55 protein-coding genes (1 of these 55 only partly in view) are annotated in these 56607 nt (G+C 66.0%); 26 read left to right on the forward strand and 29 right to left on the reverse strand.

The genetic code is table 11. The annotated features are described in order from the left end of the window. Positions 1-106 precede the first annotated feature (106 nt). The 3 genes from ACFWBU_RS00005 to ACFWBU_RS00015 all read right to left on the reverse strand — a co-directional run bounded on the left by ACFWBU_RS00005 (position 107) and on the right by ACFWBU_RS00015 (position 2676). Positions 107-763 carry a tellurium resistance protein gene (locus tag ACFWBU_RS00005; protein WP_169623013.1) on the reverse strand — a complete coding sequence of 219 codons (657 nt, stop codon included), beginning with the start codon at positions 761-763 and terminating at the stop codon, positions 107-109. 123 nt (positions 764-886) lie between these two features. Further along, positions 887-1987, reverse strand: coding sequence for a DUF475 domain-containing protein (locus ACFWBU_RS00010; protein ID WP_169623014.1), 1101 nt, complete (start codon positions 1985-1987; stop codon positions 887-889). Positions 1988-2100: 113 nt separating this feature from the next. Next, the gene (locus ACFWBU_RS00015) at positions 2101-2676 is read right to left on the reverse strand and encodes a TerD family protein (protein ID WP_378527078.1); all 576 of its coding nucleotides are present in this window, start codon (positions 2674-2676) and stop codon (positions 2101-2103) included. 287 nt (positions 2677-2963) lie between these two features. Here ACFWBU_RS00015 and ACFWBU_RS00020 point away from each other — a divergent pair, with 287 nt between their 5' ends. From ACFWBU_RS00020 to ACFWBU_RS00050, 7 genes are read left to right on the forward strand one after another with little or no spacing between them, the layout of a single operon-like run. After that, a complete protein-coding gene (locus tag ACFWBU_RS00020) occupies positions 2964-4085 on the forward strand; it encodes a hypothetical protein (protein ID WP_378527238.1) in 1122 nt (373 codons plus the stop codon). Between the two features lie 29 nt (positions 4086-4114). After that, positions 4115-5272 carry an HpcH/HpaI aldolase/citrate lyase family protein gene (locus ACFWBU_RS00025; protein ID WP_378527239.1) on the forward strand — a complete coding sequence of 386 codons (1158 nt, stop codon included), beginning with the start codon at positions 4115-4117 and terminating at the stop codon, positions 5270-5272. Continuing rightward, positions 5269-6564, forward strand: a complete 1296-nt coding sequence (locus ACFWBU_RS00030) for a phosphoribosyltransferase family protein (protein WP_378527079.1) — start codon at positions 5269-5271, stop codon at positions 6562-6564. The genes ACFWBU_RS00025 and ACFWBU_RS00030 overlap by 4 nt, the downstream gene beginning before the upstream one ends. After that, complete coding sequence (locus ACFWBU_RS00035) at positions 6561-7667, forward strand: cysteine protease StiP family protein (protein ID WP_378527080.1); 1107 nt, start codon at positions 6561-6563, stop codon at positions 7665-7667. The genes ACFWBU_RS00030 and ACFWBU_RS00035 overlap by 4 nt, the downstream gene beginning before the upstream one ends. Before the next feature lie 56 nt (positions 7668-7723). Then, complete coding sequence (locus ACFWBU_RS00040) at positions 7724-8500, forward strand: HAD family hydrolase (RefSeq protein ID WP_378527240.1); 777 nt, start codon at positions 7724-7726, stop codon at positions 8498-8500. Between the two features lie 56 nt (positions 8501-8556). Then, positions 8557-9777, forward strand: coding sequence for a TerD family protein (locus ACFWBU_RS00045; protein WP_378527081.1), 1221 nt, complete (start codon positions 8557-8559; stop codon positions 9775-9777). Between the two features lie 3 nt (positions 9778-9780). Further along, positions 9781-11295, forward strand: coding sequence for a TerD family protein (locus ACFWBU_RS00050; RefSeq protein WP_378527082.1), 1515 nt, complete (start codon positions 9781-9783; stop codon positions 11293-11295). 12 nt (positions 11296-11307) lie between these two features. Here ACFWBU_RS00050 and ACFWBU_RS00055 read toward each other — a convergent pair whose 3' ends face one another. Continuing rightward, complete coding sequence (locus tag ACFWBU_RS00055) at positions 11308-11931, reverse strand: YdcF family protein (RefSeq protein WP_378527084.1); 624 nt, start codon at positions 11929-11931, stop codon at positions 11308-11310. Between the two features lie 336 nt (positions 11932-12267). Between ACFWBU_RS00055 and ACFWBU_RS00060 the strand changes: the two genes are divergently transcribed. The 3 genes from ACFWBU_RS00060 (at position 12268) to ACFWBU_RS00070 (ending at position 15657) form a co-directional block, all read left to right on the forward strand. Continuing rightward, the gene (locus ACFWBU_RS00060; RefSeq protein ID WP_378527085.1) at positions 12268-13830 is read left to right on the forward strand and encodes an AMP-binding protein; all 1563 of its coding nucleotides are present in this window, start codon (positions 12268-12270) and stop codon (positions 13828-13830) included. Positions 13831-13900: 70 nt separating this feature from the next. Continuing rightward, positions 13901-14770, forward strand: coding sequence for a LysR family transcriptional regulator (locus ACFWBU_RS00065; protein ID WP_378527086.1), 870 nt, complete (start codon positions 13901-13903; stop codon positions 14768-14770). A 2-nt stretch (positions 14771-14772) separates the two neighbouring features. Then, positions 14773-15657 carry a LysR family transcriptional regulator gene (locus tag ACFWBU_RS00070; RefSeq protein WP_378527087.1) on the forward strand — a complete coding sequence of 295 codons (885 nt, stop codon included), beginning with the start codon at positions 14773-14775 and terminating at the stop codon, positions 15655-15657. 7 nt (positions 15658-15664) lie between these two features. Here ACFWBU_RS00070 and ACFWBU_RS00075 read toward each other — a convergent pair whose 3' ends face one another. Together ACFWBU_RS00075 and fabG are read right to left on the reverse strand one after the other, a co-directional pair. After that, on the reverse strand, positions 15665-16876 hold the full coding sequence (locus ACFWBU_RS00075; RefSeq protein ID WP_378527089.1) for an acetyl-CoA C-acetyltransferase: 1212 nt from the start codon (positions 16874-16876) through the stop codon (positions 15665-15667). Positions 16877-16915: 39 nt separating this feature from the next. Further along, on the reverse strand, positions 16916-17656 hold the full coding sequence (fabG, locus tag ACFWBU_RS00080) for a 3-oxoacyl-ACP reductase FabG (RefSeq protein ID WP_378527090.1): 741 nt from the start codon (positions 17654-17656) through the stop codon (positions 16916-16918). A 166-nt stretch (positions 17657-17822) separates the two neighbouring features. On the opposite strand from fabG, the gene ACFWBU_RS00085 reads away from it, so the two are divergent. After that, positions 17823-19001, forward strand: coding sequence for an acyl-CoA dehydrogenase family protein (locus ACFWBU_RS00085; protein ID WP_378527092.1), 1179 nt, complete (start codon positions 17823-17825; stop codon positions 18999-19001). Between the two features lie 72 nt (positions 19002-19073). Here the strand turns inward: ACFWBU_RS00085 and ACFWBU_RS00090 are convergent, their stop codons facing one another. The 9 genes from ACFWBU_RS00090 to ACFWBU_RS00130 all read right to left on the reverse strand — a co-directional run bounded on the left by ACFWBU_RS00090 (position 19074) and on the right by ACFWBU_RS00130 (position 28160). Beyond that, positions 19074-19397: a putative quinol monooxygenase gene (locus ACFWBU_RS00090; protein ID WP_378527093.1), complete on the reverse strand. Its 324-nt coding sequence runs from the start codon at positions 19395-19397 to the stop codon at positions 19074-19076. 11 nt (positions 19398-19408) lie between these two features. Continuing rightward, positions 19409-21058, reverse strand: coding sequence for a chaperonin GroEL (gene groL / locus ACFWBU_RS00095; protein WP_378527094.1), 1650 nt, complete (start codon positions 21056-21058; stop codon positions 19409-19411). Between the two features lie 31 nt (positions 21059-21089). After that, complete coding sequence (locus ACFWBU_RS00100; protein ID WP_378527095.1) at positions 21090-22115, reverse strand: NAD(P)-dependent alcohol dehydrogenase; 1026 nt, start codon at positions 22113-22115, stop codon at positions 21090-21092. Continuing rightward, positions 22112-22867: a metal-sulfur cluster assembly factor gene (locus tag ACFWBU_RS00105; protein ID WP_378527096.1), complete on the reverse strand. Its 756-nt coding sequence runs from the start codon at positions 22865-22867 to the stop codon at positions 22112-22114. The genes ACFWBU_RS00100 and ACFWBU_RS00105 overlap by 4 nt, the downstream gene beginning before the upstream one ends. After that, on the reverse strand, positions 22864-23907 hold the full coding sequence (locus ACFWBU_RS00110; RefSeq protein WP_378527097.1) for an amidohydrolase family protein: 1044 nt from the start codon (positions 23905-23907) through the stop codon (positions 22864-22866). The genes ACFWBU_RS00105 and ACFWBU_RS00110 overlap by 4 nt, the downstream gene beginning before the upstream one ends. A gap of 14 nt (positions 23908-23921) precedes the next feature. Further along, the gene (mimD, locus tag ACFWBU_RS00115; RefSeq protein ID WP_072700805.1) at positions 23922-24263 is read right to left on the reverse strand and encodes a propane 2-monooxygenase effector subunit MimD; all 342 of its coding nucleotides are present in this window, start codon (positions 24261-24263) and stop codon (positions 23922-23924) included. Further along, complete coding sequence (locus ACFWBU_RS00120; protein ID WP_378527099.1) at positions 24260-25366, reverse strand: aromatic/alkene monooxygenase hydroxylase subunit beta; 1107 nt, start codon at positions 25364-25366, stop codon at positions 24260-24262. The genes mimD and ACFWBU_RS00120 overlap by 4 nt, the downstream gene beginning before the upstream one ends. Positions 25367-25407: 41 nt before the next feature. After that, the gene (locus tag ACFWBU_RS00125; protein WP_378527101.1) at positions 25408-26451 is read right to left on the reverse strand and encodes a 2Fe-2S iron-sulfur cluster-binding protein; all 1044 of its coding nucleotides are present in this window, start codon (positions 26449-26451) and stop codon (positions 25408-25410) included. 80 nt (positions 26452-26531) lie between these two features. Next, a complete protein-coding gene (locus tag ACFWBU_RS00130; RefSeq protein ID WP_378527102.1) occupies positions 26532-28160 on the reverse strand; it encodes an aromatic/alkene/methane monooxygenase hydroxylase/oxygenase subunit alpha in 1629 nt (542 codons plus the stop codon). A gap of 297 nt (positions 28161-28457) precedes the next feature. On the opposite strand from ACFWBU_RS00130, the gene ACFWBU_RS00135 reads away from it, so the two are divergent. Further along, on the forward strand, positions 28458-30158 hold the full coding sequence (locus tag ACFWBU_RS00135; protein ID WP_378527241.1) for a sigma-54-dependent Fis family transcriptional regulator: 1701 nt from the start codon (positions 28458-28460) through the stop codon (positions 30156-30158). Between the two features lie 4 nt (positions 30159-30162). On the opposite strand, the gene ACFWBU_RS00140 is transcribed toward ACFWBU_RS00135, so the two are convergent. Genes ACFWBU_RS00140 through ACFWBU_RS00150 form a run of 3 tightly spaced genes read right to left on the reverse strand, consistent with a single transcriptional unit; the run spans position 30163 to position 33788 of the window. Continuing rightward, positions 30163-31842, reverse strand: coding sequence for a class I adenylate-forming enzyme family protein (locus ACFWBU_RS00140; RefSeq protein ID WP_378527242.1), 1680 nt, complete (start codon positions 31840-31842; stop codon positions 30163-30165). Positions 31843-31856: 14 nt separating this feature from the next. Then, positions 31857-32621 carry an SDR family NAD(P)-dependent oxidoreductase gene (locus tag ACFWBU_RS00145; RefSeq protein WP_378527104.1) on the reverse strand — a complete coding sequence of 255 codons (765 nt, stop codon included), beginning with the start codon at positions 32619-32621 and terminating at the stop codon, positions 31857-31859. 36 nt (positions 32622-32657) lie between these two features. After that, positions 32658-33788: a thiolase family protein gene (locus ACFWBU_RS00150; RefSeq protein ID WP_378527106.1), complete on the reverse strand. Its 1131-nt coding sequence runs from the start codon at positions 33786-33788 to the stop codon at positions 32658-32660. 550 nt (positions 33789-34338) lie between these two features. Between ACFWBU_RS00150 and ACFWBU_RS00155 the strand changes: the two genes are divergently transcribed. The 10 genes from ACFWBU_RS00155 (at position 34339) to ACFWBU_RS00200 (ending at position 42713) form a co-directional block, all read left to right on the forward strand. Continuing rightward, on the forward strand, positions 34339-35283 hold the full coding sequence (locus ACFWBU_RS00155) for an alpha/beta hydrolase (protein ID WP_378527108.1): 945 nt from the start codon (positions 34339-34341) through the stop codon (positions 35281-35283). A 347-nt stretch (positions 35284-35630) separates the two neighbouring features. Further along, on the forward strand, positions 35631-36878 hold the full coding sequence (locus tag ACFWBU_RS00160) for a CoA transferase (protein WP_378527110.1): 1248 nt from the start codon (positions 35631-35633) through the stop codon (positions 36876-36878). Then, positions 36875-38068, forward strand: a complete 1194-nt coding sequence (locus tag ACFWBU_RS00165) for an acyl-CoA dehydrogenase family protein (RefSeq protein WP_378527111.1) — start codon at positions 36875-36877, stop codon at positions 38066-38068. The genes ACFWBU_RS00160 and ACFWBU_RS00165 overlap by 4 nt, the downstream gene beginning before the upstream one ends. A gap of 35 nt (positions 38069-38103) precedes the next feature. Next, entirely contained in the window at positions 38104-39261 is a 1158-nt protein-coding gene (locus ACFWBU_RS00170) for an acyl-CoA dehydrogenase family protein (protein WP_378527112.1), read from the forward strand. A gap of 101 nt (positions 39262-39362) precedes the next feature. Continuing rightward, a complete protein-coding gene (locus tag ACFWBU_RS00175; protein ID WP_169621046.1) occupies positions 39363-39983 on the forward strand; it encodes an AIM24 family protein in 621 nt (206 codons plus the stop codon). Further along, on the forward strand, positions 39938-40693 hold the full coding sequence (locus tag ACFWBU_RS00180) for an AIM24 family protein (protein WP_169621045.1): 756 nt from the start codon (positions 39938-39940) through the stop codon (positions 40691-40693). Before ACFWBU_RS00175 ends, ACFWBU_RS00180 begins: the two co-directional genes overlap by 46 nt. Then, complete coding sequence (locus tag ACFWBU_RS00185) at positions 40690-41439, forward strand: AIM24 family protein (RefSeq protein ID WP_169621044.1); 750 nt, start codon at positions 40690-40692, stop codon at positions 41437-41439. The genes ACFWBU_RS00180 and ACFWBU_RS00185 overlap by 4 nt, the downstream gene beginning before the upstream one ends. Positions 41440-41577: 138 nt before the next feature. After that, complete coding sequence (locus ACFWBU_RS00190) at positions 41578-41775, forward strand: bacterioferritin-associated ferredoxin (protein ID WP_169621043.1); 198 nt, start codon at positions 41578-41580, stop codon at positions 41773-41775. Between the two features lie 48 nt (positions 41776-41823). After that, a complete protein-coding gene (bfr, locus tag ACFWBU_RS00195; RefSeq protein WP_169621042.1) occupies positions 41824-42300 on the forward strand; it encodes a bacterioferritin in 477 nt (158 codons plus the stop codon). A gap of 122 nt (positions 42301-42422) precedes the next feature. Continuing rightward, entirely contained in the window at positions 42423-42713 is a 291-nt protein-coding gene (locus ACFWBU_RS00200) for a GNAT family N-acetyltransferase (protein WP_169621041.1), read from the forward strand. A 34-nt stretch (positions 42714-42747) separates the two neighbouring features. Here ACFWBU_RS00200 and dmpG read toward each other — a convergent pair whose 3' ends face one another. From dmpG to ACFWBU_RS00220, 4 genes are all read right to left on the reverse strand, one after another. Beyond that, entirely contained in the window at positions 42748-43812 is a 1065-nt protein-coding gene (gene dmpG / locus ACFWBU_RS00205) for a 4-hydroxy-2-oxovalerate aldolase (RefSeq protein ID WP_169621040.1), read from the reverse strand. Next, on the reverse strand, positions 43809-44744 hold the full coding sequence (locus ACFWBU_RS00210; protein ID WP_169621039.1) for an acetaldehyde dehydrogenase (acetylating): 936 nt from the start codon (positions 44742-44744) through the stop codon (positions 43809-43811). The genes dmpG and ACFWBU_RS00210 overlap by 4 nt, the downstream gene beginning before the upstream one ends. A gap of 1 nt (position 44745) precedes the next feature. Then, positions 44746-45588, reverse strand: coding sequence for a 2-keto-4-pentenoate hydratase (locus ACFWBU_RS00215; RefSeq protein ID WP_169652829.1), 843 nt, complete (start codon positions 45586-45588; stop codon positions 44746-44748). 110 nt (positions 45589-45698) lie between these two features. Beyond that, positions 45699-46496, reverse strand: a complete 798-nt coding sequence (locus ACFWBU_RS00220; RefSeq protein ID WP_206036885.1) for an IclR family transcriptional regulator — start codon at positions 46494-46496, stop codon at positions 45699-45701. A gap of 82 nt (positions 46497-46578) precedes the next feature. Here ACFWBU_RS00220 and ACFWBU_RS00225 point away from each other — a divergent pair, with 82 nt between their 5' ends. Then, complete coding sequence (locus tag ACFWBU_RS00225) at positions 46579-47097, forward strand: DUF1992 domain-containing protein (protein WP_169652828.1); 519 nt, start codon at positions 46579-46581, stop codon at positions 47095-47097. Between the two features lie 24 nt (positions 47098-47121). On the opposite strand, the gene ACFWBU_RS00230 is transcribed toward ACFWBU_RS00225, so the two are convergent. Beyond that, positions 47122-47784 carry a CoA transferase subunit B gene (locus ACFWBU_RS00230; protein WP_169621036.1) on the reverse strand — a complete coding sequence of 221 codons (663 nt, stop codon included), beginning with the start codon at positions 47782-47784 and terminating at the stop codon, positions 47122-47124. Continuing rightward, positions 47781-48542 carry a CoA transferase subunit A gene (locus ACFWBU_RS00235; protein ID WP_169621035.1) on the reverse strand — a complete coding sequence of 254 codons (762 nt, stop codon included), beginning with the start codon at positions 48540-48542 and terminating at the stop codon, positions 47781-47783. The genes ACFWBU_RS00230 and ACFWBU_RS00235 overlap by 4 nt, the downstream gene beginning before the upstream one ends. A gap of 214 nt (positions 48543-48756) precedes the next feature. On the opposite strand from ACFWBU_RS00235, the gene ACFWBU_RS00240 reads away from it, so the two are divergent. Then, positions 48757-49506: an IclR family transcriptional regulator gene (locus ACFWBU_RS00240; RefSeq protein ID WP_378527243.1), complete on the forward strand. Its 750-nt coding sequence runs from the start codon at positions 48757-48759 to the stop codon at positions 49504-49506. A 10-nt stretch (positions 49507-49516) separates the two neighbouring features. On the opposite strand, the gene ACFWBU_RS00245 is transcribed toward ACFWBU_RS00240, so the two are convergent. From ACFWBU_RS00245 to ACFWBU_RS00265, 5 genes are read right to left on the reverse strand one after another with little or no spacing between them, the layout of a single operon-like run. Beyond that, positions 49517-50338 carry an HpcH/HpaI aldolase/citrate lyase family protein gene (locus ACFWBU_RS00245; RefSeq protein WP_378527115.1) on the reverse strand — a complete coding sequence of 274 codons (822 nt, stop codon included), beginning with the start codon at positions 50336-50338 and terminating at the stop codon, positions 49517-49519. Continuing rightward, positions 50335-50832, reverse strand: a complete 498-nt coding sequence (locus tag ACFWBU_RS00250) for a MaoC family dehydratase (RefSeq protein ID WP_169621033.1) — start codon at positions 50830-50832, stop codon at positions 50335-50337. The genes ACFWBU_RS00245 and ACFWBU_RS00250 overlap by 4 nt, the downstream gene beginning before the upstream one ends. After that, a complete protein-coding gene (locus ACFWBU_RS00255) occupies positions 50829-51992 on the reverse strand; it encodes an acyl-CoA dehydrogenase family protein (protein ID WP_169621032.1) in 1164 nt (387 codons plus the stop codon). The genes ACFWBU_RS00250 and ACFWBU_RS00255 overlap by 4 nt, the downstream gene beginning before the upstream one ends. Continuing rightward, positions 51989-53995, reverse strand: coding sequence for an acetyl-CoA carboxylase biotin carboxylase subunit (locus ACFWBU_RS00260; RefSeq protein WP_378527117.1), 2007 nt, complete (start codon positions 53993-53995; stop codon positions 51989-51991). The genes ACFWBU_RS00255 and ACFWBU_RS00260 overlap by 4 nt, the downstream gene beginning before the upstream one ends. Before the next feature lie 5 nt (positions 53996-54000). Next, complete coding sequence (locus tag ACFWBU_RS00265; protein WP_169652825.1) at positions 54001-55647, reverse strand: carboxyl transferase domain-containing protein; 1647 nt, start codon at positions 55645-55647, stop codon at positions 54001-54003. A 94-nt stretch (positions 55648-55741) separates the two neighbouring features. On the opposite strand from ACFWBU_RS00265, the gene ACFWBU_RS00270 reads away from it, so the two are divergent. Then, entirely contained in the window at positions 55742-56389 is a 648-nt protein-coding gene (locus ACFWBU_RS00270) for a TetR/AcrR family transcriptional regulator (protein WP_378527118.1), read from the forward strand. Beyond that, a protein-coding gene (locus tag ACFWBU_RS00275) for a thioesterase family protein (protein WP_296550353.1) crosses the window boundary here: on the forward strand, positions 56386-56607 show its start. The gene runs 564 nt beyond the window's last position; 222 of the gene's 786 nt are visible here — the first part of the coding sequence; its start codon is at positions 56386-56388; its stop codon lies off the right edge, out of view. The genes ACFWBU_RS00270 and ACFWBU_RS00275 overlap by 4 nt, the downstream gene beginning before the upstream one ends.

Genomic DNA, 56607 nt, shown 5'->3' on the forward strand with positions numbered 1-56607 from the left:
GTTTTTTGTTGTTGTCCCTTTCTTAAACAACCAATTCCCCGGGGCGGCCTACGCGGGGGGGGGGGCGCCCCCGCCCCGGGGCCCCCACCCCTGCCCCGTCCGTCCGCTACTTGCGGCCGGCCTGCCACTTCATGCCCCACCCGTACTTGCGGTCGAGGTCGGACTGACTGCCGTCGATGTACTCCACCAGGCGGTTGACGGTGACTCCCTGACCGGTGTTCTCGATCATCGCGATGGCGCAGATGCGTGCCCCGTTGTTGGGGGAATCGAGGCGGACCTCGATCTGCGGTCCGGACGGCGGGGACAGCGTGACCACGCCGTCGACCGCGGCCCAGTTGGGCGCGCCCTGGTAGATCATCGCGAAGATCAGCACGCGCTTGAAGAGTTCGGGGCGTTCGAGGTTGATGTGCATGTTCTCGCCACCCGCCACCGAACCGGTGCGGTCGTCACCGTCGAGGTGGATGTACGGCGGCGTGTTCAGCGCTCCGAAGCTGTTGCCGAGAGCCTGGATGACACCCTTGGACCCGTCGGCAAGCTCGAAGAGGCAGCCGAGGTCGAGGTCGACACCGTTGCTCGCGCCGGTCAGCTTGGCGAGGAAGCCCTTCTTCTGCTCCCCGCGCGACCAGTCGAGGTTGACGCGCGTGACGCCCCGAGCGGACCCGCCCTTGGACAGGCTGACCGTCGGGGACTCTTTCGTGAGGTTGATCTTGCTGAGGTTGACGCCCGAATTCTGTTCAGGCTTCTTGCTGTAGTCGATGGCCACGATTACCTTTCGTCGGAACTGCGGTGTGCGGACTGCACTGGGGGTACGAAACAGCGAAGGGAGCCCTCTTCCCGAAATCCGGGTCGGAGGCTCCCTTCGCTGTCGAACTCACTGTCGGACTGCTCAGGCGGACACTATTTCGTCCGCGTCCGCCTTCTTGGCGTTGTTGCGATTGCGGTAGACGCTCGAAGCGAAGGCTGCGCCGATCAGGGCGATACCGACCAGGCCGGTGATCACCTCGGGAACGTGCGTGCCGATCGAGTACAGCAGGATCAACGCGAGTGCGCCGATCGCCCAGTGGGCGCCGTGCTCGAGATACACGTAATCGTTCAGCGTGCCCTTGCGGACGAGGTAGATGGTGATGGATCGGACGAACATCGCGCCGATGAAGCCCAGACCCAGGGCGATGATGATCGGGTCGGACGTGATCGCGAACGCCCCGATGACGCCGTCGAACGAGAACGAAGCGTCGAGGACCTCGAGGTAGAGGAACAGGAAGAACCCGGCCTTACCGGTGGCCTTGGCCAGTCCGCTCGGCCCACCGGTGGGTACTTCGTCTTCTTCCGGGACATGGAACATCTCGCCGAGACCGTTGACCGCGATGTAGGTGATCATGCCGAGCGCACCGGCGATCATCACCGTCGACACCTTGTCGTCGGGTGCGATGACGGTGGCAGTGATCAGCAGCAGTGCGGTGGCGACGACAACCTCGAGCTGGTCGAGCTTGCCTGCCTTCGCGAGCGGAACTTCGAGCCACTTCAGCCACTTGATCTCACGCTCTTCGAGCATGAAGTGCAGGAACAGCATCAGCAGGAACATGCCGCCGAACGCAGCGATCTGGGGGTGCGCGTCGGTGATCAGCGTCTCGTAGCTCGCGCTGCCGTCGGGGAAGTATGCGGCCCCGTCCGCCGGCGGATTGAGCGCAAGATCGAGTGCCGCGATCGGACCGAGCCCGGATGCCACCCACACGATGAGCAGCGGGAACACCAGACGCATGCCGAAGACGGCGATGAGGATGCCGACGGTGAGGAAGATCTTCTGCCAGAACTCGCTCATCCGGCGCAGGACGGTCGCGTTGATGACCGCGTTGTCGAACGAGAGCGAGACTTCGAGGATGCCGAGGATCACACAGAGGAACAGAGCCTGGGGGCCACCGTAGAGAAACGCCACCACAAGAGAGATGACGGTGACGGCCAGCGACGGGCCGAATATTCGCAGAACCACGAAGCGTGGCCTTTCTGAGTAGAAGTCAGGGGCGGTGCAGGGTGGTTACTGCAGGCTCCGGAGAGCGTCGATCCGGCCCCGGCACGGCCGGGACCGGATCACGACTGATCGAACTAGACGTTGACACCGTAATCGCGCGCAATGCCCGACAGGCCCGAGGCGTAGCCCTGGCCGATGGCCCGGAACTTCCACTCGGCACCGTTGCGGTACAGCTCACCGAAGACCATCGCGGTCTCGGTGGACGCATCCTCGGAGAGGTCGTAACGGGCCAGCTCGGAGCCGTTGGCGCGGTCGACGACGCGGATGTACGCGTTGCGAACCTGGCCGAACGACTGGCTGCGGGTCTCACCGTCGTAGATCGAGACGGGGAAGAAGATGGACTCGATGTTCGCCGGCACGGCGGACAGGTCGACGTTGATGACCTCGTCGTCGCCCTCGCCCTCACCCGTACGGTTGTCACCGAGGTGCTCGATCGAGCCGTCGGGCGACTTCATGTTGTTGAAGAACACGAAGTGCTGGTCCGAGACGACCTTCTTGTCGGCACCCGTAGCGATTGCGCTGGCGTCGAGGTCGAAGTCGGTACCGGTGGTGGTACGCACGTCCCAGCCGAGGCCGACGGCCACAGCCGTGAGGTTCGGCGCTTCCTTCGTGAGCGAAACGTTTCCACCCTTGGTCAAGCTGACGCCCATGCGGGGTCCTTTCGATCGTTCCTACGGTCGACGTACCGGAAGGGCACGCCCAGTGTGCGCGTGTACCCCCACAGTAATAGGTCCGTGTGAGGTGCGCCCCTACCCACTATGCCGACTACGGGCCGGGTCACCCCCTGAAAGCCGGGTCGCGCGGAGCGAGAATGTCGAGAAGACAGGCGTGGGTTGGCGGACCAGTACCATTCGGTCTTGTGGCGAGCCGATGGACGCGCCGCCTCTTCGGCGGCGGGCGCACCGATGATCCCGCGGCCCTCCGCGCCCATGACGCGATGGTGGCCGCGTTCCTCGACATGGACAAACGTCAGTCCGTTGCAGAGGCGAGCGTCGTCGCATCCCACGAGATCGCGCCGGAGCGAGGCCTTCTCCGCGTGTGGGAACCGATCCGGCAGAAGTGCTACCAGGCAGCCGAGGCGTATCTGCAACTCGCTCGCACCGAACCCGAGGAAGAGCTGGCCCCTGCCGCAGCCTACGAGCAGGTGATCCACCAGATTGCGGACGCCGCAAGAACTCTGGACGAGTTCTACGAGCGCTACCGCGGTCATCTCGAGCACGCGGTTACGGTCGCGCAGACCGCACCCCAGCTGGCCGCCCGGGTGAGCGCCGATGCCCGCGACGCCCTCGGAGCGCTGGACACACCCGCGAACAGCGCGTTCGCCGAGTACCCGTCCGTCCGCGCGACCACCGACGCGGTGCAACGCGCACTCCACACCCTCGATGCCGCGACCGGTGCGGGTGCGGTGCGTACCGCCGCCCACCAGGTGGAGGTAGCAACCGCGGCGTTTCGTGAAGCGCTCGCGGAGGCACCGGGACGGCAGGCCGAGGCACGCAACACCCTCGCCTCCGTCACCACCCGGCTCGGCGCAGTACGCACTCGGTCGGAAGGTCTCGCACCGGCCTACTCCGCCCTGCTGCGCGAATTCAACGCCGCCAGTTCGGCGGATCTGTCCGGCAACGAACAACAAGCCCTTCTTCTGCTCGAGCGCGCCGCCGAGGAACTCGACGTCGCCCGCGCGTCCCTCGCCGCAGGACGCCCCGAAGAAGCGCTCGCCCAGGCCGGTGTGGTGCGCGCGGAGCTTGCGCGGGCCGAAGAACTCGTCGATGCGGTGACCGACCGGCTCGCCACGCTGCGAGCCGTCAAGGAAAACCCGGAGTCGAAGGTCCGTGACGTGCGGTTCCGGCTGCGTGATGCACAACACCTCGCGGTACAGCGTGGACTCACAGCAGAATGGGGATCCGTCCTCGACGCCCAGCTGAATCGAATCGACCGGGCAGTCGATGCGCTGACCGGTGTACATCCCGACTACTGGGCGTACGTCAAAGACCTGGACGCGGTATCGACGTTCATCACCGGAGTGGTGAATCGAATGAGAGGACGGAACACGGACCGATGACCGGGGCTACTCACACCGAGGTGCGCGCGATGCGGCACTTCCGACATCTGGACCGGCCCACCTTGGACCGCCTGTTCCTGCACCACCCCCAACCTTTCGGTCACGCCGACGCCCGTGAGCGGCTCGCGATGGCGCTCGGGGCCACGTTGTACGTCCCCGCGACCCGGCACGACCTCACGGCCACCATCGTCCGGCGCTCCGCCGAAGGCGTGACCTCGATGGTGCTCGATCTCGAGGACGCCGTGGCCGACGACGAGGTCGAGGACGGACTCCGCAACGCCGTCGCGACCCTCGACGAACTCGCTCTCCGTGGCGAAGCGCCGATGATGTTGTTCGTTCGCGTCCGCACCCCCGACGGGATCGACCGGCTCACCGAGATGCTGGGTCCCGGAAGCAGCGTGCTCACCGGATTCGTGCTTCCCAAGTTCGGTGCCACTACCGGGGGCAACTTCCTCGACGCGGTCGCCGTCGCCTCCGAGCGGGTCGGGCGGAACCTCTACGCGATGCCCGTCATCGAATCGGCTGCTGTGGTGCACCGCGAAACCCGCGACGACGAACTGCGCGCGATCGCTCGGCTGCTCGCCGAACATCGCCACCGGATCCTCGCCGTCCGGATCGGCGCGACCGACATGTGTGCGACCTTCGGCATCCGCCGCGACCGCGACCTGACGATCTACGACGTGCGGGTCGTCGTCGACGTGATCGCCGACATCGTCAACCACCTCGGCCGCACCGACGGCACCGGGTTCGTCATCACCGGGCCGGTGTGGGAGTACTTCGCCGATCACGAACGCATGTTCCGGCCGATGCTGCGCGCTACCCCGTTCGAGGAGCAGGACGCGGTGGTGTTCCGCCAGCAACTCGTCAGCCGGGATCTCGACGGGCTCCTGCGGGAGATCGCACTCGACCGCGCGAACGGCATCCAGGGCAAGACGGTGATCCATCCCTCGCACGTCGCGGCGGTGCACGCGCTGTCGGCGGTCACGCACGAAGAGTTCCACGACGCCACGGACATCCTCGACCGCGACACCGGCGGAGTGAGCGCGTCCGGATACGGCAACAAGATGAACGAACGCCGTCCGCACCGCACCTGGGCGGAACAAACGTTGGTGCGCGCCTCCGTATTCGGGGTCACCAGCAAGGGTGTCACGTTCGTCGATCTGCTGACCGCGCTGGTGGACCGATGACCAACACTCTCCGAACATACTGGGCCACCGATGAATTCGGACTATCCCTCGAGCATCGAGGAACTTCGAGCGGCTACACCGTCCCGGAACTCGTCCAGCCCGGACTTCGCCGGAACCCGCGCCGGGCACATCTGCTGGTATCGACGGTGCTCGGCAAGCACATCCCCACCGACCCCGCCGCGGTGCTGGCGGCGGGCCGCGACCTCGGGCTCCTCGTCTCCGACCTGCTCGGCGACGACGCCTCGAATGCGCTCGTTCTGGGATTCGCAGAGACCGCAACGGGTTTGGGACACTGTGTCGCCGAGGCGGTGGGTGCCGGGTGCTACCTGCATTCGACACGTCGCCGCGTGCCGGGCGCGGTGGTGTTCGCCGGTTTCGAGGAGGGGCACTCCCACGCGACATCGCACCTGCTGCAGCCCACTTCGCCGGATCTCTTCGCCGACGCCGCGCCGCTCGTTCTCGTCGACGACGAAATCTCGACCGGTGCAACAGCTGTCGATGCCATCCGCGCGCTGCACCGGATTCATCCCCGTGACCGTTACATCGTCGCGTCGCTCGTGGACATGCGCGGCGAGGAGCACCGTCGCCAGACGGCGGCGGCGGAACTCGACCTCGGCGCGACGATCGAGCACGTGAGCCTCGCGGACGGTCACACCGTGCTGCCCACCGATCTCACCGACCGGGTCACCGCGCTACCGGCTCCCGACCTCAATCCTGTCGCTGCTCACCGCGGTACCGTTCGGTTCGTCTCTGTGCCCTGGCCGTCGGACGTCCCCGACGGAGGACGGCACGGCGTTCTGGGCAGCGACTTCGCGGCCTACGACTCCGCGGTCGCCGCGGCGGCAGCGACGGTCGAGTCCGTCCGGGAGAGTGATCGTCCGGCGATCGTCATCGGCCACGAAGAACTCATGTACCTGCCGCTGCGACTGGCACAGGCGCTCTCCGAGCGTGGCACCGCGACCAGATTCCAGACCACGACACGGTCGCCCGCGTACGTCCGGGATGTCCCGGGCTACCCACTGCGGCGCGGATTCTCTTTCGTCGCACCCGAACACATCCCGTCCGAACACGAAACCGAGGCGGCCCGGTACCTGTACAACGCCCGGTGGCCGGAACCCGCCGAAGTACGCCCCGAGTTGATCCTCGTGGTCGACTCTCCGGCCGATACCGAGCGCCTGCGCGCCGACGGCGGCGTGCTCGACGTAGTGAGCGCGGCCGGCGAGGACGTACTGGTGGCGGTTGTGCCGGCCACAGATCCGGCAGCACTGGCTGCTTCGAGGGAGACACGATGACCACGCCGTTGACCGGACCCGATTTCGGTTCGTACGCCCCGGACGAGGTGACCTGGCTGCTCAAGGATCTCTCGCACGTCGACCTCGAAGGCGACATCGCCGAGCGTGAGGCCCGCATCCAGGCGGGACTCGCGCACTACGCGGAGTCGTTGCCGGTCGAGTACCAGCCCGACGCCCCGTACCGGGAGTTGTTCGACAAGGCACTCGCGTCCACCGCGGGACGACTTGCCCACGCGGTGGGAACCCTGACCGAACTCCTGATCGCCGAACGCGGGACGAACCTCACTCTCGTGTCGCTGGCGCGCGCGGGAACGCCGGTCGGAATCCTGATCCGCCGCTGGGCGCAACAGCACCACGGCCTGTCGCTGCCGCACTACGCGGTCTCGATCGTGCGGGGACGCGGAATCGACTCCGCAGCACTCGATTACATCACCGAACACCACGACCCGGCCTCGGTCGTGTTCGTCGACGGCTGGACCGGCAAGGGCGCGATCGCGCGGGAGCTGGCGGCCGCGCTGGCCGAGTACTCCGCCGCCGGTGGCCCGGCGCTGTCGGACGACCTCGCCGTGCTCGCCGATCCCGGTTACTGCGTGCGTACCTACGGCACCCGCGACGACTTCCTCATCGCGTCGGCGTGCCTGAACTCGACGGTGTCGGGTCTGGTGTCGCGCACGGTACTGAACGACACCTGGATCGGTCCCGGCGAATTCCACGGTGCGAAGTTCTACGCCGAACTTGCCGGTGACGACGTCTCGAATCTCCTGCTCGATACGGTGTCCGCCGAATTCGGAGATCGCGAATCGGCAGCGGAGACCGCGCGAGCGCTGCTCGACTCCGATCGTGAACCTACCTGGGCGGGTTGGGAATCCGTGGAGCGTATCCGCGTGCGGTACGGCATCTCCAGTATCAACTTCGTCAAGCCCGGCGTCGGTGAGACCACCCGGGTCCTGCTGCGCCGCGTGCCGTGGAAGATCCTGGTACGCGACATCACCGCCGACGAGCACGCGCACATCCGGATGCTCGCCGCCGCCCGCGGCGTTCCCGTCGAAGAGATTCCCGACCTCGCGTATTCGTGTATGGGACTGATCAAGGACCTACCGTGACAGCAGCATTGATCGCCACCGACCTCGACCGCACCCTCATCTATTCGCGCGCGGCGATGACCGGCACGCAGTATTCGGCGGGAAATCTGCGGTGCATCGAGTACTACGAGGGCGCACCGCTGTCGTACGTCACCGAGACCGCCGCCAGGCAACTCGAAGACCTCACCTCCGCGCACACCGTGGTTCCCACCACCACCCGGACGCCAGAGCAGTTCCGTCGCATCGATCTGCCCGGTGGCCCATGGCGGTACGCCATCACCAGCAACGGCGGCGCACTGCTGGCCGACGGGGAACTCGACGATCAGTGGCGCCGGCACGTGGAGGTTGCGGTGCGTGAGGGAGGCGCCGGGCTCGACGAGGTCACCGCCGAACTGCGCCGCCGTATCTCCGAAAGCTGGGTGTCGAAGTTCCGGATCGCCGACGAGTTGTTCTGCTATCTGGTCGTCGACGTCGCCGCACAACCGGCCGGGTTCCTCGAGGATTGGCAGGCCTGGTGCCACAGCCGCGGATGGAACGTTTCGCAGCAGGGCCGCAAGATCTACACGATGCCCGACAGCGTCTGTAAGTCCCATGCCGTGGCCGAGGTGCACCGCAGGCTCGCCGAAGAGGGAGTGCTCGACGCGGACGCCCCGGTGTTCGCGGCCGGCGACGGTGCGCTCGACGCCGAGATGCTGATGGCCGCGGACGCTGCGATCCGGCCGCGCCACGGCGAACTCGAACTGCTCGAATGGCAGCATTCGAACCTCTCGGTGACCGAACACTCGGGGATCACGGCCGGTGAGGAGATCCTCTCCTGGTTCGCCCGGTCGGCCCGGGCCGAAGGCGCTTCGTAGAGTAGGACTGCATGCGACCGCCAACCCCGGTCGCCGACACAGTGAGGACACATCTCTTGCCGACTTCGCTCTCCAAGGGTCAGAACGGACCGCTCAACGTCTCCGACGTCGTCGTTTCGCTCGAGCTCACGACACCCGCCGACCTGTCGGCGCTGCTGGTCAAGGCCGACGGAAAGGTGCGGTCCGACGCCGATTTCGTGTTCTTCAACCAGCCGTCCGGACCGGGAGTGCGTCTCGTTCCCGGGCAGGCCGGACAGAACTCCTCACTGGCCGTCTCGCTGCCGCAGGTTCCCGCCGATATCGATCAGGTGCGCGCGGTGATCACCCTCGACGATGCGAGCAGCAGTTTCGGCCGGTTCGCACCGCCGACGGCCCGGGTTTCGGATGCTGCGGGCAACGTTCTGTTCGAGTACCGCATCGAAGGGCTCTCCAGCGAGTCCATCGTCATCGCACTCGAGCTGTACCGGCGCCAGGGTGCGTGGAAGGTACGTGCGGTCGGTCAGGGCTACGCGGGCGGATTCGCGGCGCTCGTCACCGATCACGGCGTGTCCGTCGACGACGCTCCGGCCCCGCCACAGCAGCAGTACACCCCGCCACCCCCGCCGCAGCAGCAGTACACCCCGCCGCCCCCGCCGCAGTCCACGCCGCCGCCGGCGGCGGCACCCGCGCAGCCTGCCGAGGTGAGCCTGACGAAGAACCGGCCCGTAAGCCTCGTCAAGGGCCAGAAGGTCACGCTCCGCAAGGACGGCGGCGTCGCGCTGACGTACCTGCGCATGGGTCTCGGCTGGGATCCGGTCGAGAAGCGCGGGTTGTTCGGCAACCGGTCCGCGAGCATCGATCTGGACGCCTCCGCGGTTCTGTTCGCCGACCACAACATCGTGGACGTGGCGTACTACGGGCAGTTGCAGTCGAAGGACGGGTCGATCCAGCACCAGGGCGACAACCTGACCGGTGAAGGAGAGGGCGACGACGAGGTCGTGCTCGTCGACCTCACGCGCATCCCGCCGCACATCAACACCGTGATGTTCGTGGTCACGTCGTACAAGGGCCACACCTTCGAGCAGGTCCAGAACGCGTTCTGCCGACTCGTCGACGGCACGACCAACGCCGAACTCGCCAGGTACACCCTCCAGGGTGGTATGCCGTTCACGGGCATGGTGATGGCAAAGGTGTACCGCGAGGGCAACTCCTGGAAGTTGCAGGCCATCGGCGAGGGTATCCAGGCCAAGCACCCGGGTGAGGCCGCACCCCAGCTCGGTCGCTTCCTGGCCACGTAACGGATGTCGCATGCATTCTCGGCGGGGCAGAATGCCCCGCTGACGGTCCGCACGGTCCGGTTCGCAGCGTCCGCGCAGGTCGCGCCGGATGTGTGTGCGTTCGTGGTGGACGATCGGTTGCGGGTGACTTCGTCGGACGACGTCGTGTTCTACAACCAGCCGTCCACAGCCGGTGTCCGGCTCGAGGGTGACACGATCGTCGTCGAGCCGGAGGCCCTCCGTCCGGGCGCACGAGTGGTCTGCGCGGTGGGCACCGATCACCCCACCTCGGTGTCCACGTCGCTGTCCGACGTCGACGGGACCCTCATCGCCTCGTTCCGCATCGAACCGGCGACCGGCACGGAATCTGCGCTGTTGTGCTGGGAGATTTACTGCCGCAACGGCGAATGGAAGATCCGCGCGCTCGGGGCCGGCTATGCGGGCGGGCTCGCAGAGATGCTCGCGGCACACGGCGTCGTCGTCGATGACGAGCCCGTGGCCGCCGCAGCGGTCGCGGCACCGGTGTCGACCGGGACCGAGTTGCCTCCGTCGTGCGAACTGGTGTGGCGAATCCTCGAGGATGCCTCCCGGTCGGCCGCCGCGTACGTCGCTGCGCACGAGTACGCGCAGCACCGACTCGACGACGAACTGTCCGCAGCAGTCGCGGATCCGTCCTCGCGCACCGGTGCGGCAGCAGAAAGTGCTCGTGCACAAGCACACCGGCGCTGCGAGGAACTCACCGCCGCAGCGGAGGCCCGGTATCACGACGACAGCGCCGTGCTCACCGCGGAACTGGCTACGGTCGATACCGTTCTGCCCCCTTCGCTCGCCTCATGGAACTCGGGCGCATGGCACGGCACGATGGTTCCGGGAGACGGTGTGAGGGTGGGCGAGTTGTCGGCGCCCGATCGTGGCCCGCTGCGAGTGCCCCTCTGCGTACCGCTGCCGCTGGGCAGGCCGTTGTGGATCGACGGCGAGGCCGACGTTGCCGGCGCCGTCGCATCGTCGCTGGCCGTGCGACTGCTCTCCGCGCGTCCCGGATCCCGGCTCGACATCATCGACCCGTCGGGATCGTTGCTCGGTTTGAGTGAGCTTGCGCGGCCGATGCTGGCCGGCCCTCCGATCCACGACGTCACCGGGGTAACGCCGAAGTTGAAGGGCCTCGCCGAAGCCGCCGACCTCACCGGCCTCGCGCTGAGGGCGGGTACCGACACCTCCGGTCCCGAGCCCCGCGTAATCGTGCTCGCCGGTCTCCCGCACGGCTTCGACGGCAGCGATCTGGTGAACATCGTGCATCTCGCGAGAATGGGTTCGGCTCAGAATATTTCGATCGTGATAACCGGCGCGGACGACGGGACCGTCGACAATCCTGCGTACGACGTGCTGCACGACGTATCGCAGCATCTCCCGGCCGCCGAAGACGGCCGTTTTTCGGACCCGTGGACGAACACCGACTGGAGGTTCACGGCAGACACCGCCCCCGGGGACACCGAGCTTCTGCGGCGGGTGGTCGCGTCGCTCGAGGTCGGCTGCCCCTGACTCAGGGCTTCGTCACTGCGCGACGATGCCCGCGACCGGGATACGCGCGTCGACGGCCTGACGGAAGTTGATCATCGCCCTCCGCAGATGGTCCCGGTTGGTGACGAGCACCGCGCCGGTAGCCCCCCGCCTGAGCAGGACGTCGTTGGTGAAGCGCGCGTTCTCCACGGTGGAGTTGGATGCACCTTCTTCGATGATCCGGCCCGGATGGATTCCGCGTGCCACCAGCCAATCCCGCATTGCACGAGCCTCTGTGACACCGTTGCGTGGCACCCCGCCGGTGACGACGACGGGTGCCGCCGGATAGCGGTGTGCGACTACGAGCGCGGCACCGAGTCGCTCCTCGAGAACGGGCCGGATCTTGCCGTCATCGGTCAGCCCCGCGCCGAGGACGACGAGGTGGGTGCGGACCGGATCGAAATCGAGCATCAGTGGAGCACGCGTCGTCAGTTGTTCCAATCCGGTGCAGGCGATGATCAGTTCGTCGATAACTCCCTGGCAGAGGGGTGTGACGGACAGGATTCCGTTCACGACGGTGTCGACGGCGGGAACGGCGCTCGCCTGCCCCGTCGAGATTCCCAGCGCCGTCGTCGCGGTGATCGCCACTGTCAGCGCTGTCCGGCGCGCAAATGTCATTCGTACCCCTCGAACGTTATCGGATCGGGCTGTGCCGCAGTCTGCCACGATGTCCCGTCACCCGGGGAGGTCCACGATCTGCTGTGGAACCTCCCTCGGCCGCACGACTGGAGATAGTGAACATCGACAAAAGAGAGGACAGGCAGGTCACTGCGTTCTCGGACGTCCAATGGGGCCTCCGCCGCCCCCGAAATGCGGCTTCCGGCCTTCGCCTGTCCATAGGTTTCCCCTATGGCGTGGTGCGGCTGTGGCTTCTTGTGGTCGCCGTCACAGGCGTGTTCGATTGGGGAAGCGCGAGCACTCCGTTCGCGCTTTTGCCGATCAGGAGCGCACGACGTGAGCGAACTGCACCTTCCGAACCGAATCCGTCGTCTCGCAGTCGAGCGCCGGGACCGGCCGGCGGTGACCGAAGGCGAGACCACCCTGACCTACGGTGAGTTCGACTCGTACAGCAACCGGGTCGCGTCCGCGCTGACCGAACTGACGTCGGCGCCCGGACGTGTCGGCGCGCTCTTGCGCATGGGCATGCCCGGAGTGGCAGCGTTCGTCGGATGCGCGAAGGCCGGTCTCGTGTTCACGCCCCTCAACTGGCGGCTCACGCCGGACGAGGTGGCCGCGATCGCTGTGGACGCGCGACTCGAGGTTCTGATCGTCGATTCCGAGTTCGCCGCCTCAGCCGAAGCGATTGTTGCGGCAGCGCCGCACGTGCGTGTCGTCGTGGTCGGGGCCCCCGAGGCCGTGTTCGGAGCACGAGTGTGGGACGAGTTCGTAGCGGAGGGCGATGACACCGATCCCGGCCGGGGAGACGATCCCGAGGCGGAACTGCTACAGCTGTACACCTCCGGAACCACCGGAAGGCCGAAAGGCGTTGTCATTGTTCACCGGAACCTGTACAACGTCCCGGAGACCTTCGCCTTGTACGAATTCGAGGACGAGTCCGTCTCCTTGAACGCTCTGCCCTTGTTCCACATCGCGGGTGCGGGCTGGCTCAGCACTTCGTTGTCGGCGGGGCTGCACACGATTCTGCTCGGCGAGTTGCGTCCGGCGCTGGTGGCAGAAGCGATCGCCGAACATCGCGTCAGTCATACGTTCCTCGTACCCTCCGCAATCGGCATGCTGCTCGAGTTACCGGATCTCTCCGATTACGATCTGTCGAGCCTCGAGGTGATCGCGTACGGTGCCTCACCCATCACTCCCGCGGTGCTCGCGCGGACGATGGACACCCTGGGGTGCCGCATGGTGCAACGCTACGGAATGACCGAGACCACGGGCGCGCTCACCGCCCTGCGCGCCGACGACCACGATCCCCGCGGCACTCGCACTCATCTTCTGCGCTCGGCTGGAAAGCCACTGCCCGGTACCGAAGTACAGATCCGCGATATCGCCACGGGAGAGCCACTTCCGCAGGGTGAAACCGGCGAGATCGTGTCGCGCTCCCGCAACAACGTCTCGGGTTACTGGCGTCGCGACGCCGAGTCGGCCACGCTGCACACAGAGGACGGCTTCCTGCGGACCGGCGACGCGGGGCACCTCGACGAGAACGGCTACCTCTACGTCACCGACCGGGTGAAGGACATGATCATCACGGGCGGAGAGAACGTGTATCCCGTCGAGGTCGAAGCCGTGCTGGCCGAGCACCCGGCCGTCGCGGAAGTGGCTGTGGTCGGGATGCCGGACGACCGATGGGGAGAAGCGGTGACCGCCGCGGTCCGCATCGCCGACGGAATCGATCCGCCGTCCGAGGAAGAACTCGTCGCCTTCACCACCGCTCGACTCGCGTCCTACAAGAAGCCTCAACGGATCCACATCGTCGCCGAACTGCCCAGGAATGCCAGCGGCAAGATCCTCAAGCGCACGCTCCGGGCCACTCTCGGCACGTCCGAGAGCGCCGCCCGATGATCGACCGGTCGAGCCGAACGCCGAGATACGCGGTGTGCCGACGGGGTTTCCGGTCACCTACGATGACGGCGTGGACCTGCATCTCGTGACCTACTTCGTGGCTGTCGTCGACCACGGTGGGATCACGAAAGCCGCGCAGTCCCTCTATATTTCGCAGCCGTCACTGTCCCAGGCCATCCGCACCCTCGAACGTCGCCTGGACACGACTCTCTTCGACCGCACTGGACGGCGCCTCACGCTCACAGCGGAAGGGCGGGTTCTCGAGGTCGCGGCGCGGCGCATCCTCGCCGATGTAGACCGCGCCAAGCAGAAAGTCGCTGCCGTCCGCAATCTCGAGGCCGGACGGGTGGAACTCGTGACGTTCTCCGCCTTCTCCGTCCACCCCGTCGTCACGCTCGTCCAGCAGTTCCGCTCCCGCTACCCGGGCATCACCGTGAATGTTCTCGATGCCGACGGACCGGCGGGCGTACATGCGGCACTGCGCCGCGGCGAAGCCGAGATCGGTGTCACCGACATGACGGTGGAGCACGCGGGGATGATCACCGTCCCGATCCTCGAGCAAGAGATGGTGCTCGCCATGCACCCGGACCTCGCCGCCGACGTTCCTGATCCTGTGACCCGCGCGCGCGTCCGGGCGATTCCGCTCGTCCTCGACCTCGGGTCACGCGCGAATGCGGCCCGGGTGGGCGAACTGCTCGGTGAGCAGAACGTCGTCGTCGATTGTGCGCATCCCGCCGCCATCTGGGAATTCGTCATGCGTGGCACCGCAGCGACAGTGGCATCGCGGCCAGTCGCGCAGCAACTCATGCCCGGTGCTGCGATCCGGTCGCTGGATCCTCCGATCATGCGACCGGTCGGACTGGTGCTGCGCTCCGGGGAGCCCTCCCCGGCCGCCGCCGCGTTCCTCACGTCCGCGACCACCGGCAACCGGGGAGTATAGCGATGGAGTTCCGACAGGTCGAGTATTTCCTCGCCGTTGTCGAAAACGACGGAATCAACGGTGCCGCAGCCGCATTGGGTGTCGCGCAGCCGACGGTGTCCCAAGCACTCCGGAGCCTCGAACGGGAACTCGGCGTCAACCTGTTCCACCGCATCGGTCGCGGAATGGTGCTCACCGCAGCAGGAAAGAGCCTGATCGGTCCCAGCCGTCAGATTCTGCGTGACGTGAACGCGGTGGAGGAACTGCTCTCCGACGCCACCGACGATGTAACGGGCAGCCTCGATCTGATGGTGTTTCCGGCACTTGCCACCGGCCCGATCGTCGACCTGGTGGCGCGCTTCCGGCGCGCCCACCCGAGGTCCACCGTGCGGTTCGGCGACCTCAGGTCCGAAGAACTCGCCGCAGGGGTGATCCGGGACGGGCACTGCGAATTCGTCATGGCGCACCTGCCGCTCGAAGACGGTGTCGGCCTGGAAGTCATCGAACTCGGTGAACAGGAATACTGGCTCGCGTACCCGCCCGGCACGGATCTGCCGCCAGGGGCGGTGGCCCTGGCCGCGCTGCCCGACATTCCGATGGTGTTCGTGCCACGCGGCGGCGGGGCGATGAGCGACGAGATCGACTACGCGATGCGCCGCGCGGGAGTGCGGCGCCCGATCGCCGTGCTGACGGCACACCGAGAAGCGCGACTGCCGATGGTGCTCGCGGGCCTCGGCGGGTCGTTCGTCGAGCGGTCGCTGGCCGAGTCGGCCCAGGACGTCGCCGTGGTGCGGGCATGCGAACCCACCTTCACCCGGCCGTTCGGCCTCGCCTTCGCACCCGAATCTCTGTCGAAGGCCGGGCGGGCCTTCGTGGACCTGATCCGGTCCACGAAGACCCGGTCCTGAGCAGCGGTCAGGAGACGCGTTCGAAGATCGCCGCCAGACCCTGTCCGCCACCGATGCACATGGTCTCGAGCCCGTATCGGGCTTCGCGGCGCTGCAACTCGCGGGCGAGCGTCGCGAGCATCCGGCCGCCGGTAGCGCCGACGGGGTGCCCGAGCGAGATACCGGAACCGTGGACGTTGGTGCGCTCGAAGTCGGCGGCCCCGAACTTCCATTCGCGGGTCACCGCCAGGGCCTGAGCCGCGAACGCCTCGTTGAGTTCGATGACGTCGACGTCGGCCAGGGTGATTCCGGCCTTGGCGAGGGCGATCTCGGTCGCCGGCACGGGACCGATCCCCATGATCTCGGGCGCGACCCCCGCCACTCCCCACGACACGATGCGGACGAGCGGCGTGAGGCCCAGGTCGGCGGCCTTCTGCGGGGTCGTGACCAGAGCCATCGACGCGGCGTCGTTCTGGCCGCTGGCATTACCGGCCGTCACGGTGGCCTCCGGGTCCTGCTTGCCCATGATCGGGCGGAGCGCTGCGAGTGTTTCCAGACTGATGTCCGCGCGAGGATGCTCGTCGGTGTCGACGACCTGTTCGCCCTTGCGGCTGCGCACGGTCACGGGCACGATTTCCTCGGCGAGGATGCCGTTCGCCTGCGCGGCCACCGCCCGCAGGTGGGAGTTCAGGGCGAGTTCGTCCTGCTCGGCGCGCGAGATCGAGTACTCGGCGCGCAGGTTCTCTGCGGTTTCGATCATGCCGCCTGGTACCGGGTGGAAGCGGCCACCGGCGGTCGAGCGGGCGCGCACGAGGCCGTCGTGCATCTGCACCCCGTTTTTCGCACCACCCCAGCGGATGTCGGTGGAGTAGAACGCGGCGTTGCTCATCGACTCGGTGCCGCCGGCGACGACAAGATCGTTGTCGCCGTTGCCGACCTGCAGGGCGGCCTGGATCACGGCCTGCAGGCCCGACCCGCACCGGCGATCGATGTGCATGCCCGGGACGGTCACGGGCAGGCCCGCGTCGAGAGCGACGACGCGCCCGATCGCGGGTGCTTCACTGTTGCCGTTGCAGTGGCCGAGGATGACGTCGTCGATCTCGTCGGGGGCGACTGCGGTTCGGTCCAGCATTCCCTTCAGTGCTGCGACACCGAGGTCGACGGCGGTGAGGGACTTGAACATTCCGCCGTAGCGGCCGATGGGGGTACGGACGGGCTCGCAGATGACAACTTCGCGCATGACGACTCTTTCAGGAGAAGTGACGAGGTGACGGGGATGTCACATGAAGCGACCGCCGGTGACCTCGAGTACGGTCCCGGTCATGTACGACGACATGTCCGACGCGAGAAAGAGTGCAACCGAAGCGATTTCACCGACTTCACCGGGACGGCCCATCGGAATCTCGCTCATCTTCCGATCCCATGCCTTCTGCGGCATTGCCTCGGTCATCGCGGAGCGGATCAAACCGGGCTGGATTGCGTTGACGCGCACGCCGTGATGCGCCATTTCCTTGGCAGCCGCTTTCGTCAGGCCGACGATGCCGGCCTTCGCCGCCGAGTAGTTCGTCTGACCGACCATCCCCACCTTGCCGGACAACGACGAGATGTTGACGATCGCGCCGCGCTTGGCCTCACGCATGATCGCCGAGGCCTTGCGGGTGCCGTTCCACGTGCCCTTGAGGTGGACGCCGATCACGAGGTCGAAGTCCTCCTCGGTCATCGTGCGCATGGTGGCATCGCGGGTGATACCGGCGTTGTTGACCACCACGTCGAGCGAGCCGAACCCGTCGACAGCCTCTGCCAGCAGTGCGTCCCAGTCCTCCGCCACGACGACATCACTGCGCACAGCACGGGCAACCTCGCGACTACCGAGTTTTTCCGCCGCGGCGGTGGCCGCGTCGAGGTCAAGGTCACCGATCACCACACGAGCACCCGCTTCGACGAATTCGCGGGCGATGGCGAAACCGATCCCCTGTGCTCCACCGGTGACGACAGCAGTGCGGTTTTCGAGCAAAGACATCAGGTTTCCTTTCGGCGGGCCGAAAAACGCCCGGGAGCAGATCGATGCGTCGAATATAACGGCGGGATCCGGTGTATCGCCCCCACCTGTCCATCGACAATGCCTATACGGCGATGGCGCCATTCGTATTGGACTTGCCGTGCAGGCAAGACGGAAAGTGGAGGTCATGACACTCTCGACACAGGCGGCAGAGGTCGACGACGACGACTTCCGCGAGATCCTCACCCAGACCCGTGCGTTCGTGCGCAACGTGGTCGTGCCGCGGGAACAGGAGATTGCCGAGACGAACGCGATCCCCGACGACGTCCGCCGCGCGGCGAAGGACATGGGTCTGTTCGGGTATGCGATTCCGCAGCAGTGGGGTGGTCTCGGCCTGAACCTCGTCCAGGACGTCGAACTCGCGATGGAGTTCGGCTACACCACACTGGCGTTGCGGTCGATGTTCGGTACCAACAACGGAATCGCCGGTCAGGTTCTGGTCAACTTCGGCACCGACGAACAGAAGCAGAAGTGGCTCGAGGGCATCGCCTCCGGAGAGGTCGTCGCATCCTTCGCGCTCACCGAACCCGGCGCCGGATCGAACCCGTCGGGACTTCGCACCAAGGCCGTGCGCGACGGCGAGGACTGGGTGATCACCGGCGAGAAGCGGTTCATCACCAACGCTCCGCTGGCCGACCTGTTCGTCGTCTTCGCCCGCACCCGCCCCGCCGATGATCGCGGCCCGGGTATCGCGGTGTTCCTCGTTCCCGCCGGCACCGACGGTGTCCAGGTCGGTAGCAAGGACGCGAAGATGGGGCAGGAAGGCGCCTGGACCTCCGACGTGCACTTCGACGGCGTACGGGTTCCCGCCTCCGCACTGGTCGGAGGCAGTGAGGACGTGGGGTACAAGGCAGCGATGGTATCGCTGGCCCGCGGACGTGTGCACATCGCCGCCCTGTCGGTCGGGCAGGCACAGCGGGCGCTGGACGAGTCGGTAGCCTACGCCGCGACCGCGACGCAGGGCGGCACACCCATCGGCGACTTCCAGTTGGTCCAGGCGATGCTCGCCGATCAGCAGACCGGTGTGATGGCCGGTCGCGCGCTCGTACGCGACGCGGCACGGGCCTGGGTCGACGAGACCGACCGGCGCATCGCGCCCTCGGTGGCGAAGCTCTACTGCACCGAAATGGTAGGCAAGGTCGCAGATCTGGCGGTGCAGATCCACGGCGGGACCGGCTACATGCGGGACGTGCCGGTCGAGCGAATCTACCGCGACGTGCGTCTGCTGCGACTGTACGAGGGCACCAGTGAGATTCAGCGCCTGATCATCGGGGGTGGCTTGGTGAAGCAGGCGCAGCGCGGCTGACCCTCGGTCACGGATCGACTACGGGTTCGGGTGTGGAATCCCGCAGGACTCCACACCCGAACACGTAGTCCGTCAGCTGATTTCGAGTTCACCCATCCGCGACCACTCCGTACCGGGAATCTCCGTGTTGAGAATGCGCGGGGTCTCGGCAAGAACCGGTCGCATCGCGTCGAGGCCGTTGCGGAAGTGATCGGACTTCACGTGCGCTGCTCCGGCGTCCTCGTCCCTGAATGCCTCGACGAGAACGAATTCGGACGGGTCGTCCACGCTCCGGGACCAGTCGAACCACAGATTTCCGGGTTCCTTGCGGGTCGACTCCGTGAAATCCGCGGTCGTCGCGAGCCAGTCGTCCTGATGCTCGGACAGCACCTTGAAGCGGACCACGATGAAGATCATCTTGCCTCCGGTCAGTAGATGTTCGAGGGACGGATCATGCCTTCGGCGAGGTCGCCGAAGCCGGGCGCGTGGATCGCCCCCGGGTTGCCGACGACCTCCTCGACCACGGCCGTCTCGGTCGTGATGAGCAGGGCCGCGATCGACGCCGCACTTTCGAAGGCCGCCCGGGTGACCTTGAACGGGTCGATCACGCCCTCGTCGAACATATCGCCGTACTCACCGGTGAGTGCATTGAATCCGTGACCGAGCGGCAAGCCTTCGACCACCTGGACCACGTGATCGCCGTCGAACCCCGCATTGATGGCGATGCGCCGCACGGGTTCGGCGAGTGCCCGTCGCACGACGTCACGCCCGACCGCTTCGTCACCCGGAAGATCCAGGTCGGCCAGTGCCCGGTGCGCCTGCCCCAGTGCGGTGCCACCGCCGGCGACCACACCCTCCTCGAGGGCCGCACGCGTCGCGGCGAGCGCATCCTCGACCCGCAGCATCCGTTCCTTGAGTTCGACGCTGGTGGCGCCGCCGACCTTGATGACGGCGACACTTCCGGTCAGTCGCGCCAGGCGGAGCTGCAGTGCGTCCTGGTCGGCATCGAGGCGGGCCCGACCGAGTTGGGCCTCGAGCTGCGCGATGCGGGACTCCACGAGTTTCGGATCGCCGTGACCGCCGACGATCGTCGTATCGTTCTCGGTCACCGTGACGCGGTCGCACGATCCGAGGTGATCGGCGGTGACCTCCGACAGTTCGATGCCGGTGTCCTTGGCGACGACATGGCCTCCGAGCGCTACGGCGAGATCCTCGAGTTCCGCGACTCTCCGGTGGCCGAAGCCGGGGGCGCGCACGACGACGGACTGCATCGTCTTGTGCATGTTGCCGCCGACGAGCAGGTGCAGGGCCGGACCGTCGACGTCCTCTGCCAGCACGACCAGTGGCCGGTCCGCCCGCTTGGCCGCCTCGATGCTCGGCATGATGTCCTGCACCTGGCTGATCTTCTTGTTGGTGAGCAGCACCAGGGGGTTCTCGTGGACGGACTCCATCCGCTCGGCGTCGGTGATCATGTACCCGGAGATGTAGCCGTGGTCGAACTCGATTCCGTCGACGACGTCCACAGACATCCCGAGCGTGTCCGATTCCTCGGTGGTGACGACGCCGGAGCGTCCGGCGTGGACGACCGCGTCGGCGATGACCTCGCCGATCGAGTCGTCGTCGCCGGCTGCGAGCGACGCGATGCGAGCGAGGTCGTTGCGGTCTCTGATCTGCACGGAGTGGGTGCGGACCGCATCGACGACGACGGGGACCGTGCGCTCGATACCGCGACGCACACGCATCGGGTTGGCACCGGCCTCGACGGCGCGGAGCCCTTCTCGCACCATGGCTTGCGCGAGCACGGTCGCAGTGGTCGTTCCGTCGCCCACCGTGCCGTTGGTCTTCATCGCGACTTCCTTGACCAACTGCGCTCCCATGTTGGCGAAGGGGTCGCGCAGTTGGATCTCGCGGGCGATCGTGACACCGTCGTTGGTGATGGTCGGCGGACCGGTCAGTTTCTCCAGTACTGCGTTACGGCCCTTGGGGCCGAGTGTCACCTTCACCGCGTCGGCGAGGGCGTTGACTCCGTATTCCAGCAGCGTGCGGGCTTCCTGCTCGAACCGCAGATCCTTGGCCATGTACAGATTCCTTTCGTGAGCGGAGCGCGGTTCAGGGGACGAGGATCGCGCGGCCTCGGACGCGACCGGCGTCGAGGTCGTCGATCGCCCGTTGGAAGTCGCCGAGCGGGTATTTCGTGGTGTGGAGCCCGACCTTGCCCTGCGCGGCGAGGACCATCAGGTCCTGCAGATCGTTGTAGGAGCCGACGAGATTGCCGATGAAGTTGATCTCCGTCGAGATGATGTCGATGGTCGGGACGTCGATGTTCTCGCCGTAGCCGACTACGTAATAGCTGCCGGCACGTCGCAGCATCGCCACGCCTTCCTCGGTTGCGCCGCCCTCGCCCACGAAGTCCACGACAGCTTCGGCGCCGTTGCCACCGGTGAGATCGAGGACCTGCTGCACGTGGGTGCCGTCCGCGACGATCGCCTGGTCGGCCCCGATCTCGGCCGCGAGTTTCACAGCGTCGGGATTTCGGTCGACTACGACGAGGGTGGCCGGCGAGATCGCCTTCAGTACCTGGATGCCGATGTGACCGAGACCGCCGGCGCCGATCATCACACAGGTGTCGCCGGGACGAAGCACCTTCGCCGCCTTGGCAACTGCGTGATAGGCCGTCAGGCCGGCGTCGGCGAGGGCTGCGACATCCGCGGGTTCGAGCGAGTCGTCGATTCGCACGACGCTACGGGCCGTGGTCCGCAGGAATTCCGCGTAGCCACCGTTGGTGTCGATGCCGGGAAAGGCGCTGTTCTCACAGTGGACATCGTCGCCGGAGCGGCATGCGCGGCACTGTCCGCACGTGATCAACGGGTGCAGGATCACCTTGTCGCCCACCGCGACGTTCGTGACCGCTTCGCCGATCGCATGTACCCACCCGGCGTTCTCGTGGCCGATCGTGTACGGCAGTTCGACGCCGCTCTTCTCTGCCCACTGGCCTTCGAGGATGTGGATGTCGGTGCGGCACACCCCGGCTCCGCCGATGCGCACGATCACGTCGAACGGGCCTTCCACTTCCGGTTCCGGAATCTCGGTGAGCTGGAGTTTCGTGTGGTAGCCCACGACCTGCACGGCCTTCATGACACCCTCCTGGCTGGAACGGACGAGGTTGATCGGACGTCGACGATCCGTGGTCCTGCGATGCCGTCGTCGTCGGCGTAGCGGGTGGCGAGCAGACCCCGGCAGAAGTGGGAGTTGCCTTCGATGGAGATCCGCACGGACTTCGCGAACCGCAGGCGCATCGGGATCGCATCCGGCGCGATCGGTGTGCCGTCGTCGTCGACGAATACCCGCCCGGCCGGACACAGCGTCAGGCCGATCGCGAGTCGACGGCGGAGCAGAGCCGACCGGTACCGGCCCGCCGGGATGTCACTCAGAGTCAGCGACGGGAGAGCATCGAGTGTCAGCGCGGTCTCGCGGAGAAGCGCTTCGACGCACCGTTCGAGTGCCGCGAGATGCGCTTTGCGGAGGAAGGTGCGCCGCAGGTCGTCGAGGCTGTCCACTGCCTCGACCCCGAAGGTCCCCTGATATCCCGCGTTCGCCGCAAGGCCACTGTTGATCTTCTGGCTGTCGTGGTGATCGTCGAGCAGGACTCGAACCCGTCCCACCCCTTCGACGCCCTCGAGCACGTCCTGCGCATCCGAGACCATCAGGTAGGCGAAATTGGGTGAGCAGAAGGCTGTGGGCAGGCGCAGGTGCACGGTCACACCCTCGTCGTCGAGCAGCACCGAACGGACGAACCCGAGATCGGTGATGGGCTCGTCCAGTTCGGGATCCACGACCTCCGACAACGCCCGCAGGACGTCGTCGGAGGTCACCGGTTCGCCGGTCATGACGACACCGCATCCTGCGCGCCCGCGGCGACGTCGACCCCTTCCTGTCCTGCCGGCTCGGCGAGCCGCAACTCGGAGGGCACGTCGATGTCGTAGAGCGCGGCGGCGTTGAGACCGAGGATCTTCTTCTTCTGGTCGATCGTCAGGGGTGCGTACTCCGTCATGTCCTCCGGGATCTGGAAGTCGACGAACTTCTCGATCAGCCAACGCGGTGTCCACAGGGCGTAGTCGCTCGAGAAGAGAATCTTGTCCTCCCCGATCCAGTACATGAGCTCACCGATGATCTGCGCGAAATAGCGCGGGCGGGTGTGGATGAACGGGATCGCCACCGCCAGGCCGCCGTACACATTCGACTCCTGGGTCGCGATCCAGCAGAAGTCCTCGAGGCGGGGCAGACCGACATGTTCTACCACGAACCGCAGATCCGTGTAATCGGTGGCCACCTTGTCGATGTCGGCGACGTCGAAGGCATCGCGGTCCAGCGGCCGGATCGTCGGTCCTTTGTGGACGTGAATGTTCTTGATACCCAGTTCGATACATTCTTCCAAGTATCGGCGTGACCACATGTCGTCGAGCTTGTATCCGCGTGAGTCGCCGAACCATTCGGCGGTGTAGAGCTTGACCCCCTGCAGATTCATGCTCTCGGCGTCCCGGCGCAACTGCTCGAGGCCGGCCTCCCCGTTCCGCGGATCGTAAGCGTGGTTGTAGGTGAGCTTGCCGGGATGCTTGCGGGTCAGCGCAAGACACTCCTCCGTCTGCCCGAAACCGGTTTTGTAGAACTCGCTCAGCAGGGTCGCCTGGAAGATGGCGTGGTCGACGTAACCGTCGACGAACAGGTCCTTCATGAACCTCTCGCTGCCGTAGTAGGCGTAGGTGTCGAAGTCCCACACCTCTTCCTGCGGACTGAGATTCTTGTGGTAGTCGTAGAAGCAGTCGATGAACTGCTGGCCGTGAATGTTCCTCAGGTTGGAGGGACGCGCGTCCCAGATGTGAACGTGCGAATCGACGATGAAGTAGTTTTCGTCATCCTTGGTGTACATACCGTCCTCGATTCCTAGGGCGCGGTGAGGTCGAAACCGATGTACTCGGCGGCGTCCTCGGGGCTGGCGAACAACATGGTCCTGTCATCGAGGTGCACCATGCGTCCGTAATGGGTGGAACTGATCTCTTCGAAGACGGATCCGTCGAACTCGCTGCCGAGCGCGTCGGTGAGTTCGTCGTAGTCGAACTCGAGAAGCTTCGTGCCGTCGACGCGGATCATCGAGGGGTACTCCGTCAAGTCCACCCCCTCCTTGGCGCCCATCACGTCCGCGACGACACGTCCGATAGGGGTATTCATGAGAGTCACACCGCATCGGTCGGAGATCTCGGTGGAGGATCCGAAATTCATAGTCACTGTTCCAGCTCCTTCGGTGCTTCCAGACCGATCTCCTCGAGCAGAGTTCGGAACTTGGTCGAGGCGGATTCGAGACTCGTGGCGAACGTGATCGCCTTGTCGGACGGTTGCGACCAGATCGGCTGCAGCGACCGGGCCGCCTCGATGCAACGCGGCACCCAGGTGCTCATCCAGGTGGAGAACAACTCCTTGTTCGCATCTCCGAACTCTTCGTCCCGCGTGAGCATCCGGAACAGTGCTCGCGTGTATGCGAGATCGCGGTCGTAGTCGTGCTCGCCGGTGCCGACGATCGTCGGCGTGATGTAGTCGCCGTTCCGTGCTGCTATCTGCATGATCAGTTCGGATCTGAAGAGTGATCCCACCAACTGCTCGTAGACGATATTGGTGGCGAACAGCAGTTCGCACCAGTCGCCCACCGCAGTCAGCCGTTCGACCACCTCGCGGGTCGCCTGCCACTCGGGAGCGGACTGCCAGACCTCCTTGTGCACCGTTCCGTCGAACGGCACACCGGATTCGGAGAGGTCGAGGTTGAACAGCGCGAGATCCTGTGCGAAACGCAGCTTGTGCGCCGCGTTGACCGCCACCGCGGTGTTGATCATATTGGTCGGACCGGACCGCTGTATCGAGGTGAACACATGCAGTCCCAGACCGTGCTCCGCATGCATCCATGCACCGAGATTGCGGGCGATGAAGGTGAGCCAGGGAGTGTTCCAGGCCTCGTACGCGTCGGCTCGTTTCGCGTTCTTCAGGCACAGGTCCACCTGCCGCACGACCGCTGCGTTGTTACGGTAGATAGATTGGTCCCATTCTTCGTTGGGATCCCGGAACTGGTGCCAGTCCGATGATTTCGCGAGGGTCCATTCCTTCGGGTAGCCACCTGGGCCCTGAGCGAACCCGTAGATCCAGCCCTGGCTCAGGTACCGCTCGGGGTCCGGTTGCACGTCGACCGTGACGTCCTCGTAGGTTGTCGCCCGTAGCTTCGCGGGCTTGTAGTAGTTGTACGTGCGGCTCTTCGAACTCGGGAACTCCAGGGCGCCGGCCTCGGCATCGGTGAATTCGATACTGGGGAAACTGCGCCGCGCGGGATCTGCGGTGGCGGTCATCTGCGGATTCTCCTGTCGCTGGGACGAAATGGGGAACTCGATCAGTCGAAGGTCGGGCTGGTGAACTTGTCGTAGAAGATCTGGTCCTTGGGCACGCCCCTGCTCTCGAGCAGGTCCAAGGTCGCGTCGACCATCGGAGGCGGCCCGCAGAGGTATGTCTCGCACCGGTGCAGTTCGCTCTCGCGGGCTCCCACGACCTCCGGGACCATTCCCGTCTCCACTCCCGCAACCCCTTCGGGAAGAGAGTCCGAATTCTCCGACAAGCATGGCACGAAGACGAAGTCCCGTAACGTATTTGCAAAATCTCGTATCTCGTCGAGGTAGAAGAGATCGGCGGCGGTGCGGGCACCGTAGTAGAAGCGGACCGGCCGGGGATCTCCGGTGTCACTCATGTGCCGGAGCAACGACAGGATGGGCGCCATCCCCGCCCCGCCACCGATGCAGACGACGGGGAGTACGTGGCCTTCCTTGAGGGTCGACGATCCGTAGGGTCCGTTCAGGTGCACCTCGTCGCCGAGGTTCAATCCGCCGTCCAGCAGGCCCGAAAAGACCCCGCCCGGATACTTCTTGATGAGGAACTGGACACGATCGGAGGTCGCGGGTGCGGTGGCCATCGAGAACGAGCGGTGGTCCTCCGTGCCCGGGATGGTGATGTCGGCGTACTGCCCGGCCTTGAATTCGAAGATCTCCGGTTCGAGCGGCCGGAGGACGAGGGAGACGATGTCCCGGGTCACGGGCTCGATGGCGAGCACCCGGGCGCGCACGTTCTGGATGGGCACACCGCCGAGAAGTTCGTCTTTGTCGAAGTTGAGCAACTCGATGGTGCAATCGCTGAACGAGTGTGCGCGGCAGAGTAATACATAACCCTCCTCCACCTCCGAGTCGTTGCACGCGAACGTCGAGTACCGATCCATCTGGATCTCGCCGTCGAGGACGTAGGACTTGCAGGCCGAGCACTGCCCTTCACGGCATCCGTGCATCAGGTGGATGCCCTGCCGGAAGGCCGCGTCGAGAATCTTCTCGTCCTCGTCGACGTCCATCTCTATGTCGACGGGTTCGAAGTGGATGCGGTGAGTGTCGGCCACAGTAGACCTCCTGTGCTTCAGGGGAGAACCCGGCCGGTGCAGATGCGAGAATGCATTCGCGCCGGCCGGATCGGGTCGAGTCAGAGCGGAGTCGCGCCGGCCCGGTACTGCGCGACGTGCGCTTCACGTTCTGCATCGGTCATCTGGTTCAGCAGCACGTTGGGGCTCTGGAAGGTATTTCCCCGTACGTCGTCGAGAGTCCACATCTTCTTCGGGTCGAGATCGAGGTGTGGCTGCCCGACCAGGGTCTTGCCGTCGTCGCGCACGTACCCGAGGTCCTGGACGATGTCGGCGAGATCTTTGTCGTGGTGCAGCGTCTCCCATTCGCGGAAGCCGGTGAGGCGACCCATGTTCGGGGTCTCGCGGCCCTCGTACTCACTACGGAAGGCGACGGCGTCGGTCCAGTAGCAGGGCTCGGAACAGTAGGTGCGCCACTGGCCGTCGACCTTCTCCACCACCATGTCCTCGCGGATCAGGCACGGCACCATGCAGGTCCAGCACCGGTGGGGATACTGGTATCCGACGTCCTCGAATGCGATCGGCTTGTTGCGTCCGGGATGCGCGAGCCGGTTGTAGTTCTCCCACCACTTGCCGAACTTCGAGTACCAGCCGGGGTACTTCTCCTCGAACCATTCGAAATCGGCGTCTGTCATGGCGTCGATCCGCCAGTAGTTGACCGGCCAGCCGGTCGCGAAGAAGCGCGCCACCTCGTGCACGTAGCTCTTCTCGGTGATGCGCTTCCATGCCTCCTCGACGAGATCGTGCGGGATGGTCAACCCGTACTTCTCGAGCGGCAGCAGGTAGCTGCGGTAGTAGTCGTCGTAGATCCATCGCCGCCACATCTCCGCATAGGATTCGCGATCCTTCCGGCGGTCCTTCGTGCCGTACTCGATGAACGTGCCGATAGCGGCGTCGACGACGCAGTGATTGTTCCACCAGGCATAACGCAGGTCCCGTTCGAGCAGCGGACGGTTGCGTTCGTCTGCGAGGGCCATGAGCAGGATGGAATAGCCGTTGGAGATGTGCCGGGACTCGTCCGACTGCACCGAATGGAAGACCGTGGGCAGGAGGTAGTCGCCGTTGGCTGCGGCCTCGTCCGGCATCGCGACGAAAAGCGTATTGGTGAAAGCGGTTTCCGCGACTACCGTGAGGTAGATGTTCGCCGCGGTGATCGCGTCACCGGTGATGAAGCCTTCACCGAACTGACGGCCGATGGTGCCGGCGTAATTGTTCGCGAACGCTTTCTCCGTGATATCGAATCCCGCGGGATCGATGTAGTTGTTCATGTAGAGCTTCTTGAGGTTCATCTGGATCGTCGAGTGACGAACCTCGTCGATCATCTGCACCGCGAGCCCGTTGTGGATCTCCGGATTCGGTACGGCGTCGATCGCCATGGGCATGGCACGCGCCGCCGAAATCTCGGGAAACGGGATGATCGACAGGAACAACTTCTGCCATTCGAGCCACCGCTGCTGGACCTGACGGAACATGTTGCCGCGGATCGCGCCGTCCATCGCGCCGTAGACACGGTTGTCCTTCTCCTCTTCCATGGGGAAGTACGACCGCATGATCTGCTTCAGCGGATCCTTCTTCGGCGCCCGCTCGAAGGTGTAGTCGGTGCCGAAGCGGGTCGCTGGGGTCGCGAAGGTGGGCTCCCACGACAGTTCGGTGATCTTCGCATGCGCCTTGGTGAGGCTCTGCCTGCTCAATGTGTGCCTCCTGGATCGGGAGCCGGCTGACACCGGCCGTCGGGAGATCGGGGTCCTGCGATACAACCGCGGAAGCGACGCACAATCTGTCTCAATGTGAGACATGGATCACAGTCGGTCGCGTTAAAGTGACCTCAATCCATCCGCACAGTGACCCGCAGCGACCGAGAATCCGGGGGATCGACGGTGAGTACAAAGAGACCGGGCGCTGCATCCGAATACCCAGCGGCCCGCGACGAACCGGAAATCAGCGCGACCGGACCCAGCGACCGGGGGCGGACGCGGAACTGGCTGCGCGTGTCATGGCAGCGATCGGAACAGGCCAACGTCGACCCCGATCAGCCGGGCGCCGACTACATCGACCCGGATTCGCTGGACACCGTGCTGACCCGAGCGGCGGCACCGGTGCTGGATGCGATGGCCCGGGAGATCGACAACGAGCCGGTGTCGCTCATCCTGACCGACGCTTCGGGAACCGTGCTGCGTCGCCGCCTCGGAGACGCGGGACTCGCTGCTGCACTCGACAGTGTTCATCTGGCTCCGGGATTCCGGTACGCCGAGAGCAACGTAGGAACGAACGGTATCGGGACGTCACTCGAGGTGGGCGCTCCACTACTCATTCGTGGCGACGAACACTACAACGGACGTCTGCGCCGCTTCTCGTGCGCGGGCGCTCCGGTGACACATCCGGTGACCGGCGCTCTGCTCGGGGCCGTGGATCTGACCACACTTGCGGAGAACTCCAACTCGCTCCTGCTGTCGTTCGCCAAGATGGTCGCGCAGCGGATCCGTGAACAGATCCTCGAGGAGGCCGGCGAACTCGATCGGGCGCTGCTGCGCGACTACCACCTCGCCTGCCAGCACACCGGTCGGCCGGTCATCGCGATCGGCGAGGAAGTGCTCATGATCAACCAGCTCACCCAACGAGTGTTCGATTCGCGGGATCAAGCGGCGATCATCGACCACACGCGGGACTCGCGAGGCAGGACCGAACAGTTCACGCTGCTCGCCGACCTCCCGAGTGGCGTGACCGCGCGGTTGTCGTATCGCCCGACCTTCGTCGACCACAGGCTCGCGGGCGGGATCGTGCACGTGAGGGAACAGGTGGATCGTCGGCGAACACGTCCTCGCGCTCGTGTCCGGACACCCGTTCTGCGTTCCGTCGCCGGAACGAGTGCCACTTGGACCCGAACCGTGGAGGAGATGATCGACGCCTGCGCGCGCAACGAGTGGCTCGTCGCGGACGGCGAACCCGGCGCGGGTCGATCCGCCCTCGTCCGGGCCGTGCACGACCACGTCAGGAACGGAAGGATTCTCGTCTCGGTGGACGCGGCGGCGTCGAGCGCACAGAGCGTACTCGAGCAGGTCGTCGCCGCGGTGGACGAAGGTTCCGACCTTCTGCTCCGGCAGATCCACCATCTCGACGGGGAGGACATCGACGCAATCGGCGACCTCCTACTCGATGTGTGCTCGAACTCCGCGACGGACCGTCCCTGGGTGGCGATCACGCTGCACGCGAGCGACGGGGCGTCCGACACCCACCCCTTGCTGCACATGTTCCCGAAGACCGTGACGGTGCCGCCGCTGCGGCACCATGTCGAAGATCTTCCCGAATTGTCCCGATTCCTGCTCGACACCATGGAAGCCGGCAGACTCGTGCTGTCCCCGGCGGCCGTCAACCAACTCGCGCGGTTGTCGTGGCCCGGCAATGTGACCCACCTGAAATCGGTGCTGGAGAAGATCTGCAGGCGGCGGCGGTCCGGAACGATCGAACTCGAGGATCTTCCTGCGGAATGCCGATCGACCACCCGCCGACGGCTGACGAAGCTCGAGTCGCTCGAGCGCGACGCGGTCGTCGAGGCCCTCGCTCTCCACAACGGTGACAAGGCCGCCGCAGCAAAGGCTCTCGGTATGTCGCGCGCGACGATCTACCGGAAGGTTCGCGAGTACGGCATCGAGTACAGAGCGAGATCTGTCAGGCCTCGCGGCCGCTCGTGACGCGTCACTCGGAGAGAACGGGCTTCACCCGGAGACGTCCCCGCAGATCGTTCCGGAGAATCTTCCCTTCCGCGGAGGTCGGCAGCGCGTCGACCCACAGCACTTCCCGAATCCTCTCGTACGGCAGTACGCGTTCGGCGACGTATGCCATCAGCTCGTCACTGTCTCTTGCCGCATCGCCCGCCGGAACGACGAATGCGACAGGTTCCTCACCGACCGCGCCGACGTCCCTGCCCACCACGGCAACCGACGACACAGACGGGTGCGACGCGGCAACTTCTTCGAGCAGGCGGGGATACACGTTGTAGCCCTTGTAGACCAGCATGTCCTTCGACCGGCCCACGATGTATACGAACCCGTCGGCATCCCGGTAGGCGATGTCGCCGGTGGCGAGCCATCCGTCGAGGAACTGGCGGGCCGCCATCTCGGGAGTCCCCAGATATCCGTCGGTGATCTGGGGTCCACGCACCCACAGTTCGCCGCGCTCGCCCTCCTCGAGGATCGTCGCCGGGTCGTCGAGTGCGCGGATTTGTATCTGGGTGTCGAACACCGGCAGCCCGGCACTCCCGACGGGACACTTCGAATCGGCGCCGAGCGGTGCGGCTGTCACCAGGCATGTGGCCTCGGTGAGCCCGTAACCCTCGACCACGCGTGCGTCGGTGAATGCCCGCCGAAGACTGTCGAGCGTCCCCGGGTCGATAGGCGACGCACCGGACGACACCACGCGAACCGACGACATATCGCGTGAGGACACGTCCGGGTGGGTGACCAGCGCCTGCCACATAGCCGGCGTTCCGGTGATGTACGAGGCGCGGTGCTGCTCGATCTCCTCCAGCACGCGGCCAGGGTCGAAGCGGCCCGACAGCACTTGGGTGAGACCGCACATCAGGAGAAAGGAGGTGTTGATCAGTGCGTGCGCATGGAACAGCGGGGAGACCACGATCGTGGATCCCACTCCCGGGACCACACCGTCGACATCCAGCCCCTGGATCCGTTCGAGAGAGACCAGACCGTCCGCGCCGGTCACCAAACGATGTCCCGCACGCCACCCGCACATCTGCGTGATGTTTCCGATGACGTTGCGGTGCAGAACGCGCACGCCTTTCGAGATACCCGTTGTTCCGCCGGTGTACGCGATGTGTGCAACATCGTCGGGGAATACGGTCGCGGGCGTGAACGACGTGCGCTGCCCTGCGATCACATCACTGAAGCGCATCGTCGCGGGGTTGCCGCCGCGCACCGACTCGTCCGAGACAACCGCGATCAGACCGACCGTCGTATCGGCCTGGGCGCGCAGGAGCGTGTCGAATTGTTGTTGCCCGGTGACGGCCGCGACAGCACCGGTCTCCTCGATCCGTCGGCGCAATTCGGGCTCGGGCTGTAACGGATTCACCGGCGACACAACCGCACCCACTCGGAGCGCACCGTAGTACGCGACGTAGAATTCGGCGCAGTTCCCGAGATGGAGGAGTACGACGTCACCAGGTTCCACACCTGTGGAGGCAAGCGCACGAGCGAATTGCGCAGACTGCTCGTCGAGTTCGCGGTAGCTGTACACGCGCTCGCCGTCGACGATCGCGGGCCGGTCGCCGTACGCAGCCGCCATGCTCGGCGCCCACACCGCCATCGAAGTCTGCGGGTACGACAGGCTCGTCGACGTCCACGTCGAACTGCCGGAAGTCATTGCCACGCCCCCGATCAGCGCGGTGCCATGCGGATGGCTCCGTCGAGACGGATCGTCTCGCCGTTGAGGTATCCGTTCTCGAGGATGTTCACTGCGAGACGGCCGAATTCGTCGGGATCACCGAGCCGCGACGGGTTCGGCACAGTCGCCTCGAGCGACTTGCGCACGTCCTCGCGCAGTCGCGCCAGCAGCGGGGTATCCATGATGCCGGGTGCGATGGTGTTGACGCGGATGCCCTTGCTCGCGAGATCGCGGGCCGCGACGATCGTCATGCCGACGATGCCGGCTTTGGACGCCGAGTAGTTGATCTGCCCGATCTGTCCTTCGAACGCGGCAGCGGATGCCGTCATCACGATCGCGCCCCGCTCTCCGTCGATCGGTTCGAGTTCGGCCATACGCTCGGCGCCGAGTCGCAACGCATTGAACGAACCGGTCAGGTTGAGCCGGATCACGAACTCGAAATCCTCGAGCGACCCGGCCTTGCCGTTCTTGTCGAGGATGCGCATCTTGCGACCGGCACCGGCGCAGTGCACGACGCCCCGGAGGCCGCCGCGCTCGTGTGCGACGTCGAGAGCCGCTGCGAACTGTTCCTCGTCGGTGACGTCGGCGGGCGCGAAGGTCGCACCGTCACCGAGTTCCGTGGCGACGTCCGAACCGTCCGACGACGGCAGGTCGATGAGCGTGACGGTACCGCCGGCCGCGAGCACGCGGCGTGCCGTCGCAAGTCCGAGGCCCGAAGCGCCGCCGGTCACGGCGACGGAAAGATCCTTGAGTTCCATGGTGTCTCGATCCTTGTGTGACGTGCGAATGCGTGGTCAGAGCAGCTCGAGGACGGTGGCGTTCGCCATTCCGCCGGCCTCGCACATCGACTGCAAACCGTAGCGGATGTTGTTGTCGCGCATGTGGTGTACGAGACGGGTCATGAGAATCGCTCCGGAGCCACCCAGCGGGTGACCGACACCGATCGCACCGCCGAGGGCGTTGACGCGGGTGACATCCGCGCCGGTCTCAGCCAGCCAGGCGAGGGGCACGGGGGCGAACGCCTCGTTGATCTCGAACGCACCGATGTCGTCGATCGACAGGCCGGCGCGCTTCAGCACCTTCGCCGTGGCGGGGATCGGACCGGTGAGCATGACGACCGGATCGTCGGCAGCGACGACGGTGGTGTGGATCCGCGCGACCGGTGTCCAGCCTTGTGCCGCGGCGTACTCGCTGGTCGTGACCAGCAGTGCGCCCGCACCGTCGGAGATCTGTGACGAGTTTCCGGCGTGGATCACGCCGTTCTCCTTGAACACGGTCTTCAGCTTCGCCAGCGATTCGGCGCTGCCTCCGCGTCGGATGCCTTCGTCGGAGGTCAGGCCCGCGACGGGTGCGAGCTGCTTTTCGAAGGCCCCCGAGTCGGTGGCAGCTGCGGACAGTTCATGCGAGCGCAGGGCGTACTCGTCGAGCTGGGTCCGGGAGAAGCCCCATCTCTCGGCGATCATCTCGGCACCGATGCCCTGGCTGAATCCCTCGACACCGAAACGCTCGAGCACGTGCTGCGGAAAATGTTCACCGTTCTTGGCGGCGCTACCCATGGGGACACGGGTCATGGTCTCGACACCGCCGGCGATCACCACATCGTTCTGGCCCGAGATCACCGTCGCCGCAGCGAATGCGACCGCCTGCTGGCTCGACCCGCACGCACGGTTGACGGTGGTCGCGGGAACGGACACGGGCCAGCCCGCAGCAAAAACCGCGGTGCGGGCGACGATCCCCGCCTGTTCCCCCACCTGGCTCACGCAACCCCACACCACGTCGTCGACGGTCGCGGGCTCGAGCCCGGTGCGGTCGGCCAAGGCGGTGAGCACGTGGGCCGACAGGTCGGCGGCGTGAATCTCGGACAAGGCACCACCGCGTCGTCCGATGGGTGTCCGGACGGCATCGACGATCACGGCATCGCGCATGAGACTTCCTTTGCTGGTGCAGACGGGGAGCGTTGTTCTCACCGTCGAGGGGACCACGCGCACGGCGGTGAAGGAAAGACTTTCGGCGGAAGCTTCCGTTAGGTGGAAGCTATGCCGGGTCGGGTGGGCGGAATGCTGCACGGCCTGGTCCGTCCAACCCACGTGCCGACGGAACCCGATCAGCTACCGGAAAGATCGAGACTTCTGGCCCGCCCATCGGAGAGTGGACTCTGGGAGTGGGCCGATCGAGGGCTTCCACGCAGGTATCCCTGCTGAAAACTCGTTCACCGTGCGAAAGAACCTTTACCGCGGTGGCGAGCGGCAGGACACTGAAAGTACTGCAGTGTTCGCGTCGGCCGCACAGAATGCGGTGGCGTTCTTTGGAGGTCTTGGAAGTAGAACCCGGACCGGCGCGGTGCTGTAGCAACTTGTTGCAGGGGTACATGTCCGGTCGGTCAGCGCTGCATATCTTCCCGCTCGACGCCACCTTTGCTGTTCTGATCGAAGGTCGATCGGCCCGGTACAGGGCGTCAGAATACGAATACGCACGATGAAAAACGAGGTCCCATTCATCAGCGGTGGCGTCGCATGCGCTGCTTGGCACGTTCCGGCCACCACCGACCGACTTCAGGACAAGGAGGCTTCCCGTCCGTGCGTGATCCTGGGACCCGGCCTAGGTGGCACGCGTGACACCGGATTGCCCGCCTACGCCGAGGAATTCGCTCGCGCAGGGATCGATGCGTTCGTTTTCGACTACCGTGGTTTCGGCGACTCCGATGGCGTGCCGCGCCAAGATGTCTCGGCCCGGCGTCAGCGACAGGATTATCGTGCTGCAGTCGCCGCGACTCGCCGCCTTCCGGGGGTGGATCCGGAACGTGTCGCGGTGTGGGGTGCATCCAATTCAGGTGGTCATGTCTTTGCAGTGGCTGCAGTGGACCCGACCATCGCGGCGGTCGTGTCGATGACACCTGCCACCGACGGACTTGCGGTTTTGCGGCATGCTTTGCGCGAGTCCGGACCGGCTCATCTGGTGCGCCTGACCGGACACGGGATGTGGGACCTCGTCAGCGCACCGATCATGCGTGCGCCTCATTATGTGCCACTGGTCGGCTCACCCGGTACAACGGCACTCATGACCGTTCCTGGCGCCGTTGAAGCCCTTACCTCCATGTCGGGGTCTGCTTGGCTCAACCAGGTGCGCGCCCGCGCTGCGCTGCGGGTCGCGTTCAACCGTCCTGTCCGCTTCGCTCACCGGCTTGTATGCCCGATCCTGATACAAGTGGGTGTGGATGACCGTCTCGCTCCGCCCGCAGCAGCCCGCAGAGCAGCTGCGAAGGCCCGCGCATGTGCAGACTTGGAACTGCGCGAATATCCGGTAGATCACTTCGACGTCTACGATCCGCACTGGCAACCACAGATGGTGGCCGACCAGATCACCTTCCTTCGCAGAGTTCTTGCTCCGAAGCGACTTCCGCGTTCCGCTCCGGACTCGTAGTCCACCCAGGTGGACAGGATGTGCGGAAGAACCAGGGTGGGATCGAGCGGGTCTGGTGCGCACCCCCGATATCGATTCACACTCACTTCATGGCCAGGATCAGCGCACAGACCTGTACCGGCACTGATGTATACCAGGGCAGCGTCATCGGTAATGTGAGCGGATCTCGCTCTGTGTCCGCTCGACCGATGTGGTCCTCGACGCCCGGCGTCGGGCTGGGTATTGGTGTGCGCTAACCGATCGATAGCCGAGCAGCTCTGGTCCGCGGCAGATCGCTGTTGCATGCTGGCGGTGCACCGTGTTCGGACCCCGCGTCCGGAAGACCCGACCAGGACAGGCGAGCAGGCATGAACCCCACCGCTTCCACCGGCGAGTTGCCCTCCTCGTCCACCGCACCCCTCGCTGGCGTGCGCGTGGTCGAGGTATCGAGCTTCGTGGCCGCGCCCCTGTGCGGTATGACGCTCGCACAGCTCGGCGCCGAGGTGATCCGCGTCGATCCGATCGGGGGCGCCGCCGACTACAAGCGCTGGCCACTCACCGAGGACAACGAGTCCATCTACTGGGCGGGTCTCAACAAGGGCAAACGATCTTTCGCGGCAGACTTCCGCAACCCGGAGGCACAGGAGCTGATCCGCAAGCTCGTCCTGGACGCGGGAATCCTCGTCACCAATGCAGCGGGCCGACCCTGGCTCGACTACGACGAACTCGCCGCGATCCGCCCCGACCTGATCCACGTCCAGGTGCTCGGCCGCGCCGACGGTACCGGCGCGGTCGACTACACCGTCAACGCTGCGGCAGGATTCCCGCAGGTCACCGGACCCGACAATCTGTCCGGTCCCGTCAACCACGTGCTGCCGGCCTGGGACGTGTCGTGCGGTCTGTATGCCGCACTGTCGGTCGTATCCGCCGTATACCGTCGCGAAATCACCGGCGCCGGAACCAAGGTCGTACTCCCGCTGGAAGACGTCGCGTTCGCGACCGTCGGAAACCTCGGGTACATCGCAGAGGCACAACTCGGCGGACCGGGACGCCGCCGCATCGGCAATGCCGTCTACGGCACCTACGGGTGCGACTTCACCACCGTCGATGGCATCCGCTTCATGATCGTGGCCCTCACACCCCGGCACTTCCGCGATCTCACCGAACTCACCGGGACAACCCATGCGGTCACCGCACTCGAGGCCGCACTCGACGTGGACTTCCGCGACGAAGGCAGCCGTTTCGAGCATCGTCATGTGCTCGACAGCCTGTTCGGCGCGTGGTTCGGCAAACGCACCGCCACCGAGGTCGAGGAAGCGCTCGCAGCCACGTCGATCCTGCACGAGCGGTATCGCACCTTCGCCGAACTCGCACATGACCCGCGCGTGACCGACAACCCGATGTTCCAAAGACTCGCTCAGCCCCGCATCGGGGAGTATCTCGCGCCGAGCACCCCGATGTCGTTCGACGGTGTCCACCCGACCGTGCGGCCCGCACCCGCGAACGGTGACGACACTGCCGCCGTCCTGTCCGAGCATCTCGGTCTGACCGACGACGAAATCGATGCGCTCGTCGCCGCCGGCGCCGTCCGCACCCAGCAGAAGGACCCCGCATGACCCGCCTCGCCCAGACCCTCGGACTCACGGAGTTCCAGTCCGAGATACTCGATACCGTCCGCACGTTCGTCGAGCGCGACATCATCCCGAATGCACAGGAACTCGAGCATTCGGACACCTATCCGCAGGCGATCGTCGACCGGATGCGCGAGATGGGCCTGTTCGGTCTGATGATTCCCGAAGAGTACGGCGGACTCGGCGAGTCGCTGCTGACTTACGCCTTGTGCGTCGAGGAACTCGCTCGGGGATGGATGAGTGTCTCCGGGGTCATCAACACGCATTTCATCGTGGCGTACATGATCCGTCAGCACGGAACCGACGCCCAGAAGGAACACTTCCTGCCGCGCATGGCAACCGGCGAAGTACGGGGTGCGTTCTCGATGTCCGAGCCCGAACTCGGTTCCGACGTCGCGGCGATCCGCACCAAAGCCAAGCGCGACGCCGGTGGCAACTACATCATCAACGGCCAGAAGATGTGGCTGACCAACGGTGGTAGCTCGACACTCGTCGCAGCACTCGTGAAGACCGAGGAAGGCGCCGACAAACCCCACAAGAACCTCACGACCTTCCTCGTCGAGAAACCGGCGGGATTCGGCGAAGTCGCTCCCGGTCTCACGATCCCCGGCAAGATCGACAAGATGGGGTACAAGGGCATCGACACCACCGAACTCGTCTTCGACAACTACAAGGCTTCGGCCGAGTCGATCCTCGGCGGCATCCCGGGTCGCGGGTTCTCCCACATGATGGACGGAGTGGAAGTCGGTCGGGTCAACGTGTCCGCCCGCGCCTGCGGTGTGGCGATCCGCGCGTTCGAACTCGCCGCCCGGTACGCGCAGCAGCGCAGCACCTTCGGCAAGCCCATCGCACAACACCAGGCGATCTCGTTTTCGCTCGCCGAGATGGCCACCAAGGTCGAAGCAGCGCACCTGATGATGGTCAACGCGGCGCGCCTGAAGGATTCGGGCGAGCGCAACGACGTCGCGGCAGGGATGGCGAAGTACCTCGCGAGCGAGTACTGCTCGGAAGTCACCCAGGCCAGCTTCCGCATCCACGGCGGGTACGGCTATTCCAAGGAGTACGAAATCGAGCGCCTCATGCGCGAGGCACCCTTCCTGCTCATCGGGGAAGGCACCAGCGAAATCCAGAAGACGATCATCAGCAAAGGTGTCCTCCGCGACTACGCCCTGTAACCGTCTGCCCCACTTCAACTCCGGAAGGAATCCGCGTGCAGCGTACGGTGTTCGACGAAGACCACGAAGCGTTCCGTCAGACGGTCCGCGATTTCATCGCCAAAGAGGTCACGCCCGTCTACCACGAGTGGGAGATCGAGGGTCATCCTCCCCGCAAGTTCTACAACCGCCTCGGTGACCTCGGAATTCTCGGGATCCAGGCGCCCGAAGAGTACGGCGGCGGTGGCGAGTCGTCGCTGAAGTTCAACGTCGTGGTGACGGAGGAGACCGCCGCTGCGGGCGTGACGTTCGGCTCGTACTCGGTGCATTCGAACCTGATCCTGCCGTACATCATGCAGCACGCGACGGACGAGCAGAAGCAGCGGTGGATCCCCGGATTCGCCTCGGGTGACCTGATGTTCGCGATCGCGATGACCGAGCCCGGCACCGGGTCCGACCTCGCGAACATCTCGACCACGGCGAAGCTTTCGGACGACGGCAGCCACTACGTCGTCAACGGCTCCAAGACGTTCATCACCGGTGGCGCACTCGCCGATCGGATCCTGCTGGTGTGCCGGACCTCGCCGTTCGACCCGGAGAACCGCCGTGGTGGCCTGTCGATGCTCGTCGTCGACACCACGAGCGAAGGATTCGCCGTCGGACGCAAACTCGACAAGATCGGGTTGAAGACGTCCGACACAGCCGAGTTGTCGTTCGACGACGTGAAGGTCCCCGTGACGGACCTGCTCGGCAACGAAGGCGAAGCGTTCTCGTACCTGACCCAGAATCTCGCGCAGGAGCGGCTGACCATCGCCTTCGGCGCGGCCGCGACGGCAGCCGCGGCGATCGATCATGCGATCGCATACACCAAGGAGCGCACGGTGTTCGGCAAGCCGGTGGCCTCGTTCCAGAACTCGAAGTTCGTGCTCGCCGAATGCTCGACGGAGTTGCAGGCGATGCAGATCATGGTCGACAACGCGATCGAACTCAACGACCGCGGCGAACTGTCGGTGGCCGACGCAGCGCGGGCGAAGCTCTTCTCCACCGAAGCGGCCGGTCGCATCATCGACAAGTGTCTGCAGTTGCACGGTGGCTACGGCTACATCACCGAATACCCGATCGCGCGCCTGTACGCGGACACGCGCGTGACCCGGATCTTCGGCGGTACCAGCGAGGTCATGAAGACGATCATCGCGAAGGATCTCGGGTTGTAGGACGACTGCCGCGACGGCGCCGCCCGCTCCGGGAGTGGGCGGCGCCGTTGTTCGCGAATGCGGCTGCGCGGTGCGATCGCCCACCCGATATCGTTCGCGACATGCGACTGCTCGTGAAATCGAAACGGGTCATCGAGGCCCAGTTGAGCAACTCCGGGATCCGGGCCCTGTCGGGCTCGATGGTGGCCTACGAGGGACAGGTCGCGTTCAAATCGGCAGGCTTCGGCGGCGGTGAAGGCGTCCTCGCGGGTCTGCGCCAGCGCGCCACGGGCGAGGGCTTGTCGCTGATGGAATGCACCGGGACGGGCGTCGTCTACCTCGCACATCAGGGGCAGGACGTCACGATTCTCGAACTGAACAACGAGACCCTGCAGGTCGAGTCCGAGCAACTGCTCGCGCTGAACGGCAACCTGAACACCAACGTGACGTTCGCAGGATTGCGAGGCGGCATGAGCGGGCAGGGCCTGTTCACCACGACGGTGTCGGGCACGGGTCAGGTCGCGTTGCTGTCCGCGGGTGGTCCGCTGATCCATCTCGAGGTGTCGCCGCAGTATCCCCTCGTCGTCGATCCCGACGCATTCGTCTGTGCCAAGGGACAACTGACGCAGTCCTTCGTCACCGACGTGTCGTGGCGGTCGGTGGTCGGACAGGGCAGTGGCGAAGCCTTCTCCCTCAAATGGGACGGCACGGGCGTGGTGTCCATCCAGCCGGCGGAACGGTAGGGGCGAGAGTGACTTTCACCAAGGTCAACAGCAAGGTCGTCAGCGTGGACCTGAACCGGTCGGGACCCGTCGTCGCTCGTCGCGGCGCGATGCTCTTCTACACCGGTGACGTCCGCTTCGCTCCCCACGGCGTGCCCGGCGGGGCAGGAAGCGCTCCCGGTCTCGGCGGGCTCGCCGGCATGGCCGGGCGGATGATGCAGGGCGAGCACGAGTCGACCATGCTCGCTCAGGGCAACGGCACCGTGCACTACGGATTCCGCGGACTGGAGACCCATGTGGTGGACATGTCCGCCGGCGGGGAGCTTCGCGTGGATGCGTCGCGGCTGCTTGCACACACGGCGGGGCTGCAGAGCACGGTGGTGTCGTCGGGTGCCGCGCAGGCGGGTGGGGGAGGCGGCGGCCTGCTGGGCGCACTCCGGGGCGCCGCGACGGGCGCGGTGACCGGCACGGGAATGTTCACGACACAGCTGTCCGGCTACGGCGCCGCGGTGCTGCTCGCGCACGGCGGCGTCTTCGAACTTCGTGTGGGTGGACCTGCGCCCGTGATCGTCGATCCCCAGGCCTTCGTCGCGGCGAGCGGTGCGGTCCGTACCGAACTGAAATCGTCGATGAGCTGGCGCAATGTGGGCCGCAGCGGCGGAGAGGCCATGCAACTCGAGTGCACCGGTCAAGGCATCGTCTACGTGCAGGCATCGGAGGAGAAACTGTGAGCGTCGTCCTCAATCCCGCGAGCTTCACCGAGAGCGACAACGTTCCCGGAAACAGCTACGCCTACTGCATCGACCTGCAGACGCCGTGGTTCCTGTCGAAGGGCGCGATGATCGCGTACTACGGGCAGGTGCGGTTCTCCGCCCTCACCCACGGACTTCAGGGCGGCCTGCTCGACATGGTGGCCCGCCGGTTCTCGGCACCGATGTATCTCGGCGACTACGTGGTGGCGGACGGCTTCGGGAAGCTGATCCTCGGGGACCGCGGTTACGACATCAACTCCTACGATCTCGACGACGGCAACCTCACGATCCGGCAGTCGAACCTGCTGGCCTTCGAGCCGGGTCTGTCGCTGAATCAGTCGATCGTGCCGGGATTCCTCACGCTGATCGGGACGGGACGGTTCCTCGCGTCGTCGAACGGACCGGTGATGTTCGCCGAACCGCCGCTGCGCGTCGATCCCGAGGCACTCGTCGGCTGGGCCGACTGTCCGTCCCCGAGCCACCACTACGACGAATCGTGGATCACGGGATTCGTCTCCGCCGGCGCACGCCGGTTCGGGGTCCAGTCGGGGGAGGAACGCCAGTTCGACTTCACCGGCGCCGGGACGGTGCTCGTCCAGTCGAGCGAGAAGGTGATCGACGACTCATCGCTGGTCCGTACCCTCGAGCATCAAATTCCGGGCCTCTCACAAGGCGGTCTGCACCGCATCAATCACGTCGTTTCGCAACAGATGCAACAGGGCTAACAGGGGTACCGGACGGTGACGTGAGACCGGACACCGCGCGGAGCAAAGTAGATCGAATTGTGACTACGCTCACAGGATAGGCAGACCTAACCAGAGGTAAGGTTTGGGCAACCTAACAACCTCAGGATGGTGGCTCACATGATCGTCTGTAGTTGCCACGCCCTCACGCACCACCACATCGAAGCAGAGGTGGCAGCGGGCGCACGATGCACCCGCGAAGTGAGCGCCGCGTGCCGCGCAGGAACCGACTGCGGCAACTGCGTACGCAACATCTCGGCGATCATCCGGCAGGCGCGCGTCCGAAATGAGACGATCGAGCTCGAGACCGCCGTGTAGCCAGCCCCTGCCCGGCGGTAAACCTGATGGTTCACCCCGGGAGGTGCCATGAAGGGCGACAAGAAGGTCATCGAATACCTGAACGAGCAGTTGACGGCGGAACTCACCGCCATCAATCAGTACTTCCTGCATTCCAAGATGCAAGAAGACCGCGGTTGGTCGAAGCTCGCGGCACACACCCGCGCCGAGTCGTTCGACGAAATGCGCCACGCCGAGACCCTCACCGATCGCATTCTCTACCTCGACGGACTGCCCAACTACCAGCGGCTCGGTTCGCTGCGTCTGGGACAGACCGTGAAGGAGATGCTCCAGGCGGATCTCCAGGTCGAGATCGAGGCTCGCGACCGGCTCCGCAAGGGATCGGAGTACATGCGGTCGGTCAGCGACATCACCTCCGCGAACATCTTCGAGGCGATCCTCGCCGACGAGGAAGAACATATCGACTACCTCGAAACCCAGCTCGACCTGCTCGAGCAGCTGGGCGAACCGCTCTACATCGCTCAGCACATCTCGCCCCCGGAGTAACCAGCTACGGGCACGCAGCGCCCTCGCCGTGAAAACGGGCCGCGACAGATGTCGCGGCCCGTCTTCACGTGCAGGTATCTTCGACGTGCTCGGTCATCTGGTCTCGAGAGTGAGGAAACACCGTGAGTGATTCGTCCGTGAAAGTGGTTCACAATCCCGACCGGCAGCGATACGAACTGGACGACAACGGTTCCGTCATCGGTTACGCCGACTATCACCCCGCCGACGACACTCAGCTCGTGTTCGACCACACCGTGGTCGACGACGCCTATTCCGGTCAGGGCCTCGCCGGCAAACTCGTTCGGTTCGCGCTGGACGACGTGCGCGAACGTGGAAAGCGGGTCGTGCCGGTATGCCCGTTCGTCGACAGCTTCATCGACAAGCATCCGGAGTACCAGGACCTCGTCGCCTGAGAGGTCCTGCCACGACCCGCCTTACACGCGACGGTCAGTGCCCCGCGCGGTTACGCAGGTCGAGTGCGACGTCGGTGATCATGTCCTCCTGGCCGCCGACCAGCCCGCGACGCCCGATCTCGACGAGGATGTCGCGGGTGTCGAGGCCGTAGATGTCCGCAGCGGTCTCCGCGTGACGCAGGAAGCTCGAGTACACACCGGCGTAGCCGAGCGTGAGGGTCTCGCGGTCCACCTGGACCGGCCGGTCCTGCAACGGACGGACGAGATCGTCGGCAGCATCCTGCAGGCCGAACAGATCGCACGAGTGCTTCCATCCGTGCAGATCGGCGACCGCGACGAAGGGTTCGATCGGGCAGTTGCCCGCACCCGCGCCCTGCCCGGCCAGTGACGCATCGACGCGGATGACGCCTTCCTCGACGGCGACGACGGAGTTGGCGACCGAGAGCGACAGGTTCTGGTGGGCGTGGATACCGATCTGCGTGCCCTCCTCGAGAACGTCACGGTAGGCGCGGACACGCTCACGGACGCCGTCCATCGTCAGCCGTCCACCGGAGTCGGTGACGTAGACGCAGTCGGCGCCGTAGGACTCCATGAGCTTGGCCTGGCGAGCGAGTTCTTCCGCGGGAGCCATGTGCGACATCATCAGGAAGCCGGACACGTCCATGCCCAGTTCCTTGGCGGCGGCGATGTGCTGCGCCGACACGTCGGCCTCGGTGCAGTGGGTGGCCACACGCACCGACCGCACACCGAGTTCGTAGGCGCGCTTCAGCTCGTGCACGGTGCCGATACCCGGCAGCAGCAACGTGGTCAGGATGGCCGAATTGATCGCTCCCGCTGCGGCTTCGAGCCATTCCCAGTCGGTGTTGCTACCCGGGCCGTACGTGAGGGAATGGCCGGTGAGCCCGTCGCCGTGCGAGACCTCGATCGCGTCCACGCCGGCACGGTCCAGTGCGCCCGCGATCGCTGCGACGTCGTCGGGGGTGATGCGGTGACGGATGGCGTGCATGCCGTCGCGCAGGGTGACGTCCTGGATGTACAGGGCCGTGCCGTGACTCGCGTACTCGCGCTGTCCGGCGTCGTTGGTGGTCGTCTCGCTCATGCCGAAACCTGCTCCTTCTTGCGTGCCGCGACTGCCCGGCCGACCTGCAGGGCCGCGGACGTCATGATGTCGAGATTGCCCGCGTACTCGGGCAGGTAGTGCGCTGCGCCCTTGACTTCGAGGAACACCGCGACCTTCCACATCGGTCCGGTGTGTTCGGTCAGCGTTCCGACGGTCTCGGTCATCGGGGTGAACTGGATTTCCTGCTTGAGCTTGTATCCGGGCACGTAGGTGGATACCTTCGCGACCATCGCCTCGACCGACGCGACGATCTCGTCCTTGCGGTCTTCGCCGACCAGCGCAAGAACGGTGTCGCGCATGATCATCGGGGGTTCGGCCGGGTTCAGGATGATGATCGCCTTGCCGCGGGCGGCGCCGCCGATCTTCTCGATCGCTTGCGACGTGGTCTCGGTGAACTCGTCGATGTTGGCGCGCGTGCCGGGGCCGGCCGACTTGGAGGAGATCGATGCGACGATCTCGGCCCAGTACACCGGCGTCACCTGCGAGATGGCAGCGACGATCGGGATGGTCGCCTGGCCACCGCAGGTGACCATGTTGACGTTGGGAGCGTCGAGGTGCTCGTCGAGGTTCACCGGCGGCACCACGTAGGGGCCGATCGCAGCGGGCGTGAGATCGATCAGGATCTTGCCGTGCGGGCGCAGCATCTTCTCGTTGTATTCGTGCGCCTTCGCCGAGGTCGCGTCGAACACGATCTCGATCTCGCCGAACCGGGGATGCTCGATGAGGCCTTCGACGCCGGTGGCGATGGCGTCGATGCCCAGCCGCTTCGCGCGGGCCAGGCCGTCGGACTCGGGGTCGATGCCCACCAGGGCGATCGTCTCGAGTTCGCTGTCCGCCAGCCTCTTGATCTTGATGAGCAGGTCGGTGCCGATGTTGCCCGGCCCGATGATGGCGACCTTGGTCGTGGTCATGTCAGTTCTCCTGTGCCGAAGACGGTGAGGTCGAGAAGGGGGCGGTGACGGAGCCGAGAGTGGAGATCTCGGCGCGCACCGTGACCCCGGGAGGGGCGGACACCATCGGTCCGAGTGCACCGGACAGCACCACCTGGCCGGCGGTCAGCGGCTGTCCGAATTCGCGCGCAGTGCGGGCGAGCCACAGCAAGGCGTTCAACGGATCGCCGAGGCAGGCCGCTCCGGTGCCCTCCGAGACGAGTTCGTCGTCGATGTACATCCGCATGGTCGTGTCGATCGGCTCGAAATCGGCGAGGGACACGCGGTGGGAGCCGAGCACGTAGAGACCGCTCGACGCATTGTCCGCGACCGTATCGGTGATCTTGATGTCCCATCCGGCGACCCTGCTGTCGACGATTTCCAGCGCCGCGACCGCATAGTCCACGGCGCCCCGCACCTTGTCGAGGTCGAGATCGTCGTCATCGAGGTCTGCGGAGAGCACGAACGCGATCTCCGCCTCGGCCTTCGGCTGGAGCAGCCGGTCGCTGGGGACCTCGTCGAGATCGGTGACATCCATATCGTCGAACAGCACCCCGAAATCAGGGCGGTTCACGCCGAGTTGCTGCTGGACTGCCGGGGAGGTGAGGCCGATCTTGCGCCCCACAATGCGGGCGCCGGAGGCGAGTTTGTGCTCGGTCAGGTGCTGCTGCACCGCGTAGGCCAGGTCGATGTCGGTTTCACCGAGCAGATCCCGCACCGGCGCACACGGCACGGCGGTGCGAGCGGCATCGATGAGCCGGCCGGCCGCTGCGCCGACGGTGTCGAGAGATGCGGCATCGCCCGCGGAATGGGGAGTAGTGGTCATCAGGTCCTCGTCGATCGATGGGTAACTCCATCGTGGGGGTACGAGTACCGCTTACCTAGCCGTAGGTTCCGCTCAGTGGAACGCGTGGCGCCGGATCATCCGGGAGCCGCTCACAGAGTCCGCAGGGCCGCACGACGGGCCAGGGTCGATGCGACGCCCGCCGCCGCCGCCTTCACCGCCGCCGCGTGTTTCTCGGGCCGGAACCGCGTGGCGGGCCCGGTGACGCTGATCGCGGCGACCGGATCCTCGTCTCCCAGAAGCACGGGTGCGGCGACACACACCAGCCCGACCGCCGATTCCTCGTGCTCGAACGCGACGCCCGTGCTCGCGATGCGATCGATGTGGTCGCGGAACCGGCCCGGCGCGGTGATCGTGCGCGGTGTCTTGCGGGCGAGCCCGGCATCCACGACGTCCACGAACAGCGCCGGCGACGAGAACGCGAGCAGCGCCTTGCCGATGGCAGTGCAGTACATGGGCATTCGTCCACCGACTCGCGACGGCGCCGGGGCCGGGCGATGGCCACCGATCTTCGAGACGTAGACGACTTCGGTGCCTTCGGGCACTCCGAGGTGCACGGTTTCATGGGTCCGCTCGTACAGGTCTTCCATGAACGGAATGGCGACCTCGAGCAGTCGTCGTTCCACCGACGCGCGCATGCCGAGTTCGAACATCCGGCCGCCGAGCCGATACCCGGACGCATCCTTGTCGAGCAAGCGGACGTCGATCAGATCGTTGACCACGCGGTGGAGAGTGCCCTTGGCCAGACCCGTGCGACGGCCGAGTTCGGCGAGGGTCACTCCGTGGTCGTCGGCGGTGAACGCGTGCAGGACGGTGACGACCTTGCCGAGCACGGTCGAAGTGTCGACGGGCGGGTCGGCCGCCCGGCGCGTCGGCCGCTGTCCTTCCATGTGCCACAGGGTATGCCACCGCCGAGACCGAACCGCAACGCATCGTCCGCGCGGTGCCGGATCGCGGTGGCATCCTGGACCGGTGACCGAGCGGAAACGACCGGACATCTCCTTCGAGACGTGGATCGAACGGCAGATCCGCGCCGCACAGGAGCGCGGCGACTTCGACGACCTCCCGGGTGCGGGAAAACCCATCCCCGATCACGGCGACGACGAATTGTGGTGGGTCAAGGCCTACCTCGCCCGGCAGGGACTCTCGACGGAGGCATTGCTGCCGCTACCCCTCCAATTGCGCCGGGAAATCGAGCGGCTACCCGAGACCGTGGCGAACGTGCCGTCCGAGCAGTCGGTCCGGGAGATCGTCGCGGGGCTCAACCGGCGGGTGGTGGAATACATGCTCCAGCCTGGTCAGCTACCGATCCCGGTCCACAAGGTGGACGTCGACGCAGTGGTCGAAACCTGGCGGGCCGGGAGACAGGCACGCCGGGAAGAAGCCCGGCGCGCCCTCCTCGCTGCCCAGGAAGGCCGTTCGGATCCCCCGTCCAGCCGCGCACGACCGGCACGGAGGCGGTCGCTCTTCCGGTGGTTCCGCGCCGGATGACCGGCACCGGAACCACCGGCGATGTCATGCGAGGTCGACGGTGAGCGGCGCGCCGGTCGCGGCGGCCACCTGTTCTTCCGTCACACCCGGTGCGCATTCGCGCAGGACCAACCCGGCGTCCGTCACATCGATGACCGCGAGGTCGGTGATGATCCGCTGGACCACGCCCTCGCCGGTCAGCGGCAACGAGCACCGCTCGACGATCTTCGGCTTGCCCGTCTTGTCGGTGTGCTCCATGAGCACGATGACCTTGCGGGCACCGTGCACGAGATCCATCGCGCCACCCATGCCCTTGACCATCTTGCCCGGCACCATCCAGTTCGCCAGATCGCCCGTGGCCGAGACCTCCATGCCGCCGAGTACCGCGGTGTCGATGTGCCCGCCGCGAATCATCCCGAAGCTCAGCGCGGAGTCGAAGAACGCCGCGCCCGCGTTGACCGTGACGGTCTCCTTGCCGGCATTGATCAGATCCGCGTCGATCGCCTCTTCCTCGGGGTACGGGCCGGTACCGAGGATGCCGTTCTCGCTGTGCAGGGTGACCCGCACGCCGTCGGGCAGGTAATTCGGAATCAGCGTGGGCAGCCCGATCCCCAGGTTCACGTACTCGCCGGGTTCCAGCTCCTGCGCGGCGCGCGCCGCCATCTGCGTGCGCGTCCAGCCCACTGCCCGTTCGACCTCGACGCTCATGATGCCGCTCCTGCCTTGACGGTCCGCTTCTCGATCTGCTTGTCCTGCGCCCCGGTGTGCACGATCCGGTCGACGAAGATCCCCGGCAGGTGCACCTCTCCGGGCTCGATCTCGCCCGGCTCGACAAGTTCCTCGACCTGCGCGATGCACACCCGTCCGGCCATGGCGGCCAACGGGTTGAAGTTCATCGCCGCCTTGTTGAACACCAGGTTCCCTTCGGTGTCCCCCTTCAGGGCGTGCACCAGGGCGAAGTCCGCGGTGATCGACTCCTCGAGCACGTACTTCTTGCCCCGGAACTCACGGACCTCTTTCGCCGGTGACGCCACCGCGACGCCTCCTTCGGCGTCGTACCGCCACGGCAGCCCACCGAGCGCGATCGGGGTTCCGACGCCGGCCGGGGTGAAGAACGCGGGAATGCCCGCGCCACCGGCACGCAACTTCTCCGCGAGCGTGCCCTGTGGCGTCAATTCCACCTCGAGTTCCCCGGAGAGGTACTGACGGGCGAACTCCTTGTTCTCGCCCACGTACGACGCGGTCACCCGGCGGATTCTCTTGTCGCCGAGAAGTATTCCCAGTCCGTGGCCGTCGACCCCACAGTTGTTGGAGAACACTTCGAGGTCGGTCACGCCCGCCTCGGCGAGCGCCTGGATCAGAATGTCGGGGATGCCGCACAGGCCGAACCCGCCCACCGCAAGGGACGAACCGTCTGTCACGTCCGCGACGGCCTCCACCGCGGACCGGAACACTTTCGTTGCCAACGCACACCTCTCGGGTCAGGGATTCCGCGACCTCGTCGGGCCGCCGACGTCCATTCAATGAACGTCGTCCTTCTCGTCCCACCAATAAAGTTGCTGCAGGTGAGATTCACAAGTGAGCGCGCCGAGAATACGATAATTGCTCGCTATCCGGACACGCGGACAGAATTCGTTCATTCAGTGGACGTAGGATAAGCCCGTGACCGCCCAAGGACAGCTGATCGGCAGAGTGAGCGCGCTGCTGCGGGCCGTGTCGTCGTACGAACCGGACGGGGCCTCGACGTCGGACCTTGCCCGGGCGACCGACCTGGCCCGGCCGACCGTCCACCGGCTCCTCGGCTCGCTCGCCGACGAAGGTCTGGTCGACCGTGACCCGAAGTCGGGCCGATGGTCGCTCGGGCCCGAGCTGTACCTGCTGGGTTCGGTGGCAGCCACCCGATACGACATCACCGACCTGGCCGGAGACGTGCTTCGCGACCTTGCCCGCGAATCCGGGGAGAGCGCGTTCCTGTCCGCCCGTCGCGGAGACGAAACGGTGTGTGTGGCAAGCGAAGAAGGCAGCTTTCCGTTGCGTTCGCACGTGCTGCACATCGGGATCCGGTTTCCGCTCGGGGTCGCGTCCGCCGGGCTCGCGATCCTGTCCCACATGTCCGACCAGGACATCGACGATTACCTCTCCCGCGTCGACCTCACGGCCACGTGGGGTGCGGAGCACTCGCGCGACGCCGTCGAAGAGCGGATCGCCGCGACACGCCTGGCCGGCTACTCCGTCAATCCCGCACTGATCGTCGAGGGCAGCTGGGGAATGGGCGCGGCCGTCTTCGACCACAGAGGAGCCCCGACGTGGGCGCTGAGCCTGACCGGCGTGGAAAGTCGCTTCCGTGCCGATCGCACACCCGACGTCGGGGCTCTGTTGCTCGGTGGGGCACACCGCCTCACCCAGCTGTTACGTCACCGCACGCGCTGACGCCTCCGGATCACGACGGCGTGCTCGCGGCGGCACGCTGAAGCAGCCGTTCGGCGTGGCGCAATACCGGGGCGTCGACCATCTTGCCCTCGAAGTCGAACACCCCGCGCTCCGATCCGGCCGCGTCGAGTACCCGTCTCGCCCAGGCCTCTTCGTCCGGCGTGGGTGCGTAGGCGCGGCGGATCACGTCGATCTGGCCCGGGTGGATCGCAACCTTGATGTCGAATCCGACCGCTACGGCGTCGAGTGCCTCGTCGTGCAGACCGTCGGTGTCCTTGATGTTCAGGTACACCGAATCGAGTGCCCAGCGCGCGTAGCCCTTCGCCGCGAGCAACGTGACCGCACGGGCGTGCTGGGCGACCCCGCGGTAGAGCCCGTCCGGCCCACGGCTGGAGTTGCCACCCAGTCCCGCCACGAGATCCTCGGCGCCCCACATCATTCCGATGGTGTTGTCGGCCTTCGCGATGCTCTCGACCGCGAGCACGCCGAGCGGAGACTCCACGAGCGCGACCACCTCGAGCGGCGCGAGGGATCGCACCTGATCGCCGCTCTCACACTTCGGCAGCATCACCCGCGTGTACGGGGTGCGGCTCAGTGCCTCGAGGTCGGGTCCGTGGTCTTCGGTGCCGACCGGGTTGATCCGCACCACGGTGCGCTCGGGATCGAGCGGTGTGGCGACGAGTGCGTCGCGGGCGGCCTGCTTGTCGGCCGGCGCCACGGCATCCTCGAGGTCGACGATGACCACGTCGGCACGGGCGGCAGCCTTGGCGTAGCGGTCGGGTCGGTCGGCCGGGCAGAACAGCCACGCCGGGCCGGGAAGTGTCCATGTCATGTCGTGGGCCTCTTCTGCACGAGGGTCTGGCGGACCGCGATCCCGACGACGTCACCGTGCTGGTTGCGCCCGGTGTGCTCGAGGGTGACGATGCCTTCGCCCGGGCGGCTCTTGGATTCACGCTTGTCGAGGATCTTGGTCTCCACGTACAGCGTGTCGCCGTGGAACAACGGCTTCGGGAAGGAGACCTCGGAGAAGCCGAGGTTCGCGACGATCGTTCCCTGCGTCAGCTGCGCGACGGAGAGACCGATCATGGTCGACAGGGTGAACATCGAGTTCACCAGCCGCTCCCCGAACGCGGTGCCCGCCGCATACGCGGCATCGAGATGCAGCGCTTGAGTATTCATGGTCTGGGTGGTGAACAGAACGTTGTCGGCTTCGGTGATGGTGCGGCCGGGCCGGTGCTCGTAGACCGCGCCGAGTTCGAATTCTTCGAACCACAGTCCACGCTGCGTGATGCGTTTCGCGTTCTCCGCGGGCGCCGTGTCGCTCACAGTCCCAGTTCCCGTCCGACGAGCATGAGCTGCACCTCGGTGGTGCCCTCTCCGATCTCGAGGATCTTGCTGTCGCGGTAGTGCCGCGCGACGGCGTATTCGTTCATGAATCCGTAGCCGCCGTGGATCTGGGTGGCGTCGCGGGCGTTGTCCATCGCCGCCTCCGACGCCACGAGCTTCGCGATCGCGGCCTGCTTCTTGAACGGACGGCCCGCGAGCATCGCCGAGGCGGCGTCGTAGTACGCGGTGCGCGCCGTGTGGGCACGCGCCTCCATCCGGGCGATCTTGAACGCGATTGCCTGGTTGCTGCCGATCGGGCTGCCGAATGCCTCGCGTTCCTTGGCGTACTTGACCGACTCGTCGACGCAGCCCTGCGCGGCACCGGTGGACAGCGCAGCGATCGCGATGCGGCCCTCGTCGAGGATCCGCAGGAAGTTGGCGTACCCGCGGCCGCGTTCGCCCAGCAGGTTTTCCTCGGGCACCCGCACATCGCTGAACGTCAGCGGATGGGTGTCGGACGCGTTCCATCCCACCTTGTTGTAGGCGGGTTCGGCGGTGAATCCGGGAGTGGAGGCCGGAACGAGGATCGTGGAGATCTCCTTCTTGCCGTTGTCCCGCACGCCGGTGACCGCGGTGACGGTGACGAGCGAGGTGATGTCGGTGCCGGAGTTCGTGATGAACTGCTTGTTGCCGTTGATGACCCACTCGCCGCCGTCGAGCTTCGCGGTGGTCTTCGTCCCGCCCGCGTCGCTACCCGCGCCGGGCTCGGTCAGGCCGAAGGCCGCGAGGTTCCGGCCGCTCGCGAGCTGCGGAAGCCATTCCTGCTTCTGCGCCTCGGTACCGAACCGGTAGATCGGCATGGCGCCGAGCGACACGCCGGCCTCGAGCGTGATCGCGACCGACTGGTCGACTTTGCCGAGTTCCTCGAGCGCGAGGCACAGAGCGAAGTAGTCCCCGCCCATTCCGCCGTACTCCTCGGGGAAAGGCAGACCGAACAGACCCATGTCCGCCATGCCCGCGACCACTTCGTAGGGGAACGAATGCTCGGCGTCGTGCTTGGCCGCGACCGGCGCGACGACGGTGCGCGCGAAGTCGGCGACCGTCTTGCGCAGCTGCTCGTACTCGTCGGGAAGCTGCCCGGTTGCCAGATATTCCGTCATTCCGTTGCCTCTTTCGTATCGGCGTGCGGGGTGACCCGCGCGAGAAGTTGATCGACCTTGACCTGCTCACCCGCAGCGGCGAAGAGCTCTACGGTGCCGGCGACCGGCGCGGTGAGCGAATGCTCCATCTTCATGGCTTCGACGACCACGATCGTCTCTCCGGCAGCGACTTCGGCGCCTGATTCCACCGCGACGGCGATGACCGCGCCGGGCATCGGGCTGGTGATGTCGGCGTTGCCGGCGTGCGCGTCGTCCCCGCGTACCCCTGCCTCCGCGACTTCACGGACCGAGACACTGCCGTGGCCGTCGGCGAGCCAGATCGCGCCGTCGGACTCGGCCACGCGGAAGACGTGGCGGCGTCCGTCGAGCACGACGGCGAGCACAGATCCGTCGAGCGTCACGGACACCGAACTACGTTCGCCGTCTTCGACACTCGCAGCTCCGGCGGCGGGCGTTCCGCTGAACCCCACGTGCACGGTGCGATCGCCCGAGGTGAGACGGAAGGTCGCGGGCAGATGGGTACCGACGCGCCAGCCGTCCGGCACCGACCACGGGTCGGAGTTCGCGGCCGACCAGTGCTGCAACCAGAGGTGTGCGGCAGCCGCGACGAACGTGGTGTCCGACGTACCCGGGGCGGCGTAGTCCTCGAGACGCCGGTCGAGCAGGCCGGTGTCGAGGGCACCGGCGACGACTTCGTCGTCGGCGAGCAGGAAACGCACGAAGTCGACATTGGTGACCACGCCCAGGACGGCCGTGTCGGCGAGTGCCCGGTCGAGGCGGCGCAGTGCGCCCGCGCGGTCGGCGGCGTGGGCGATGACCTTGGCCAGCATCGGGTCGTAATCGCTGCCCACGATCGTGCCGGCCTGCACGCCGGAATCGACCCGCACTCCCGGTCCGGAAGGCTCGACGACGTCGGCGACATGGCCGCCGGTGGGCAGGAAGCCGCGGGCCGGGTCCTCTGCGTAGATGCGCGCTTCGATGGCGTGACCGTTGAGGGTGATGTCCTCCTGGCCGAACCCCAGCAATTCACCGGCGGCAATCCGGACCTGCCATTCGACGAGGTCGAGACCCGTCACCATTTCCGTGACGGGGTGCTCGACCTGCAGGCGGGTGTTCATCTCCATGAAGAAGAATTCGTCGGGCCGGTCCGCGGACACGATGAACTCGACGGTGCCCGCACCGGTGTAGTCGACACTGCGGGCGGTGTTGCAGGCCGCTTCACCGATGCGGGCGCGTGTGACCGCGTCGAGCAGCGGCGACGGAGCCTCTTCGACGACCTTCTGGTGGCGGCGCTGCAGACTGCATTCGCGCTCGCCCAGGTGGACGACGTTGCCGTGCGTGTCGGCGAGGATCTGCACCTCGATGTGGCGGGGGCGCTGGACGAACCGCTCCAGGAACAGCGTGTCGTCACCGAACGACGACGCGGCCTCACGACGGGCCGACGCGAGCGCGGCGGGAAGGTCCGCCGGATCGGTCACCAGACGCATGCCCTTTCCGCCGCCACCGGCGGACGGCTTGACCAGCACCGGATAGCCGACCTCGTCGGCTCCGGCGATCAAGTCGGCGTCGGTCAGTCCCGGCCGCGAGATGCCGGGCACGACGGGAACCCCGAATTCCGAGACCGCGCTCTTCGCGGTGATCTTGTCGCCCATCGTCTCGATGGCATGCGCCGACGGGCCGAGGAATGCGATACCCGCTGTGGCGCAGGCGGCGGCGAATGCAGCGTTCTCCGAGAGGAACCCGTATCCCGGATGGATCGCCTGCGCACCCGTCGCGACGGCCGCGTCGATGACCTTGTCGATCGCGAGGTAGCTCTCGCGTGCCGCCGCAGGACCGAGCAGAACGGCGGTGTCGGCCTCGCGCACGTGCCGCGCGTCGCGGTCGGCTTCGCTGAAGACCGCGACCGAGCGCAGTCCCATATCCTTCAGGGTCCGGATGACGCGCACGGCGATCTCACCGCGGTTGGCTACCAGGACCGTATCGATCCGATTCGTATCGCTCATGTCGCTCACATCCGGAAGACGCCGTAGGAGACCGGCTCGAGGGGCGCGTTGGCGCACACCGAAAGTGCCAGTCCGAGAACTTTTCTGGTATCGACAGGGTCGATGATGCCGTCGTCCCAGAGTCGGGCCGTCGAGTAGTAGGGGTTGCCCTGCTCCTCGTACTGCGCGCGGATCGGCGCTTTGAATTCCTCTTCCTGCTCGGCGGTCCACGGGTTGCCCGAGGCGTCGAGCTGGTCGGACCGTACGGTCGCGAGCACCGATGCGGCCTGCTCGCCGCCCATCACGGAGATGCGCGCGTTGGGCCACATCCACAGGAATCGCGGCGAGTACGCACGGCCACACATCGAGTAGTTGCCGGCGCCGTACGAGCCGCCGATGACGACGGTCAGTTTCGGAACCCGGGCGCACGCGACGGCGGTGACCATCTTGGCGCCGTGCTTGGCGATGCCACCGGCCTCGTAGTCGCGGCCGACCATGAAGCCGGAAATGTTCTGGAGGAACAGCAGCGGGATCGAGCGCTTGTCGCACAGTTCGATGAAATGCGCTCCCTTGACGGCGGATTCGCCGAAGAGCACGCCGTTGTTTGCGACGATGCCCACCGGGTGCCCGTGGATGCGCGCGAATCCGGTCACGAGCGTCTTGCCGTACTCCGCCTTGAACTCGTGGAAGCTGCTGGACCCCCGGCCGGCACCGCCGGCACCGCCTGTACCGTCGGCACCGCCGGCGCCGTCGACGATGCGGGAGATGACCTCGTGCACGTCGTAGGGGATCCGCGAGTCGGTGGGGACCACGTCGTACAGCGTCTCCGGGGACTTCTCGGGTTCGACGGTGGGCTCGACGTCCCACGGCCGCTCCGCCCGGGGACCGAAGGTGGAGGCGATGTCGCGCACGATGCGGAGTGCGTCGCGGTCGTCCTCGGCGAGATGGTCGGTCACACCCGAGACCTTCGAGTGCAGGTCGCCGCCGCCGAGTTCCTCTGCGGTGACCACCTCACCGGTCGCAGCCTTCACGAGCGGGGGGCCGCCGAGGAAGATGGTGCCCTGATTCCGGACGATGACGGCTTCGTCGCTCATCGCGGGCACGTAGGCGCCGCCGGCGGTGCACGACCCGAGCACCGCGGCGATCTGCGGAATGCCCTTGGCGCTCATCGTCGCCTGGTTGTAGAAGATGCGGCCGAAGTGCTCGCGGTCCGGGAAGACCTCGTCCTGCCGGGGAAGGAACGCGCCGCCGGAGTCGACGAGGTAGAGGCAGGGCAGGTTGTTCTGCAACGCCACCTCTTGCGCCCGCAGGTGCTTCTTCACCGTGACGGGGTAGTACGTGCCGCCCTTGACGGTCGCGTCGTTGGCGACGATCACGCATTCGCGACCGGCCACCCGGCCGATTCCGGTGATGATGCCGGCGCCGGGGCACTCGTCGCCGTACATGCCGGTGGCGGCGAGCGGTGAGAGTTCCAGGAACGGGCTGCCGGTGTCGAGGAGACCGTCGACGCGGTCGCGGGGAAGCAGTTTGCCGCGGGAGACATGCCGCTCACGGGATTTTTCGTTGCCGCCGAGCGCTGCCGCGGCAAGCCTGTCGCGGAGCTCTCCGACCAGCTGTTCGTGCTGGTCGCGGCTGGTTGTCGAGATCGCCTGAGCGGTCGTCACGGACACCATCCTCGGTAGATTGAACTAATCGCCATTAACTGAAATCTAGGTTAGTTATGATTAACCGAGTTGTCCAGATCACAGACGAGTGGAGTCTCCCGCCATGCATGAGCCTGCCGAAGAAGCGGCGCCTCCCGCGCCGACCCGGCGGAGCCTCGCCAAAGCCGAGCGCCGCGCGCAGCTGCTCCGGGCCGCCGCCCGCCTGATCGCCGAGCGCGGCTTCGCCGGGGTCCGGCTCGAGGACCTCGGCGCGGCCGTGGGCATCAGCGGCCCGGCCGTCTACCGGCACTTCCCCAACAAGGACGCCCTGCTCGTCGAACTCCTCGTCGACATCAGCCGACGGCTGCTCACCGGCGGCACCGCGGTCGTCGCCGACACCACCGACCCGCGTGACGCGCTCGGGAGACTCGTCGACTTCCATCTCGACTTCGCCCTCGGGGACCCCGACCTCATCCGCGTCCAGGACCGGGAACTGCATTCGCTTCCCGACGACGCGCGACGCGAGGTGCGCGTCACCCAGCGTCGCTACGTCGAGATCTGGGTGGGGACTCTCTGCCGCATCACCCCGGGTCTGGCCGAGTCGGATGCACGCACGATGGCTCACGCGACCTTCGGCCTGATCAATTCCACACCGCACAGCGCCGACCCGCGCTCACCCGAGGGCACCCGTGCCGTCCTCCGCCTGATGGCCCTCTCGGCGCTCGACGCCGCCCCGCTCCTCCGACCGACGACACCCACGAAGGACTCATGAGCTACTTCGAACGACTCGGCCCCGCGTCCTTCCGCGCGACCCGCCATGTGAGCGGCGCGTGGAACGAGGCCGAACAGCACATCGCCCCCGCGCTGGGCCTGCTCGCCCACGTCATCGAATCCGACCGCGACGCCCGCCGCGACGACGGGCTGGTGATCGCCCGCCTGTCGTACGACATCCTGGGAACCGTGCCCGTCGGCCCCGTCGACACCGCCGTG

Origin of the sequence: Rhodococcus sp. NPDC060084, from assembly GCF_042730335.1 — a bacterium.
Taxonomy (GTDB): domain Bacteria; phylum Actinomycetota; class Actinomycetes; order Mycobacteriales; family Mycobacteriaceae; genus Rhodococcus.

What these genes read in the sequence shown, in the direction of transcription:
- ACFWBU_RS00015 (WP_378527078.1), bottom strand. Translation starts at nt 2,676, where the DNA reads ATGGGCGTCAGCTTGACCAAGGGTGGAAACGTTTCGCTCACGAAGGAA.
- ACFWBU_RS00020 (WP_378527238.1), top strand. Translation starts at nt 2,964, where the DNA reads ATGGTGGCCGCGTTCCTCGACATGGACAAACGTCAGTCCGTTGCAGAG.
- ACFWBU_RS00025 (WP_378527239.1), top strand. Translation starts at nt 4,115, where the DNA reads ATGCGGCACTTCCGACATCTGGACCGGCCCACCTTGGACCGCCTGTTC.
- ACFWBU_RS00030 (WP_378527079.1), top strand. Translation starts at nt 5,269, where the DNA reads ATGACCAACACTCTCCGAACATACTGGGCCACCGATGAATTCGGACTA.
- ACFWBU_RS00035 (WP_378527080.1), top strand. Translation starts at nt 6,561, where the DNA reads ATGACCACGCCGTTGACCGGACCCGATTTCGGTTCGTACGCCCCGGAC.
- ACFWBU_RS00040 (WP_378527240.1), top strand. Translation starts at nt 7,724, where the DNA reads ATGACCGGCACGCAGTATTCGGCGGGAAATCTGCGGTGCATCGAGTAC.
- ACFWBU_RS00050 (WP_378527082.1), top strand. Translation starts at nt 9,781, where the DNA reads ATGTCGCATGCATTCTCGGCGGGGCAGAATGCCCCGCTGACGGTCCGC.
- ACFWBU_RS00055 (WP_378527084.1), bottom strand. Translation starts at nt 11,931, where the DNA reads ATGACATTTGCGCGCCGGACAGCGCTGACAGTGGCGATCACCGCGACG.
- ACFWBU_RS00070 (WP_378527087.1), top strand. Translation starts at nt 14,773, where the DNA reads ATGGAGTTCCGACAGGTCGAGTATTTCCTCGCCGTTGTCGAAAACGAC.
- ACFWBU_RS00075 (WP_378527089.1), bottom strand. Translation starts at nt 16,876, where the DNA reads ATGCGCGAAGTTGTCATCTGCGAGCCCGTCCGTACCCCCATCGGCCGC.
- fabG (WP_378527090.1), bottom strand. Translation starts at nt 17,656, where the DNA reads ATGTCTTTGCTCGAAAACCGCACTGCTGTCGTCACCGGTGGAGCACAG.
- ACFWBU_RS00085 (WP_378527092.1), top strand. Translation starts at nt 17,823, where the DNA reads ATGACACTCTCGACACAGGCGGCAGAGGTCGACGACGACGACTTCCGC.
- ACFWBU_RS00090 (WP_378527093.1), bottom strand. Translation starts at nt 19,397, where the DNA reads ATGATCTTCATCGTGGTCCGCTTCAAGGTGCTGTCCGAGCATCAGGAC.
- groL (WP_378527094.1), bottom strand. Translation starts at nt 21,058, where the DNA reads ATGGCCAAGGATCTGCGGTTCGAGCAGGAAGCCCGCACGCTGCTGGAA.
- ACFWBU_RS00100 (WP_378527095.1), bottom strand. Translation starts at nt 22,115, where the DNA reads ATGAAGGCCGTGCAGGTCGTGGGCTACCACACGAAACTCCAGCTCACC.
- ACFWBU_RS00105 (WP_378527096.1), bottom strand. Translation starts at nt 22,867, where the DNA reads ATGACCGGCGAACCGGTGACCTCCGACGACGTCCTGCGGGCGTTGTCG.
- ACFWBU_RS00110 (WP_378527097.1), bottom strand. Translation starts at nt 23,907, where the DNA reads ATGTACACCAAGGATGACGAAAACTACTTCATCGTCGATTCGCACGTT.
- ACFWBU_RS00120 (WP_378527099.1), bottom strand. Translation starts at nt 25,366, where the DNA reads ATGACCGCCACCGCAGATCCCGCGCGGCGCAGTTTCCCCAGTATCGAA.
- ACFWBU_RS00140 (WP_378527242.1), bottom strand. Translation starts at nt 31,842, where the DNA reads ATGACTTCCGGCAGTTCGACGTGGACGTCGACGAGCCTGTCGTACCCG.
- ACFWBU_RS00145 (WP_378527104.1), bottom strand. Translation starts at nt 32,621, where the DNA reads ATGGAACTCAAGGATCTTTCCGTCGCCGTGACCGGCGGCGCTTCGGGC.
- ACFWBU_RS00150 (WP_378527106.1), bottom strand. Translation starts at nt 33,788, where the DNA reads ATGCGCGATGCCGTGATCGTCGATGCCGTCCGGACACCCATCGGACGA.
- ACFWBU_RS00155 (WP_378527108.1), top strand. Translation starts at nt 34,339, where the DNA reads ATGAAAAACGAGGTCCCATTCATCAGCGGTGGCGTCGCATGCGCTGCT.
- ACFWBU_RS00160 (WP_378527110.1), top strand. Translation starts at nt 35,631, where the DNA reads ATGAACCCCACCGCTTCCACCGGCGAGTTGCCCTCCTCGTCCACCGCA.
- ACFWBU_RS00165 (WP_378527111.1), top strand. Translation starts at nt 36,875, where the DNA reads ATGACCCGCCTCGCCCAGACCCTCGGACTCACGGAGTTCCAGTCCGAG.
- ACFWBU_RS00175 (WP_169621046.1), top strand. Translation starts at nt 39,363, where the DNA reads ATGCGACTGCTCGTGAAATCGAAACGGGTCATCGAGGCCCAGTTGAGC.
- ACFWBU_RS00180 (WP_169621045.1), top strand. Translation starts at nt 39,938, where the DNA reads ATGGGACGGCACGGGCGTGGTGTCCATCCAGCCGGCGGAACGGTAGGG.
- ACFWBU_RS00190 (WP_169621043.1), top strand. Translation starts at nt 41,578, where the DNA reads ATGATCGTCTGTAGTTGCCACGCCCTCACGCACCACCACATCGAAGCA.
- bfr (WP_169621042.1), top strand. Translation starts at nt 41,824, where the DNA reads ATGAAGGGCGACAAGAAGGTCATCGAATACCTGAACGAGCAGTTGACG.
- dmpG (WP_169621040.1), bottom strand. Translation starts at nt 43,812, where the DNA reads ATGAGCGAGACGACCACCAACGACGCCGGACAGCGCGAGTACGCGAGT.
- ACFWBU_RS00210 (WP_169621039.1), bottom strand. Translation starts at nt 44,744, where the DNA reads ATGACCACGACCAAGGTCGCCATCATCGGGCCGGGCAACATCGGCACC.
- ACFWBU_RS00215 (WP_169652829.1), bottom strand. Translation starts at nt 45,588, where the DNA reads ATGACCACTACTCCCCATTCCGCGGGCGATGCCGCATCTCTCGACACC.
- ACFWBU_RS00220 (WP_206036885.1), bottom strand. Translation starts at nt 46,496, where the DNA reads ATGGAAGGACAGCGGCCGACGCGCCGGGCGGCCGACCCGCCCGTCGAC.
- ACFWBU_RS00230 (WP_169621036.1), bottom strand. Translation starts at nt 47,784, where the DNA reads ATGAGCGTCGAGGTCGAACGGGCAGTGGGCTGGACGCGCACGCAGATG.
- ACFWBU_RS00245 (WP_378527115.1), bottom strand. Translation starts at nt 50,338, where the DNA reads ATGACATGGACACTTCCCGGCCCGGCGTGGCTGTTCTGCCCGGCCGAC.
- ACFWBU_RS00255 (WP_169621032.1), bottom strand. Translation starts at nt 51,992, where the DNA reads ATGACGGAATATCTGGCAACCGGGCAGCTTCCCGACGAGTACGAGCAG.
- ACFWBU_RS00260 (WP_378527117.1), bottom strand. Translation starts at nt 53,995, where the DNA reads ATGAGCGATACGAATCGGATCGATACGGTCCTGGTAGCCAACCGCGGT.
- ACFWBU_RS00265 (WP_169652825.1), bottom strand. Translation starts at nt 55,647, where the DNA reads ATGGTGTCCGTGACGACCGCTCAGGCGATCTCGACAACCAGCCGCGAC.
- ACFWBU_RS00270 (WP_378527118.1), top strand. Translation starts at nt 55,742, where the DNA reads ATGCATGAGCCTGCCGAAGAAGCGGCGCCTCCCGCGCCGACCCGGCGG.